At 41.2% G+C, this 57,671-nt stretch carries 50 protein-coding genes (1 of these 50 running past the window's edge); 38 read left to right on the forward strand and 12 right to left on the reverse strand.

Annotated elements, in window-relative coordinates; translation table 11 throughout:
* The 4 genes from FLL45_RS06230 to FLL45_RS06245 all read left to right on the forward strand — a co-directional run.
* The coding region (locus FLL45_RS06230) for an RHS repeat-associated core domain-containing protein (RefSeq protein WP_281282194.1) at nt 1–1,309 on the forward strand (1,309 nt) is incomplete at its 5' end.
* Between the two features lie 20 nt (nt 1,310–1,329).
* Complete coding sequence (locus FLL45_RS06235) at nt 1,330–1,728, forward strand: Imm10 family immunity protein (RefSeq protein ID WP_185964354.1); 399 nt, start codon at nt 1,330–1,332, stop codon at nt 1,726–1,728.
* 765 nt (nt 1,729–2,493) lie between these two features.
* On the forward strand, nt 2,494–2,940 hold the full coding sequence (locus tag FLL45_RS06240) for a hypothetical protein (protein WP_185964355.1): 447 nt from the start codon (nt 2,494–2,496) through the stop codon (nt 2,938–2,940).
* Between the two features lie 65 nt (nt 2,941–3,005).
* Nucleotides 3,006–3,605, forward strand: a complete 600-nt coding sequence (locus FLL45_RS06245; protein WP_142941174.1) for a hypothetical protein — start codon at nt 3,006–3,008, stop codon at nt 3,603–3,605.
* A gap of 156 nt (nt 3,606–3,761) precedes the next feature.
* Here FLL45_RS06245 and FLL45_RS06250 read toward each other — a convergent pair whose 3' ends face one another.
* The 5 genes from FLL45_RS06250 to gpmI all read right to left on the reverse strand — a co-directional run bounded on the left by FLL45_RS06250 (nt 3,762) and on the right by gpmI (nt 10,197).
* Nucleotides 3,762–4,313, reverse strand: coding sequence for a peptide deformylase (locus FLL45_RS06250; protein ID WP_142941175.1), 552 nt, complete (start codon nt 4,311–4,313; stop codon nt 3,762–3,764).
* 193 nt (nt 4,314–4,506) lie between these two features.
* A complete protein-coding gene (locus FLL45_RS06255) occupies nt 4,507–6,513 on the reverse strand; it encodes a TonB-dependent receptor (RefSeq protein WP_142941176.1) in 2,007 nt (668 codons plus the stop codon).
* A 154-nt stretch (nt 6,514–6,667) separates the two neighbouring features.
* Nucleotides 6,668–7,057 (reverse strand): hypothetical protein, encoded by a 390-nt coding sequence (locus tag FLL45_RS06260; RefSeq protein ID WP_142941177.1) that lies wholly within the window; start codon nt 7,055–7,057, stop codon nt 6,668–6,670.
* Between the two features lie 372 nt (nt 7,058–7,429).
* Nucleotides 7,430–8,584: a murein hydrolase activator EnvC family protein gene (locus tag FLL45_RS06265; protein WP_142941178.1), complete on the reverse strand. Its 1,155-nt coding sequence runs from the start codon at nt 8,582–8,584 to the stop codon at nt 7,430–7,432.
* 101 nt (nt 8,585–8,685) lie between these two features.
* A complete protein-coding gene (gene gpmI / locus FLL45_RS06270; RefSeq protein ID WP_142941179.1) occupies nt 8,686–10,197 on the reverse strand; it encodes a 2,3-bisphosphoglycerate-independent phosphoglycerate mutase in 1,512 nt (503 codons plus the stop codon).
* Nucleotides 10,198–10,597: 400 nt separating this feature from the next.
* Here gpmI and FLL45_RS06275 point away from each other — a divergent pair, with 400 nt between their 5' ends.
* The 6 genes from FLL45_RS06275 (at nt 10,598) to FLL45_RS06300 (ending at nt 16,387) form a co-directional block, all read left to right on the forward strand.
* A complete protein-coding gene (locus FLL45_RS06275) occupies nt 10,598–12,910 on the forward strand; it encodes a serine/threonine-protein kinase (protein WP_142941180.1) in 2,313 nt (770 codons plus the stop codon).
* Between the two features lie 14 nt (nt 12,911–12,924).
* Nucleotides 12,925–13,665 (forward strand): PP2C family protein-serine/threonine phosphatase, encoded by a 741-nt coding sequence (locus FLL45_RS06280; protein WP_142941181.1) that lies wholly within the window; start codon nt 12,925–12,927, stop codon nt 13,663–13,665.
* A gap of 39 nt (nt 13,666–13,704) precedes the next feature.
* Complete coding sequence (locus tag FLL45_RS06285; protein ID WP_142941182.1) at nt 13,705–14,052, forward strand: FHA domain-containing protein; 348 nt, start codon at nt 13,705–13,707, stop codon at nt 14,050–14,052.
* 295 nt (nt 14,053–14,347) lie between these two features.
* Nucleotides 14,348–14,770, forward strand: coding sequence for a rhodanese-like domain-containing protein (locus FLL45_RS06290; protein WP_142941183.1), 423 nt, complete (start codon nt 14,348–14,350; stop codon nt 14,768–14,770).
* A 77-nt stretch (nt 14,771–14,847) separates the two neighbouring features.
* Nucleotides 14,848–15,363, forward strand: coding sequence for a protein-export chaperone SecB (gene secB / locus FLL45_RS06295; RefSeq protein WP_142941184.1), 516 nt, complete (start codon nt 14,848–14,850; stop codon nt 15,361–15,363).
* A gap of 10 nt (nt 15,364–15,373) precedes the next feature.
* A complete protein-coding gene (locus FLL45_RS06300) occupies nt 15,374–16,387 on the forward strand; it encodes an NAD(P)H-dependent glycerol-3-phosphate dehydrogenase (RefSeq protein WP_142941185.1) in 1,014 nt (337 codons plus the stop codon).
* Between the two features lie 137 nt (nt 16,388–16,524).
* On the opposite strand, the gene trmL is transcribed toward FLL45_RS06300, so the two are convergent.
* The 4 genes from trmL to serA form a co-directional block, all read right to left on the reverse strand.
* The gene (gene trmL, locus FLL45_RS06305) at nt 16,525–17,004 is read right to left on the reverse strand and encodes a tRNA (uridine(34)/cytosine(34)/5-carboxymethylaminomethyluridine(34)-2'-O)-methyltransferase TrmL (RefSeq protein WP_142941186.1); all 480 of its coding nucleotides are present in this window, start codon (nt 17,002–17,004) and stop codon (nt 16,525–16,527) included.
* 143 nt (nt 17,005–17,147) lie between these two features.
* On the reverse strand, nt 17,148–18,545 hold the full coding sequence (gene ntrC / locus FLL45_RS06310; RefSeq protein ID WP_142941187.1) for a nitrogen regulation protein NR(I): 1,398 nt from the start codon (nt 18,543–18,545) through the stop codon (nt 17,148–17,150).
* Complete coding sequence (gene glnL / locus FLL45_RS06315) at nt 18,538–19,578, reverse strand: nitrogen regulation protein NR(II) (protein WP_142941188.1); 1,041 nt, start codon at nt 19,576–19,578, stop codon at nt 18,538–18,540. Before glnL ends, ntrC begins: the two co-directional genes overlap by 8 nt.
* A 258-nt stretch (nt 19,579–19,836) precedes the next feature.
* Nucleotides 19,837–21,072 carry a phosphoglycerate dehydrogenase gene (serA, locus tag FLL45_RS06320; RefSeq protein ID WP_142941189.1) on the reverse strand — a complete coding sequence of 412 codons (1,236 nt, stop codon included), beginning with the start codon at nt 21,070–21,072 and terminating at the stop codon, nt 19,837–19,839.
* 187 nt (nt 21,073–21,259) lie between these two features.
* Between serA and FLL45_RS06325 the strand changes: the two genes are divergently transcribed.
* The 15 genes from FLL45_RS06325 (at nt 21,260) to FLL45_RS06395 (ending at nt 39,741) form a co-directional block, all read left to right on the forward strand.
* Nucleotides 21,260–21,514, forward strand: a complete 255-nt coding sequence (locus tag FLL45_RS06325; RefSeq protein WP_142941190.1) for an acyl carrier protein — start codon at nt 21,260–21,262, stop codon at nt 21,512–21,514.
* A 568-nt stretch (nt 21,515–22,082) separates the two neighbouring features.
* Nucleotides 22,083–22,700 carry an XrtA/PEP-CTERM system exopolysaccharide export protein gene (locus FLL45_RS06330; protein ID WP_142941191.1) on the forward strand — a complete coding sequence of 206 codons (618 nt, stop codon included), beginning with the start codon at nt 22,083–22,085 and terminating at the stop codon, nt 22,698–22,700.
* A 14-nt stretch (nt 22,701–22,714) separates the two neighbouring features.
* Nucleotides 22,715–24,244: an XrtA system polysaccharide chain length determinant gene (locus FLL45_RS06335; RefSeq protein ID WP_142941192.1), complete on the forward strand. Its 1,530-nt coding sequence runs from the start codon at nt 22,715–22,717 to the stop codon at nt 24,242–24,244.
* Between the two features lie 4 nt (nt 24,245–24,248).
* Complete coding sequence (locus FLL45_RS06340; RefSeq protein ID WP_142941193.1) at nt 24,249–25,073, forward strand: P-loop NTPase family protein; 825 nt, start codon at nt 24,249–24,251, stop codon at nt 25,071–25,073.
* A gap of 105 nt (nt 25,074–25,178) precedes the next feature.
* Nucleotides 25,179–26,468: a hypothetical protein gene (locus FLL45_RS06345; protein ID WP_142941194.1), complete on the forward strand. Its 1,290-nt coding sequence runs from the start codon at nt 25,179–25,181 to the stop codon at nt 26,466–26,468.
* A 32-nt stretch (nt 26,469–26,500) separates the two neighbouring features.
* Nucleotides 26,501–27,388: a glucose-1-phosphate thymidylyltransferase RfbA gene (rfbA, locus tag FLL45_RS06350; protein ID WP_142941195.1), complete on the forward strand. Its 888-nt coding sequence runs from the start codon at nt 26,501–26,503 to the stop codon at nt 27,386–27,388.
* Between the two features lie 123 nt (nt 27,389–27,511).
* Nucleotides 27,512–28,060: a dTDP-4-dehydrorhamnose 3,5-epimerase gene (rfbC, locus tag FLL45_RS06355; protein ID WP_142941196.1), complete on the forward strand. Its 549-nt coding sequence runs from the start codon at nt 27,512–27,514 to the stop codon at nt 28,058–28,060.
* A gap of 23 nt (nt 28,061–28,083) precedes the next feature.
* Nucleotides 28,084–28,965, forward strand: coding sequence for a dTDP-4-dehydrorhamnose reductase (rfbD, locus tag FLL45_RS06360; protein WP_142941197.1), 882 nt, complete (start codon nt 28,084–28,086; stop codon nt 28,963–28,965).
* 26 nt (nt 28,966–28,991) lie between these two features.
* On the forward strand, nt 28,992–30,080 hold the full coding sequence (rfbB, locus tag FLL45_RS06365; RefSeq protein WP_142941198.1) for a dTDP-glucose 4,6-dehydratase: 1,089 nt from the start codon (nt 28,992–28,994) through the stop codon (nt 30,078–30,080).
* A gap of 139 nt (nt 30,081–30,219) precedes the next feature.
* Nucleotides 30,220–31,659 (forward strand): undecaprenyl-phosphate glucose phosphotransferase, encoded by a 1,440-nt coding sequence (locus FLL45_RS06370; protein ID WP_142941199.1) that lies wholly within the window; start codon nt 30,220–30,222, stop codon nt 31,657–31,659.
* Nucleotides 31,660–31,681: 22 nt separating this feature from the next.
* Nucleotides 31,682–32,431, forward strand: a complete 750-nt coding sequence (locus tag FLL45_RS06375; protein WP_185964356.1) for a WecB/TagA/CpsF family glycosyltransferase — start codon at nt 31,682–31,684, stop codon at nt 32,429–32,431.
* A gap of 44 nt (nt 32,432–32,475) precedes the next feature.
* Nucleotides 32,476–33,423, forward strand: coding sequence for a GNAT family N-acetyltransferase (locus tag FLL45_RS06380; protein ID WP_142941201.1), 948 nt, complete (start codon nt 32,476–32,478; stop codon nt 33,421–33,423).
* Between the two features lie 29 nt (nt 33,424–33,452).
* Nucleotides 33,453–34,475 (forward strand): acyltransferase family protein, encoded by a 1,023-nt coding sequence (locus FLL45_RS06385; protein WP_142941202.1) that lies wholly within the window; start codon nt 33,453–33,455, stop codon nt 34,473–34,475.
* A gap of 422 nt (nt 34,476–34,897) precedes the next feature.
* Nucleotides 34,898–37,525 (forward strand): PKD domain-containing protein, encoded by a 2,628-nt coding sequence (locus FLL45_RS06390; RefSeq protein ID WP_142941203.1) that lies wholly within the window; start codon nt 34,898–34,900, stop codon nt 37,523–37,525.
* A gap of 251 nt (nt 37,526–37,776) precedes the next feature.
* Nucleotides 37,777–39,741 (forward strand): hypothetical protein, encoded by a 1,965-nt coding sequence (locus FLL45_RS06395; RefSeq protein ID WP_142941204.1) that lies wholly within the window; start codon nt 37,777–37,779, stop codon nt 39,739–39,741.
* 123 nt (nt 39,742–39,864) lie between these two features.
* Here FLL45_RS06395 and FLL45_RS06400 read toward each other — a convergent pair whose 3' ends face one another.
* On the reverse strand, nt 39,865–41,274 hold the full coding sequence (locus tag FLL45_RS06400) for a hypothetical protein (RefSeq protein WP_142941205.1): 1,410 nt from the start codon (nt 41,272–41,274) through the stop codon (nt 39,865–39,867).
* A 216-nt stretch (nt 41,275–41,490) separates the two neighbouring features.
* Between FLL45_RS06400 and FLL45_RS06405 the strand changes: the two genes are divergently transcribed.
* A complete protein-coding gene (locus tag FLL45_RS06405) occupies nt 41,491–42,522 on the forward strand; it encodes a glycosyltransferase family 4 protein (RefSeq protein WP_185964357.1) in 1,032 nt (343 codons plus the stop codon).
* Nucleotides 42,523–42,654: 132 nt separating this feature from the next.
* Nucleotides 42,655–43,974, forward strand: coding sequence for an oligosaccharide flippase family protein (locus FLL45_RS06410; protein WP_281282203.1), 1,320 nt, complete (start codon nt 42,655–42,657; stop codon nt 43,972–43,974).
* Nucleotides 43,975–44,006: 32 nt separating this feature from the next.
* Here FLL45_RS06410 and FLL45_RS06415 read toward each other — a convergent pair whose 3' ends face one another.
* Nucleotides 44,007–44,957 (reverse strand): glycosyltransferase family 2 protein, encoded by a 951-nt coding sequence (locus FLL45_RS06415; RefSeq protein WP_142941208.1) that lies wholly within the window; start codon nt 44,955–44,957, stop codon nt 44,007–44,009.
* Between the two features lie 331 nt (nt 44,958–45,288).
* Here FLL45_RS06415 and FLL45_RS06420 point away from each other — a divergent pair, with 331 nt between their 5' ends.
* The 3 genes from FLL45_RS06420 to FLL45_RS06430 all read left to right on the forward strand — a co-directional run bounded on the left by FLL45_RS06420 (nt 45,289) and on the right by FLL45_RS06430 (nt 48,287).
* Entirely contained in the window at nt 45,289–46,245 is a 957-nt protein-coding gene (locus tag FLL45_RS06420) for a sulfotransferase family protein (protein ID WP_142941209.1), read from the forward strand.
* Between the two features lie 61 nt (nt 46,246–46,306).
* A complete protein-coding gene (locus tag FLL45_RS06425; RefSeq protein WP_142941210.1) occupies nt 46,307–47,302 on the forward strand; it encodes a glycosyltransferase family 2 protein in 996 nt (331 codons plus the stop codon).
* Nucleotides 47,295–48,287 carry a glycosyltransferase family 2 protein gene (locus FLL45_RS06430; RefSeq protein ID WP_142941211.1) on the forward strand — a complete coding sequence of 331 codons (993 nt, stop codon included), beginning with the start codon at nt 47,295–47,297 and terminating at the stop codon, nt 48,285–48,287. Before FLL45_RS06425 ends, FLL45_RS06430 begins: the two co-directional genes overlap by 8 nt.
* Before the next feature lie 48 nt (nt 48,288–48,335).
* Here the strand turns inward: FLL45_RS06430 and FLL45_RS06435 are convergent, their stop codons facing one another.
* On the reverse strand, nt 48,336–48,974 hold the full coding sequence (locus FLL45_RS06435; protein ID WP_142941212.1) for a polysaccharide deacetylase family protein: 639 nt from the start codon (nt 48,972–48,974) through the stop codon (nt 48,336–48,338).
* A 171-nt stretch (nt 48,975–49,145) separates the two neighbouring features.
* Between FLL45_RS06435 and FLL45_RS06440 the strand changes: the two genes are divergently transcribed.
* The 8 genes from FLL45_RS06440 to FLL45_RS06475 form a co-directional block, all read left to right on the forward strand.
* Nucleotides 49,146–49,676 carry a DUF6197 family protein gene (locus FLL45_RS06440; protein ID WP_142941213.1) on the forward strand — a complete coding sequence of 177 codons (531 nt, stop codon included), beginning with the start codon at nt 49,146–49,148 and terminating at the stop codon, nt 49,674–49,676.
* A gap of 156 nt (nt 49,677–49,832) precedes the next feature.
* On the forward strand, nt 49,833–50,072 hold the full coding sequence (locus FLL45_RS06445) for an acyl carrier protein (protein ID WP_142941214.1): 240 nt from the start codon (nt 49,833–49,835) through the stop codon (nt 50,070–50,072).
* 31 nt (nt 50,073–50,103) lie between these two features.
* Complete coding sequence (locus FLL45_RS06450) at nt 50,104–51,285, forward strand: acyl-CoA dehydrogenase family protein (RefSeq protein WP_142941215.1); 1,182 nt, start codon at nt 50,104–50,106, stop codon at nt 51,283–51,285.
* A gap of 80 nt (nt 51,286–51,365) precedes the next feature.
* Nucleotides 51,366–52,343 carry a DUF1839 family protein gene (locus tag FLL45_RS06455; RefSeq protein WP_142941216.1) on the forward strand — a complete coding sequence of 326 codons (978 nt, stop codon included), beginning with the start codon at nt 51,366–51,368 and terminating at the stop codon, nt 52,341–52,343.
* Nucleotides 52,344–52,354: 11 nt separating this feature from the next.
* Nucleotides 52,355–54,856: a glycoside hydrolase family 2 protein gene (locus FLL45_RS06460; protein ID WP_142941217.1), complete on the forward strand. Its 2,502-nt coding sequence runs from the start codon at nt 52,355–52,357 to the stop codon at nt 54,854–54,856.
* A 1-nt stretch (nt 54,857) separates the two neighbouring features.
* A complete protein-coding gene (locus FLL45_RS06465; protein ID WP_142941218.1) occupies nt 54,858–56,810 on the forward strand; it encodes an alpha/beta fold hydrolase in 1,953 nt (650 codons plus the stop codon).
* 8 nt (nt 56,811–56,818) lie between these two features.
* Entirely contained in the window at nt 56,819–57,637 is an 819-nt protein-coding gene (locus FLL45_RS06470; protein ID WP_142941219.1) for a sulfotransferase, read from the forward strand.
* A gap of 15 nt (nt 57,638–57,652) precedes the next feature.
* Nucleotides 57,653–57,671 carry the 5' end (the start) of an acyltransferase family protein gene (locus FLL45_RS06475; protein ID WP_142941220.1) on the forward strand. It continues 977 nt past the right edge of the window, so only the first 19 of its 996 coding nucleotides appear in the window; it begins with the start codon at nt 57,653–57,655; its stop codon lies off the right edge, out of view.

A 57,671-nucleotide genomic window follows, 5' to 3' on the forward strand; every position in this document is an offset into this window, starting at 1 on the left:
CTCTAAAACGACAACTTACTTCCATCGTGATCGTTTAGGTTCAATGATTGCGACGGTAAATAGTAGTGGTTATGTGATTAAAGGTCACAGCTATGACCCATTTGGTAAACCGCGCGACCAGCGAATGCGAGATAATGCTTATAGTCAGGTCAGTACTAACATACTTAATGACACGCAAACCACTCGTGGGTTTACTGACCATGAGCATTTGGATGATGCGCAGCTGATTCATATGAATGGACGGGTTTATGATTATAACCTGGGCCGGTTTATGAGTGTGGATCCGTTTATTCAGGAGCCAGGAAATTCTCAAAGCTTTAATCCTTATAGTTATATTATGAATAATCCACTAGCTGGCACAGATCCTAGTGGATATAGAAGTATATGTGGCGGTAAGAACCAGAGGTCTTGTGATCAGATTGTTGACTACACCGGCAATAATCAAGGAATGTCTACAGATGTAATGGGTGGAGTTGTAAAGGTAAACGGTGCATCGAATAGCTCTGGCGCAAAATCAGTCACCAAAGATTCAGTCGCAGATCTTATTTCACAATTAGATCTAATGGCTGAGCAAGTAGCAAATATGACTTTGCCGAGCGAAGCCCCTCTTGAAAGCAGCACAGGTTCAGAGGGCTTTGGTTCTAAACTGACTAGATTATTCTTTCCTGCTACAACTTTCATGAGAGAAAAAGGGGTTGAAGGTACATGGGGAGACGCAGCTAAAGGCTACTTTAAAGAAGCATACAACTCTGGTGTAGGATTTGCGCAGGTGATAACGAGTGGTTCTGTTATTGGAGTTCTTGCACAATTTATTCCTGTCGCTAAAATTAAACCTGAGGAAGCTAGTGGAGCTGCTCTTTTTGAGTTAGGCAGCTATGCTGCAGGTGGAATTGTTAGTGCTGAAACTGCATTTTTAAAAGCGATGTCAAGAGTTTCCGTATCTAAAACTGTTACAGTGAGAACGGGGCCAAGAGGAGTAGATCCGAATCATCACAACGCAAATGTAATGGTTAGGGATGCTGACGGGAATATCTTAAGTCATGAACGAATAGTTAGTGGAAACATGACTCCGACAGAAAAGGCTTTAGGATTTCCAAAGAATACGTTAGCTTCCCACACTGAAGCTAGAGCTGTCACACATACAGCTTTGAAGCAGGGTGATACAATGACAATTACTGGTCAGCTACCTCCATGTAATTCATGTAAAGGTTATATGAACAGGGCTGTCAACGAAACTGGAGCCAATATAAAATATCAATGGCGACAAGATGGCAAGACCCAAACATGGTTAGCAGGCAAGAAAAGATAATATTGGAGACTTTAGATAAAATGTCATATGAATTAAATGCTAGTCATATCTTTAACCAAGATGATGATTATATGGTGATGCTAGGCTTTGCAGATGATGAGTTTGAGCCTTCAAAATTTGTCATTATCCAAAAAGCTCATGAGTACGACGACCAAGATGTAAAGCTTGGTATGGATAAGCTTCATATTCAAGTAGAAGACCAATCTCGTGCAAATTATGGTGGCATATCATCATTTACTTTAGATAATAGTTACTTGGTTATTGAGCTTGAGCTGGACACGCAATCTAGCTTGAAAGTCGACGGAAATATTAGAATAGCACTGGAAGCAAATCACCCAGAGCTTGAAAGTACTCTTTCAGTGCTCAAAAACATAGCCAGTGATGAAAATATTCCATTCAATAGCCCAAGGTTGGGGTGAAATAAAACAAGATAGGCACTATTTGGCCAATCACTTACAGTAGTTTGAGTGATTGGCTGGTTGTTCGTTTATTACTCCTGGTAAGATTAATGCTGTTCTGGCAATGTAGTGATTCATCTTTTTGGGGTATGGATATAAAACCTGATACTGTCGGTCTCATTTAATCTACAGGTCTTATTTAATATGAGTTCTACCGAAACTATCTAACGCTAGTTCTAGCAACAATTTCTCTTTTTACTTCCAGTGGTACTGGCTGGCACTCGTAACAGCGCGCTGTTCGGTCATTATCAGAATTACTGATCACTTTTGGTCGGCGCGGTGAGCGAAAAGAGGCAGTCCCTACAAGATCACGAATTTTCGGTCTTTCTCTTATGAGTGTTTTTTAATCTATTTTTTTACTGGTACTTAACCTGCGAGATTTCATTCGATTATTTTGCCTGACTTTTATTTTTGTATAAACTTGACCATTCAGCCACTATTCACCCTCAAAACCCCAAAATACCGAGCGATTCGTTGAATATGTCCAAATTTTAATAGTTTTTGGCGGATTATTGATAACGCTCAGCCGTTATAAAACGAGAAAATAGCACTCGGAGATTAGGGGATGTTTTGCATTAATACAGGCTCATCGCTTTGTTGAAAACAAAACAGATTGAACCCGGCTCGCTAATAAAACGACAAACGATTGTGCACCATCGCTTGATGTCATCGTTATGAGTACATGATTCCAAAGAAATACTGTTTTAGGGAAATACGGGGAAAAACATGACTTCCATGAAGTTACTTACTTGTTCACTCGCTGTACTGTGCCTTTCGGCTTGCGCCGGAACCAGTTACACCAGTCAGTCTTTTAACAACCAGAAGAGCCGAATTGCTCAAATTTCGAGCTATCAACTCAATGATAAACAAATCCAATTCCAAGTCGAAAGCGCTGGCTGTACTTTTTACAGTAGCTTCGCGATAAGAAAAGGTGAATTAGAAAACAGCGTAGAGATAACAAGAGTAACGCCTGATAAATGTGGGATGCGCAAGCATTTAGTTGAGCTAACCTATCCATTAGGGGGGTTGGGCCTCGACTTTAGCCAGGATATATTCGTAGTGAACAGCATTGACACTGCTCAGCAAGATAGCGTTCAAGCGACTGGTGAGCTTGACGGAGGCCGCTTAAAACCAGAAAACGACATGTTAGATCATGGTTCGAGCCCCAAATAATCAGTGCACTTAAACACTCGCAATCCGCTATATGAATAAAAATTAAATCAAGAAATGTATTAATTATGCAAACGAGTAACGCATTAGAAAAGCAACAATTAGACAGTCTGGAGTCAGAAATTTTGAAATCAGACAGTCTGGATGCAGACCATCTAGAATTAAAGCGTAAACCCCAAAGCGATTCCTCACCAACTGCTGCCGGGCGTTCTCAAAGTTTGGTATTAACCGAGCCCAATGTCTCTCAAATAGGCGGCTCTCTTCAGTTTTTTCGACTATTGAATTGGGCGCTGCTAGCTATTTGTGGGTTGGCTATTTCAGTTTTGATAGGCGTTTCTGCAGCAGACTTTACCTCGGGGAACAATATTACTGGCTCAATTGGCTACATGCTTCAATTACTACCATTTGCGGTGTTTTCTGCGGTGTCACTCAAGTTGCTTAAGCAGCCTAACCCTTCAACGCCAGATTTATTGAATAAACACCTGACGATCTTCTTAGCCGCCTCAATTTCGATCTACGGGTTGTTACATTACTTGTCGAACAATAGCTTTATAACATCTAGTCCTTTTAATATTATCGGCAATATTCTTTATTATATTGTTTGCACAAACTATTTTTCATATTCACAAACTGTCAGGGCCTACTTTGGCGATAATGCCTATCGTTAGCGAGCGCTTGTTGTGACGTTAGTATAATTGTCACACTAAAGCGTTACGTCCAATAATAGATAGCTAGGCGAGCAATACGAGCATTCAGCACAACAATGAGGTTGCAATTCTAGCGTAGAAGACTGAATAGGTTGGGATGAATTCGTGACGAAAAATCTATCCGACCATGTAATCAAACATCTTTTTAACTTGAACGAGGCGTTGAGGCTGTTCGGCAAATACGAAGTCGATAGAGCGTATAGACTTTGAATCTTCAACACGGTCGATGAATAATACGCCATCGAGATGATCAATTTCATGTTGAGCTATTCCAGAGAATTCGCCGCTAAACTTTATCGATTGTGATTCTCCTTTCTCATCGACGTAATCGACTCGGATATTTAAATAGCGTACGACTTTACCCCTGATTTGGTAAAAACTAAAACACTCCTCTTCAAATAAGAAAGTCTCGTTATCTAGCGCTTCGAATGAGGGGTTAAACATCGGCAAAAATTCACCCTCTACCCTGAGAAGGACCAATCGAATCGGGGCGCCAACCTGCGGTGCGGAGATGGCATTACCATTTTCCGAAGAAATTGACTGAATACCATTGAGGATGGATTTCATTTCTTCTAGGGTTTGTTGGTGTTGACCTGATTGAATGGCAGATATTTCAACAGATTTTGAAACTTCTCTTAAAACTGGATCACCGAGTTGTTTGACTCTCATGGAATAATATTTTTGTATCAACTTAGAAGATCTTCAAGATAACTGGAAACACACTCATGGTCTAGTCCCAAAGACTCAAGTGTTTGACAAATATTGGACTGGTAAGATATCGCTCAAGGGGAGTGATGTGGGCTTTAATCAAACTCAATTTATCGTCGTCACTTTTTAGATTCTCATTAAGTAAAGTAAGTCACTAGAAACGATATTCAAGCCCGATGGAGAGTGATCTTTCTGGTTCGCCCTGAAAAATTACCGCCTCTTGGTTTCTAACGTCAGGAAACAACACTTTTTCGTCGAGAAGGTTTTTGATCGAGGCATAAAAACGCCATTGATCGGATTGGTATTGATAGCTGGAATTGAGTAAATAGTTGCTGTTCACTTCCGCTCGTGCAGATGACGCCCTTAGCGACAAACCGATGCTGTGTTGATCGATTTGGTAAACACCGCCGAGTTTCACCAGCCATCGAGAGCTAAATAAAGCTGTTGGATCGTTTTCGATATTTTGATCGCCTTGTTTAAGATAAGTGACATTCGTTAGGAGCTGAAAATCTGAATATTGAATCTGAAGCTCGTATTCAGCTCCGCTTCTTTCGACGACTTCGACACTATTACTGATGCCATTAAAAGATGTTTGAATGAGATCTTTCGCCCGAGTATAAAAAACAACAATGGATTGATTAAAAAATTGATCGTTTTGTGTATAAGCGATTTCACTGGTTTCGATGATTTCGGCCTGGACGTTAACTTCTTGAGGAATTCCAAATGTATTGCGTCCAGTAATTTGACGAAAAGTCGGGGAGTTAAACCCTTCAGAGTAGAGCAACTTTAAGGTGCTTTGCTCTGAGACCGAGTAGATATACGATACTCTTGGTGATAAATGACTACCACTAAATTCGTTGTCCACCTGCCTAAGGCCTGCGACAAGTCGCCAATTGTCAGAACTGTGGTCGAGTTGGGCTAAGAAGGCTGTCTCGTCGAGTTTGCCTGCATCAATTAACAGAATGCTTCCATCGGGTTGAATAACAAACGGCAAATTAAATGGGGGCTGAGTGATTAAACTTAGAACGTCTCCATTGGCATCATCGCGGAATTTATTGTTTTCCGTCGAGCGTGTCTCATTTTCTACACCTAACAACCAACGGGTATTATCTGATAAGAAGAGTTCGTAGGAAATGCCGGTACGCCACCTGTAGTTTGCTCGACCTTGGTTATCAAAACCCTGTAGGCCGTCGCCAGCGATACCATTAAAAGCCAAAACGCCTTCTATGTCCCTGCGCCAATAGTATTGATTCCAGTCGGAATAAAACAAGGTTTTGGAGTAGTCATTGTTCAGCGAGTATTGAGCCGAGAGTAAAGTACCATATTGTTTGTAAATAGCGGGGCTTAAAAAGGTGCCGCTTGCTATTGCTGAGGTCTCCTCTTGATATTTCTGAAGTATGAAGTTGAGCGAGTCTGAGTGATATTGTCCGAGAAAACTCGCATGCTCGGTTGTTCGATTGAGACTTTGGGGCTCAGCTAGTGGAAAACAGAGGCAACCGGCATCAAAAGCGGCTAGTGTATTGCGAGTTTCTGCATCATACCCGTCATCTTGACGAAGCGCTAAGGCAAAGTCAAAGTGACCATCGTTGGATGCGATCGTGTGATAAAGGCCTGATTGAATAACACCCTGAGTGTCTATTGATTGACTAAACAGTCCTTGCGCATTCGATTTGGTCACAATGTTGATCACGCCAGATGAAGAGTTTGTGCCGTATACCACTGATGCAGGTCCCCGAATGACTTCGATCTTTTCAATCATTACTAAAGGAATACCATTGATAGGAATATCACCGTGAGAGGGCATCCAATAGGGCTTTCCATCGAGAAGAAATAAAACCTTTTGATTGTTAGCATCGGATAACCCCCTGATTTGAATAGGGTTAATCCCACCAACGGCGGGATTGATTTCTACACTGGATGCAAAACTTAAAAACTCAGAAACAGAATGTAACCCCATTGCCATCAGTTGTTCAGGGTAATAAACCGATGCGATCCCTGGAGTTTGACTAATGTTTTCTTCGGTTTTTGAGACTACTTTAACTTTGAGTAGCTCCTCTAAAGGCAAGTTAAATAGTGTCATCGCATCTTTTGCAGAAACATTCTGGCCGAGAATGGAGTGACATAAGCCCAACAAAAGAGCACTTACAAACTTATATTTCAAATACTTAGCTTACTTTAATGATAATGACTCATGACTTTAAGCATAGTCGACTTCAGCAAAAACTTAAAAAAATGAGATAAAATAAAAAAGGGCGCTTTCGCGCCCAAAGGGATAAAATGATTACATTATTATTTTGGGGAGAATAAGTTACTCATTAAGGTCTGGCACTAAGCCTACCAATTTTAATGTCATCTGTTGCACTCGCACCATTCAGTATATTTTTTTCAATGTTAAGTTTTGATTGCGCGAAAACTGGATTAATTCGGTTTTCTTTTGTCATTGCTTGATTCTTTGAATAATAACGAACAAATTCTTCTCGAATAACGCCCCTTATTATTACTTCAAGTCGTCTTTGATTTTGAGCATTCAATGAGTTTGTTATTTGCTGCGCTTCTTTCTGTTTTCCTTTGGACGCAATTTCATATGAATCAAAACTTTCAAGGTGACGATTTAAAAATTCGATTTCAAGAAATAATAAACCGATGACAAATGACTGCACAATTGCTATGCCAACTAAAATGGATAAAGCTTTCGAGTGATTCATCTGCAAATTTTAGTATTTATTTTAGTAAGCAAATAGCTTGTTTCTGTCTGACAAGCATCGAGATTATTGCATTTAAAACAATAACAAATTTTATTTTTTTATCATGTAAAACAAAGAGTTTTAGCCAACGGTTCGTATTATACTTTTGCTTATTTTTTTTGCTGCGAAGGATGCTACTAAAGTAAAAAAATTGAATCAATGACAATCTTGAATATAATCGCGAATTGAGGTTGCTTTAGAATTATTTAAGATGCGATTAAAGTTTATTTGAGATAATAAATGACTAAGAGACACATAATTTTGAAGTGTTAGATTTGATTTGTATTAGTTAAAAATGAGTCAAACTATAGCAATCCGGTTTAATAATCGGAATTATCGAAACCAACGCCTCGGGTTAAAGGGTTTTCCTTGATGGCGCAATTCGAAATAAAGACCAGGGCTCTGTTGCCCACCACTTTGTCCTACGGTAGCAATAGCTTCGCCAGCTTCCACATATTCTCCGACTTGTTTGTACAGTGCTTGATTGTAGCCGTATAAACTCATATAGCCTTTGCCATGATCGATTATCACCAGCAACCCAAATCCACGTAACCAATCAGCATAAACAATACGCCCATGATGAACAGCATTAACAGCATTACCTTCTGAAGAGCCAATGACAATCCCATTACTTTTGAGCCCTTCTGCTAACTCGCTACCATAGCGCCGAGTTGTTTTTCCACTTGTTGGCCAGCGTAACTTTCCTCTTAACGATCTCAAACCGTTTAGCGGTTGAGTAAAATCAATTTTATCGAGTGCTTCTCGGACAGAGTCTATTAATTCTTGAAGCTCTTTAGCATTAACTTGCAGTTCCGAAAGTTTAGCGGTTTTGCTTTTAATTTCTTTGGCCAATGCATCAACTAATTTTTTACGTTTATCTTTCAGTCGCTTGAGCCGATTCGTTTCTTCTTCTTTAGATTTTTTAAGAATATTTAGATCGATAATTTCTTGTTGGATCGCTTTATCAATATTCTCTAGGTCGATCAAAGTTTGTTGTAGTTTGGCAACTTTTTGAGTTCGCGCTTTATTCATGTAGTCATAGTAGACGAGCATTCTGCCGAGTGCTTCGGGATCTTCTTGATTGAGAAGCAGCTTTAAATATTCTTGTCGACCACTTACAAATGCTGACTTGATTTGTGCTGCAAGGGCTTTCTTTTGTTCGGCTTTATTTTCATCAAGGTTTTTTTGTTGGCGTCGTAGTTTACGAAGTTCTTGTTCTTTTTTAATTAATTGTCGATTGGTCGAGCGGAGAATTTTTGTCGCTGTGGCGATTTGCTTTTCTGCATTTCGCAATTGAGTAACAGCTTTAGATTGTTGTCTTTGTTTAGACTTAAGGTTTTTTTGTAAGCTTTCGATATCTTTTTTTAACTGTCGAAGTTCTTGTTTAGCTTGCTCTTTTTCTGTATCGAGTTGGTCTTCACTCAATGCGTTGACATTAAGCGAAATGAGTAGTGATAAAATAACTAAAAAAACTACTTTTAACTTCAACTGGACTACCTGTTTTTATTGTACTGTTTTTATTATTTGAGCGAGCAATTAACGATAGAAAAGGTGGCCATTTATTAAATTAATAAATGGCCACGTTATAATCACTTAATCTTCATCAGTGGTTCACCGGTCATTTCTGTAGGTATCGGTAAACCTGCAATCGATAGCAGCGTTGGTGCGACATCGGATAAGACACCATTGGATTTAGTTGGTTCAGCGTCTCTGCCCACATAAACAAAAGGTACCAGAAAGTTAGTGTGTGCGGTATGAGGTTGACCGGTAATATGGTCTTGCATCTTTTCCGCATTTCCATGGTCGGCAGTAATCATTGCTTCACCGCCGGCACTCTCTAATGACGCTAAAATTTTTCCAAGACAGCTATCCAAACAGGAAATCGCTTTGACTGTTGCGTCAAAATTACCCGTGTGACCCACCATATCTGGGTTAGCAAAATTACAGATAATAAAATCATATTTACCAGATTCGATCGACGCAATAAATTTATCGGTCAGTAATGGCGCGTTCATTTCTGGCTGAAGATCGTAAGTGGCCACTTGCGGACTAGGAATTAGCTCTCGGTCTTCACCTTCGAAAGGTTTTTCTACGCCACCGTTGAAGAAAAATGTCACATGGGCGTATTTCTCTGTTTCTGCAATTCGGAGTTGAGTTTTGCCCAAATCTTGCAGATGTTCTCCAAGGACTTTTGGCAGTGTTAGCGGTTTAAATGCGCAAGGTGCGTCGATCGTTGCTGCATATTGAGTAAGCATCACATAGTGTAGGTCGAGTGCCTGTCGCTCGAAGCCATTAAAGTCTTTTTCAACAAAAGCCCGCGTAATTTCCCTTGCGCGATCGGCTCGATAATTCATAAAAATCACTGCATCTCCCGATTCGATTGGCGCTGAATCCCCAATTACCGTCGGTTTGACAAACTCGTCAAATTCGCCGCGTTCATACGATGACTCTAATCCCGCGAGCGCACTTTCAGCTTGATATTCCGATTCTCCGGTGGTTAAAACTCGGTAGGCTGATTCGACTCGTTCCCATCTTTCATCTCTGTCCATCGCATAATATCGGCCGCTTAAAGTCGCGATACGCCCTTTATTTAATGCCTCTACGTCTTTGATGTATTGGGCGGCGCTTTGCGGAGGGGTATCACGGCCGTCGAGAAACGCATGCAGATAGAGCTTTTTAGCACCTCGCGCTTCTGCAAGTTCTAACGCGGCTTTAATATGGTCGATGTGGCTGTGAACGCCGCCATCAGAAAGTAAGCCCATCAAATGAACAGCCTTGCCGTTGGCTACAGCAGCGTCAATCGCTGCAGTGATCGTTGTGTTGACTTGAAATTCACCCTCGCGGATCGCTTTGGATATTCGCGTAAAATCTTGATAGACCACACGGCCTGAGCCGAGGTTAAGGTGGCCTACTTCAGAGTTACCCATTTGTTGATCAGGAAGTCCGACATCTTCTCCAGAACCGGAAATCAAGGTACGTGGCGCAGTTTGCCAAAGCTTGTCCCAGACGGGTGTTTCAGCTGCCATGATAGCGTTTGATTCGGGTGATTCGCTGTATCCCCATCCGTCCATGATTATCAGTGCAATCGGTCGTTTGTCCATATTGAATACTACTTATAAGTTAGTTGATGAAATGCGCTAAAATTGCCTGTGATTATCCTAAATTCTGACTCTGAGCGCAAAAGATCTCTCGTGATGCGAGGCTAATTTAGGATTAATTGAAAAAGACAACCGATGCAGCGAACGGGTGAATGGCCTTGGCGTGTGGGATAAAAAGCGAATGAGTTATTATGACTTTTGTGATTTACTGCTAAACTCCGACATCAATAGTGGCTTATAATTCTGCATTAGTTATTTTGAGTGCACTAAGAAATTTGTGTTTTTGAGCGCTAATTAATACAGTTAATGACTAAATTGGGTTTTCTACGAATTTAACCTCTGGCAAGAATTTGTCCCAACGAAAATAATAAATACTACGAATCACACAGGGCAATAACAATCTATGAAGCGAAATCTGCTCCCGTTGCACCGGTCTGGCTGGCTTTATTTGCTGATGGGCATTTGGGGGTTGTTGTTTTGGCTTAATCAAACGGGGGCTTTCCATAGCGCCAACCAAATAAACCGTAACTTGCTACAATCACTATTACCCAGTCATCAAACTACCGAGCTTTCCGAGTCCAGCGTGGTCAGTTTGTCGACATCGTTTACTGGCGATGAATTGGATAAAATTAAAAAGCTCGCCCTGAGTCATCCTGAAACGCTAATCGTGTTAATGGGGAATATCCCCGAGTCATTATTAGCCATGTTATCAAACTGGACGAACCAAGCGCCGTTAAAACAGCCGATCTTTATCGCTAAAAAACAGCAGTCCTCAGTGTCAGCAATAAGTGTTGGTTCAGAAACTTCAATTTGGACGCGCTATTTACTCGATTGGTTTCGATTCCCACCTATTTCAGCACCGCAATGGAAAACCAGCAATCAGTTGGTATTTGCCCCGCTTGGCATCGATGCCAACAATGTCGGTGGCGGCGTTCCAACCGTTTGGCAGTTTGAAGATAAACTTTATCCAACGATGCTCGGTGCGATTACTCGGCAAATATTGGTGGGTTCGAATGAGTCATTAGCAGCGGACCTTTCTCTGAGGTGGCAGGGGGCAAATGACAGTATTCAGTTAGGTCTCTCAGGGAAGATATTCTTTGCCGACCGGCCGCACACAAATCTGCTTTTGAATGACTATTTAGCTGCAATAGAGCAACAGCCAAATCATTCCACTCAGCCTCTATTAGTGCTTATCGCTGAACCCGACTTCCAGCCGTTAGCACAATTGGCTCAATCATCGCAGCAATTGTTATCTGGTCGTTATTTGACGGAAAATATTATCACTGCAGCGAGTCCAATCGTATTGTTAATAGCTGGATTGTTCGGCTTGTGGTTGATGCGTGAATGGTCGACAAAGATGCAAGGTTTCTGGATTGTCTGTTTGTTGATAATTGGGGCGGTAGGGCAATATATTGCTTATACGCAGATGCTATGGCTTTCACTTGTTCCAGTTGCGTTAACCTTGATTTTAAGCTGGATAATTTGGAGTGCTTATCGGCTTGAGTGTCAGTCGATGAAAGCACTGTATCAGCGACACAATTTGCTTATTGGCGATTCGCTTAACGTGTTTTATCAGTCGCAGAGCTTTGACAAAGTTCAGCCATTTTTAGAGCAAACGATGGTAGACCAACCACTGGCGGAAAAGGTTTTTGATGTTGCATTGCGTGCCGAATCGAATAACAACTTACCGCTAGCTAAGCACCTTTTGAGTTGGCTCGTTGACAGCGATATTTCTCATCCTGCCAGTCGCCAGAAGCTTCGTGAACTTGCCCCAGAACCTGGCGATAGCGGCGACCAATCGCTTGATTCAACTATGGTTATAACACCGGGTCAAAGCGGTCCACATACCACTTCTTCTATGGCGATCCCGGTGAGCCATTTTGGCCGTTACGAAGTTGAAGGGATCTTAGGTAAAGGAGCGATGGGGATTGTTTATCAAGGGGTTGATCCGAAGATCAATCGGCATGTAGCGATTAAAACGCTCCAATTGACGGATTCGGATGATGAAGCTGTTCAGCAAGAAACTAAAGAGCGTTTTTTTAGAGAGGCGGAAACTGCAGGCAACTTGAGTCATGCCAATATCGTGACTATTTATGATGTGGGTGAAGAGGGAGAGTTAGGGTATATCGCGATGGACTTGTTAACCGGTGCACCCTTGTCTGAGTTTGTGAAATCAGAAAATCGCTTACCGGCTCCTTTTATCTATCAATTGATGATTCAAATTACCGATGCATTGGAATATGCCCATCGGCAAAGTGTAGTCCATCGTGATATCAAACCAGGTAATATAATTCTGGATGACGAAATTCAGCGCGTCACCGTCACCGACTTTGGGATTGCATTTGTTGCCGATAATAGCAAGACCAGAACGGGGACTATTATGGGGAGTCCTTACTATATGTCCCCCGAACAAGTTCTCGGCAAGCGCGTGGATGGGCGAAGCGACATATTCAGTCTGGGCGTGACATTTTATCAATTATTGAGCGGTCAATTGCCCTTTAATGGCGAATCTATCGCCAGTGTCGCCTATCATATTACTAAGACTAAACAACCATCGGTGCGGCAATGGGATAGTAAGTTGCCTGCGAGTGCAGCGAGGATTACCAACAAAGCACTGCAAAAAGATGTTGGCAAAAGGTATCAAACGATGGAAGAGTTTAAGCAGGTGCTCATCAGTGCGCTTAAACGTGACTTCAAAAAGTCGCCTATCGTGTAACAGGGAAGCAAAAGATGAAATATACAATTGACCTAGAATGCTCGGTTGGCGCCTTTAGACAGAACAACGAAGATGTCATCTCCTATGGGTCTGATCCAAGGGTTGGTTTTTTCTGGATGGTAGTTGCGGACGGAATGGGCGGACATAAAGCGGGCGAAGTCGCCGCAGGGTTGCTCGCGGAGTCCTTTGAAAATGCCGTCGCAGAGTTAGACGGATACTATGAACTGAGCTGGCCAAATTGGATCGAACGGATATTTAAAGAAGCTAACGAAAATATCTGGCAGGCGGCGAGAGACAATAAGCAATATTCAGGAATGGGCACAACTGGGGTGGTGTTAGTGCAATGGGCTGGCAAGTTTCATGTTGGTTGGGTTGGAGATTCTCGGGCCTATTTGTGGCGAGATGGTGAAGTTAAACTGTTAACCCGAGATCATTCCGCGATCCATTATTTACTCGATAAAGGCTCGATAACCAAAGAAGAGGCGGAAGAGTCTGATAGTAATCATTTACTTGCAAGAGCAATTGGTAGTAAAAAAACGGTTGAAGTTGATTTGCTCTCTGATTATTTGAAATCCGGTGATATTATGATGCTTTCCACTGATGGAATGCATGATTTTATCCCGCAGATCACCTTGCGAGATTATTTTGCGAAATTTAATTCAGGTAAAAATATAGCGGCTTCTTTAGTGTCGATAGCCATCGCACAAGGAAGTCAGGACAATATCACCTTAGGTGTTGTGAAAAGTGAATCTTAATTGCTGGAAGTAAACAGCAGTTGTTTAAGGAGTTAATCCATGGCCTATTTGGCACTAATCGTTGAAGACGTAGTAATTAAAAAGTGGGAACTTACTGAGGAAGTTATCATCATCGGACGCGCTAATGATTGTGATATCCAGATTGATGATCAGTCGGTGAGTTCTAAGCATGCTCGGTTGGTCGTAGAAGCTGATCCTTATTTTGATGGGGCTAGTAGCATTTTTGTTGAGGATTTACGCAGTACCAACGGGACCGAGTTGAATGGAAAGAAAGTTGCTCGGGAGCGCTTGAGCGATCAAGACATGATCAAAATCGGCTTTAATGAATTTCGCTTCGTTGGCAATGATAAGAAAAGCCTTGAGGATACAGCTGTCATCGTCAGCTGAAGACCGCCTAATAAAGTCGGCAGTTGACCCAAAAGCTAAAAAAAGCGCCGCTGGCGCTTTTTTTCTAGCAATGTAATTAGTTCTGTTGATTTGAACTTTTTTACTAAGAAAATCAACGATTTACTATTCTCAGTTAATATTCACTCTATTTTAAAGTTTTTTTTAACCAATTCGTCGTTTTCGAGTCATAGATCGCTCGTGGCACTCTGTGTATAATGCTCGGCCTTATACTAGCCGCATAAGCTTAGTTAAGTGGGGCTGGCGATAGATAGTTAGATAGTTTTAAAGGAAGGCAATGACAGAATTTACTCAATTTGCGATGAACAACGTAGCGCTTTTTGGTGCTTGGGTTGTTGTCGCGGTGCTACTATTGGCTGTTCAAGTGCGTCTGATGGCTCACGGGCCTAAATCAATAACCACCCAAATGTTAACTAATTATGTTAACCGAGATGAGGCTGTGGTTGTTGATATTCGAGGTCAGGGTGATTTCAGTAAAGGTCATATTCCCGGTGCCATCAATATGCCTTTGAGCCAATTAAAAGATAAAGCACGAGACCTTGAAAAATACAAAGACAAACCCATTATCATGGTTTGTGCCAATGGTATCCAAGTGGGTGGCGCATGCGAAACGCTTAGAAAAGAGGGTTTTGAGAACTTGCACAAACTCACCGGGGGCATGTCTTCGTGGACCGGAGACAATCTACCTGTCGTTAAGTAGTCGTCTGGGGTTACGCCTGATTAAACGAGAACTGACGAAAATAATTAACACTATAATTTGAAATAAAGAGAGACATCATGACCGATCAACAAGACGTAAATCCAGAAGCTGCAGGCGCTGAGGCACAGCAACAACCACAATTTTCAATCCAAAAGATCTACGTTAAAGATATTTCATTTGAAGCACCTAACTTGCCTGAAATGTTCAATATTGAATACAAACCTGAAGTAAAAATGGAAATGAATAGTAAGTCGCGCAAAGTGGCAGATGATATTTACGAGGTTGTATTGAGTATCACTTTAAGCGCAGAAGTATCAGAGAAAACTGCTTTCTTAGTCGAAGTTCAGCAAGCTGGATTATTTCTTATCAAGAACTTTAACGAACAACAAACTCATCAGTTATTGGGTGCAGCGGCGCCTGAGTCACTCTACCCTTATGTTCGTGAAACGATCGCGAGTTTAATTGGCCGTACTGGTTTCCCTGCAATTCAATTAACGCCGGTTAACTTCATGGGCTTGTATATGGAGAAAATGGCACAATTGCAACAGCAACAAGCTGGCGCTGAAAACTCAGGTTCAGAAACCGTCCAATAAGCTGAGTTGGATGACTGATATATTCAGCAAACCAATTGCGGTACTAGGGGCTGGCTCTTTTGGTACCGCGTTGGCTATTCTTCTCGCGCGAAATGGTAACCAAACGATTTTATGGGGAAGAGATCCCGAACAAGTCGCCGAGATAGATAAAAATCGACTCAATCTAAAATATCTTCCCGACGCACCACTACCTGATAATCTCCAAGTAACTGCGGATTTTGAAGCAGCTGTCATAGGCGCGCGCGATATATTGATTTCGACGCCGAGCCACGCGTTTTCAGATACTTTACGAGAACTGAAAAAACTCGACGATGGTGAGCGTCGGATCATATGGGCGTGCAAAGGTCTCGAGCCCGGTACCAGTGAATTTTTAGATACTCGGGTGGAAGAAGTTTTTGGTAAAGATAGACCCAAAGCGGTGTTATCGGGACCGACTTTCGCTAAAGAGTTGGCGATAGGCTCTCCAACAGCGATCACTATGGCGGTTGATGATGACAAACTCGCTTCAGAGCTTGGTCAACGTTTGATGAGTGATAGCTTTCGAGTTTATATGAGTAACGATTTAAAAGGCGTTCAATTTGGCGGGGCCTTTAAGAATATCGTTGCCATCGGTGCCGGTATTGCGGATGGTTTAGGTTTTGGTTCTAACGCGAGAACGGCGTTGATCACAAGAGGCTTAGCCGAAATGATGCGTATGGGAGAAAAGATTGGCGGTTCTCGCGAGACTTTCACAGGGATGGCAGGACTGGGTGATCTGGTGCTGACTTGCACTGACGACCAGTCTCGTAATCGTCGTTTTGGATTAGCCCTCGGGCGTGGTGCGAGTGCTGAACAAGCCGCGAGAGAGATAGGCCAGGTAGTGGAAGGTATGCGCAATACCAAAGAGGTCAAACGACTGGCGGACAAAGAGCAGGTCGATATGCCAGTTTGTCAGGCGATATACGATATTCTATACAATCAGCAAGATCCCAAAGTAGCGGCGAGAGCGCTGCTGACTCGAGCGATGAAAGTTGAAGGGGACTAAGCTTCGGCGATTAGCGACTTTTTCAATTCTAGTTTTTCGAATCAAACTCAATTAAAGGTTTGCCCTGCCCAAGTCAAGCATTCAAATTTCATCCTAACGAAGAGTGCTCACAGTAAGATAATGCATAGATGACTAAGTTACTCACTAGGTTGAAACGAGCCCTGATAGTCGAGTTGTCGCCAAGCTTCATAAACGAAAATAGCGACACTATTAGACAGGTTGAGACTACGACTATTTTCAATCATGGGTAGACGTAGGATTTGTTGTTCTTTTACGCTCGTTAAAACTGCTTCGGGCAGCCCGCGCGTTTCCGGACCAAATATTAGATAGTCCCCTGCGTTAAACTTAACATCAGCTGGACCTTGTTTTCCATTTGTTTCACAGCAAAACAGCGTTGCATTTTGATTTCTTTTAGCCTGAAAATCGGCAAAACTTTTATAAATGTTTACATCAGCAAACTCGTGATAATCAAGACCCGCTCTACGCATACGCTTATCGTCGAGCTCAAAGCCTAAGGGTTCTATCACGTGGAGCTTAAAGCCAGTGTTTGCACACAGTCGAATGATGTTACCGGTATTGGGGGGTATTTCTGGCTCGAAAAGAACGATGTTTAACATGATGATTTATGAGTTAAAATTCTGTGCGGAGTATTCTAACGACTAACCTATGCAGTGTCATCTTAGCTTAGTGGCAGAACAGTGCTATTTCTTCAGGCCTAAACATGTCCCTGATACTTTGGTTAACCGCTAACTTCATTAAACTAACTCTGTTTAAGTTTTCTGGTCAAAGTGTTACGTCCCCAGCCGAGCACTTTAGAGGCTTCCGCCTTTTTGCCCATTGTTGTTTCGAGGGCCGTTTTAATAATGATTTGTTCAAACTCATCTTGAATTTTTATAAAAGCTTCATGGTCGCCTTTTTGATATTCGTTCACTAATTTGTTCGCGAGAATGTTCTGCCATTGGACAGTAGGGATTTCTTTATTTTTTGCCGCTTGTAATTCTGGAGGTAAGTCTGCTGGAACGATTACTTGACTGTTGGCCATTACCGTTAGCCAACGACAGACGTTTTCAAGTTGCCTGACGTTACCCGGCCATTGGTAATTTTGTAATGCTTTTGATGCCTCTTCCGAGAGTTGTTTTTTCGGTTCGTCAATTTCCTGAGAAATCTTATCCAGGAAAAACTCCGAGAGCAGTGGTATGTCGCCACTTCGATTTCTAAGTGGTGGTAAATGTAATGGAATAACGTTTAGGCGATGATAAAGATCTTCTCTGAATTCACCTTTTTCAACTTTGTCGAGTAAGTTTTGGTGAGTGGCGGCAATTATTCTCACATCGACTTGAGTTGGCTGGGTCGAGCCAATTCGGTAAAAAGCCCCTTCTGATAATACTCGGAGTAATCGAGTTTGGGTTTCTAGTGGCATGTCACCAATTTCATCGAGGAATAGTGTCCCACCGTCGGCTTGTTCAAACCTTCCCATATAGCGTCCACTTGCTCCGGTGAATGCGCCTTTTTCGTGTCCAAATAGCTCAGATTCAATCAAATCTTTGGGGATAGCGGCCATGTTTAAAGCAATAAAGGGCTGTTCGTTGCGAGGGCTGTGTTGATGAAGCGCATTGGCAACTAGTTCTTTACCTGTCCCGGATTCTCCGTGTAATAAGACAGTGACCTGTGAATTAGACAGTCGGCCAATCGCTCGATAGAGGTCTTGCATTGCCGGAGATTCGCCAATAATAGAAAAACGTTTAACCGGTGGCGTGTCGTCAGCGCTTGGTGTCGCAACTTGCTTCGGCGTTAAGGCTCGCTCTACCGTTGCGGATACCTCGTCTAAATCAAAAGGTTTCGGTAAGTACTCAAAAGCACCACTTTGATATGCGCCTACGGCACTTTCAAGATCAGAGTGCGCTGTCATGATGATGACTGGCAGTTCTGGATAGTCGCGCTGACACTTGGCTAACAGTTCCATGCCGCTTTTACCCGACATACGAATATCAGACATGACCAAATCAAAAACCTGCCTCTCAAGCAGCGCAATAGCGCTTTCCGCTGAGCTAGTTTGGGTTACTTGGTGACCCATATCCTGAAGTAATTCATTGAGTACCCAACGAATACTGTCATCGTCATCAACTAATAATAATCGTTTACTGTGTTGATTAGTCATTCTCGTTCACTACCGGTAAGTAAAGGCTAAAGCAGGTATGCCCAGGTAAGTTTTCGACTTCAATGATGCCGCCGTGACGTTGAGCCAGTGATTGTGCAATGCTAAGGCCCAAACCACTGCTGTTTTTACCACTGATTGTGGGGAAAAAAATGTCCCTCTTTATGTTGTCTGGTATTCCATCTCCATCATCGATTACATCAATTCGGATAACTTGGCGGTGTTGTAATTTTCCAATCGTTTGCTGATGGAGTATACGTGTTCGTAATCTGACTTCCCCATGTTCGTCAGTGGCTTCCATCGCATTTTTAATTAGGTTCATGAGAGCTTGCTGTATTTGGCCGGCAGATACATTAATTTCTGGCAAGCTCGGATCATAATCTTTTACGATCTGTATCTTGTGGGATTGCTGCAACATCAACACATCAACAGCTTTGTCGATTATCTGATGTGGATTGATTTGGCTTTGAGCTTCGGGTTCTGCAGGCAGCAATAATCGACCGACTAGACTGCTTAATCGATCGGCTTCTTGGATTATAATTTGGGTGTATTTATTGGAGTATTCTGATGGCAATTTTCGCTCCATGAGCTGTGCCGCCCCCTTGATCCCGCCGAGTGGGTTTTTGATTTCATGGGCTAAATTGCGAATCAAATGATTACTGACGCGACTTTGTTGTTGTAGTTCCATATCTTTTCGAATATGCGCATGATGTTCACTGGTTTGCAGCTCCATGACGAGATATTCGATGCCGTCTTCTTCATAGTTGGATAGCATGACATTAGCAGTAACTATGCCAGTTGCTGTTTTGAGTTCCATTTCTTCGAGAAATGCGGTTTGTTGCTGGTGCGAAAACTGACTAATGAGTTTTGCGTCGAGGTCGCCGCGAATAAGATCGAAAAAGTTTTCGGACATGGCTTGGCGCCCTGAAAAGCCCAGAAGTTGCTCCGCAGATTGATTGAGATAGACAACCTGGTTTTGGGTATCAAGCATTACAATAGACGTGCCCAAGGTGTGCAGTGATGGTGCGATTGACATAATTAGATGGTTTAAATGATTAACCTTTTTGGTGATTTTAGCCGATGCAGTTGAATATTGCACCGAAATGGTGCGTTAAAATGCTAATAAGTACGATTTTTTAGTTATATCACCATATTTGGAACAGACTTTGGGAATCCGGTTTACGAGGTTGACTGACTATCTCGTCAAGATTGGTTCAAACGGGTCAATATAGCGACTAACAAAAGGCTTATTATGAGCCTTCCATTAGTCGCCTAATTCAAGCGAGTGCTTGCTTTAGTAGAGGATTCGGGTGCGCACTGTGCCCGGTATTTGTTTCAAGGCTTCGAATGCTTTGTCACTTGAGGTTTGGTCGATATCGGTTACCACATACCCGACTTGGTCCTTAGTCTGGAGGTATTGAGCGGCGATGTTGACATTGTTGCTCGAAAACATGTCGTTAATCCTTGCGAGAATTCCTGGCTCATTGTGGTGAATATGACAAATACGATGTTTACCTGAGTGGGAAGGAAGCGCAACTTCAGGGAAGTTCACAGCAGATAAAGTGGAGCCATTGTCGCTATATTTTACCAGCTTCTCACTCACTTCGATCCCGATGTTAGCTTGCGCTTCTTTGGTACTGCCACCGACGTGAGGAGTTAAAATCACGTTATCATACTGTCTTAGCGGTGAGACGAATTCCTCTTCATTTGACTTTGGTTCAACAGGAAAAACATCAATAGCGGCGCCTAAGACTTTTTTATTAGCTAACGCTTTATCAAGTGCGTCAATATCAACAACCGTACCGCGAGAAGCGTTAATCAAAATAGCACCATCTTTTAAGTGTTTGAAAGCAGTCTCGTCCATCATGTTTTTAGTTTGCGGCGTTTCTGGTACATGGAAACTCACCACATCCGAAGTCGCTAAGAGCTGTTGATAGCTCTCGGCAGCTCTGGCGTTACCTAATGATAATTTGTTTTCGATATCATAAAACTGAACTTTCATGCCGAGGTTTTCGGCAAGAATACCAATCTGGGTCCCAATATGCCCGTAACCCACTATCCCCAAAATTTTGCCGCGAGTCTCGAATGAGTTTTCGGCTGTTTTCAGCCATTCTCCACGATGTGCTGCGGCGTTTTTCGCCGGAATGCCACGAAGCAATAGAATCATTTGACCAAGTACGAGTTCGGCAACGCTGCGGGTGTTAGCAAATGGCGCATTAAATACCGGGATTCCTCGTGCTCGGGTTGCAGTGAGGTCTACTTGGTTGGTACCAATACAAAAACAGCCTATCGCCGCTAGCTTCGGGCTAAAATCAAGGAGTGCTTGGTTTACCTGGGTTCGTGAACGGATACCCAGAAAATGAGCATCGGAGAGAACGGTTTTTAGTTCCTCAACAGGAAGTGATTTGGCCGCAGTGACCACATTGGTGTAGCCATCATTGGCGAAAACCTTCTCTGCGCTGGGATGAATGCCTTCAAGAAGGACTATTTTGATGCGATTTTTATCAAAAGAAGTCGAATTTTCAGTCACCTTGGTGTCCTGATTGATATGCTGAGAAAAAAGTCCTCATAGGATAAGTAAAAAGCCTCTGGAATACTACCCGAAGCTACAAACCAATAGTTATTAACTCTCTCTATCGAGTCTCCATTAAAATTGGCAGTGCAAAGCGGCTTGGTTATTGATAGAATCGCGCCAATTTAAGCCAAAGACCCGATTTATGAGTAATCTAGAAGTTGCTGCTAGTATCAAGCAGTTGTTAATCGAAACGCTGTCTCTCGATTTGTCTGTCGACGATCTTTCCGAAGAGACACTTTTGCTAGGTGATATCCCTGAGTTTGACTCAATGGCGATTGTGTCAGTGATTACTGCTGTTGAGGAAAAATTTGGCTTTATGGCTGAGGACGACGATTTGTCTGCTGAGGTTTTTGAAACTGTTGGTAGTTTTATCGAGTTTGTTGAAGCCAGAGCTTGAGCGAGCTGCGGGTAGCTAAATCAAGAGATATCTCATTTGTGAATCTGGTCACCAAATGAGCAAATTAAGGTGGGACGGGGCGTCGTAAACTTGACAGTAAATGAGTCACTCGGTACCATTTTCAGGCTGAAAGTGCTCGGTTAAGCAAGCGAATAATCAAGCTTGAACGGGGCCCAGTACAGTACAATCTAATCAGGCTATAGCTTTTAAAGTGCTTAGGGAATAGCGAGTTGTAAAAAGGGAAGTGAGTTATAGCATCTAGAGAGCGGACTTTAACCCAGTCGAGCTCGTCACTTCCCCTTTTATAACCACAGTGAATGTAATCATAGTGAAAACCATTTCAAGTAGAGTATTCGAGCTTGGATGGGTGGTTTGTTTGTATATATTTTGTACAAGCAACAGAAAGTTTTTATAATACGGTCGAAAATCAAACAATTACAGCCATTTCAGGTGCAATGTGATAGTCTGACGGATGGAAGTTGGAATCATCGAAGGCAAAAGTTGTTTGAATAATAACTATTGAAAAACAATAAATTAACAGGTTTATGGACGGATATTGGTGGTAAATATGTTGAGAATCAATGCATTACTATTAGTCGTATTGTTAGCAGGATGCAGTCAAATTCCAGAGTCAGCGCGATATGCGCAAGAAGTCAGTGAAAATAAAACTTTGCTGGTTGATCAGTACTATATCGGCGTGGATGATATTGTGATTGTCAATGTTTGGAAAAACCCAGATTTATCAATTCAAGTTCCGGTAAGACCTGATGGTAAAATATCGGTACCTTTGGCTGGCGAAATCCTAGCGGGGGGCAAAACGCCAGTAGATGTAGCTGGTGAGATCACCAAAAAGTTATCTAAATTTATTCGCGATCCTCAAGTTTCAGTCATTCTCGGTGAGTTGCGAAGCCATGAGTATCTGTCTCGAGTGAGAGTAACCGGTGCGGTGCGTAATCCAATATCGATCAGTTTCCGACAAGGGATGACCGTATTAGATGTTGTGTTAGCTGCTGGGGGATTGAATGAATTTGCTTCTGCAAACGGAACAAAATTGTTTCGCCGGACTCAAGGTAATTTAGAGCAACTTGATATCGATTTAGCTGATATCTTATACAACGGTGAAATGGCTACTAACTACGCAATTCAGCCTGGTGACGTGTTGTCCATTCCGGAAAGAAACTTCTAAGGTAGATTAGGCTAATGAATACTCAGCTGGCATTTTATTTAAGACTCATAAGAAAGGAAGTTTGGTCTAATCGCAGGCTCGTGATCGCAGTCTATTTTATTACCTCAATGGCCTTTCTTGCGGCCGCTTGGATGTCGCCGAGAGTATTCACTTCTACCAGTGTTGTATTGGTTGATTCAAAATCTATCTTAAGTCCTCTCATGCAAGGTACAGCTGTCACTACTGAAGTCGAAGATAAAGCCCGCAGAGCGCGTCAAATCATCCTCAGTAAAAAATCAATTGATCAAGTTCTTGAGCTTGATGTTTGGAAAAAGACATTAGGTGATGATATCTCAGAGTTTACTCTTGAGGCCTATAACAAAATTATCAAAGCCAATACATCTGTTCAAAATGTTGGTAACAATCTGATTGAAATTAGTTACAGCGATTCGGATCCACAAAAGGCTTTTGAAACGGCAGATCTTTTTACAAAAGTGTTTGTCGACGGAAGTTTAGAAGCGAAGCAGGAAGAGAGTCGATCAGCTTTTGAGTTTATCGACAATCAAGTAGCGATTTATCAACAGCAACTACAAGCTGCAGAAAATGCGATAAAAGACTTTCGCTCACGTAATGTCGAGTCGACGCCGGGCGCGAAAGAGAATGCAAGTGAACGACTGGTTGAACTAAACACCGAACTTGAGGCTGCGGAGCTTGAAAAATCTGCTGAAGAGTCTTCGATATTAACTCGCCAAAAACAACTTCGAGGCGAAGGTAACGAAACAAATCGAGAAATCGAAAAAGAAACTACCTTAAGCACAAGAATTTCCGAACTCGAAAATCGTCGTGACGAGCTGCTATTGAATTACATGGAGACTTATCCCGATGTCGTTCAAATCAAACAACAAATAGAAACATTAAAAGCACAATTAGCCGAAGTGGTTCGCAAACGTGAAGAGGGACGCGGAAATGCTGGTGGAAAACCAACTGGTGTATTAGCCCAAGAACTGCGCCGTCAAATATTACTTTCTGAAAGTAAAATCACCACCTTAAACTCTCGAATTGAGCAGCTTAAGTCGCGTATAGAAAGAGAAAAGGAAACTCTCGAAAAAATTATCGCAGTAGAAGCGGAAATGTCGGAATTGACACGCGATTATACGATCAACCAAAACATGTATAACGACCTTTTAGCACAACGTGAAAATGCTCGGGTATCTATGAATATCGATATCGAAAACCAGGGCTTATCACTCAAGGTACAAGATCAAGCTTCGTTACCATTTACGCCTAAGGGCATTCGTTTTGCGCATATAATTCTCGCTGGATTGGTGATTAGCTTTATTATTCCCGCGTTATTAGTTTGGGGGCTCGCTGAGTTAGATCAGAAAGTTCGCAATCAGCTTTTCTTCAAAGAAACATTCCGAGTACCTGTTTTAGCATCGGTGTACAAAATTCCGTCGAGTGCTGAAAATAAAAAAGAAAAGCTAAAGTTAGTCGCTATGGTTATTACGGTGCTGTTAGTTTGGAGCATCTACGCCTATGCAATTTATTTAAGAAGATACGGGTGATTTCATGAGTACTCTTGAAAAAGCTTACCTCAAAGCGATGAAAATTTCTGAGGACGTTGAAGATCACGAGAAAAAACAACTGATCGAAGAAGCTTCGGAAAAGTTACCGCTAGTAACCAAAAAGAATTCTAAAGATCTTGCTGACTCCAGAACTGGGATTTCTCAGATGGAGCAAGCCAAGAATTTTACCCTCAAGGAATTACAGGATAAAAGTTTAATCTATCCTGGTATGAAGAACAGCACTTTACTTGATCGCTATCGTACTTTACGAACCAAGCTATTATCTTTATCGAGAGACCAGAATTTTGTTACTTTGGTTACTTCTGTTGTTCCCGAGTCTAATTCTCACCTTATTGCAGCGAACCTTGCTGCAACCTTTGCGTTAGATGAAGCCAAAACATCGATGCTTATTGAGTCAAATATTCGATACCCTCATTTAAACGATATTTTCGAGATGAGAGAGTCGCGAGGAATGATCGACTTTCTTGAGAACGAAGAGTGGGAAAGCGGTGAAGTTTTGTATAAAACGGGAATTCCTCGATTAAGATTTGTGCCAAGCGGTTTACCACGAGAAAACTCGGCAGAATATTTTACAACTGACAAGATGAGTCATTTTGTTCGAGAGTTGGTTGGTCGATATCCCGATCGTTACCCCATTATTAATGCGCCGAGTATTGAAGATTCAGCAGACACCCGAATCTTAATAGAGCTATGTGATATGGTCGTTCTGGTTGTTCCATACGGCAAATGCTCTGATGAAGAAGTGATGCAGGCATGTCTTGCAATCGGGGAAGATAAACTCGCTGGGGTCGTTCTCGACGAGTTCTAAACTTGATAGGAAGTCATGAAAAAGGATTTAAGTCCAATAAGAACAAAAACAAAATTGGCATCATTCATAAACTTTTTGAGTTGTTTTGTTTTAGTACTGACATTTTTGGTTAGTACTTCCCTACGTGCCGCGCAATACAATTACTCTATCATCACCCAAGTAGAAGATAGTAACAATATTTCCGGACAATTGGACGGAGAAGAGGGTGAGGCTTATTCGCTCGGTTTAAATTTTGGATTAGATTCTTTTCAGCTCAGAGAATGGGATATTGATCTTGCTGGTCAAGTGTCAAGTGTTGAATATTCCGATGATACATTACAAAATGAAGAGCTATATGACTTTCAGAGTTCTGTTCTATACAAACCTTTACAGTCCAAATTTACATTACTCACGTTATTAAATTATGGCCAAGTTCCTATCAATCGCTTCAGCACTCAAGAAGTCAATAACGTGCGAGATGAGCGGGTCGCGGTAATGCGCCCAAGGTACTACTTTTCTCTGAGTCCAACCGACCGTATCAATTTAGAATACACTTATTTTGATTATTACTTAGAAGAAACCGAACAAGTCATTTTCGGACAAAATAGTTCCAATGCAACTCAAAGTTTTTTAGTCAATTATGAAAAACAAGTTAATCCAACCAGTGCATTATCGCTAAACCTAAGAACTGCGATTACCGAGTATGAAGAGTCGGAGCAGAGTGCTATCGATTATGATCGTGATGATATATTTTTGCGTTGGGTAATGCGAGACGCAACCAATCAAATCCAGCTTGATTTAGGGCAATCAGAAATTGTTGACGACAACAATCAAGAACTAAACCAAGATCTTCAAGTTTTAACACTTACCAGACAAATCAATGTAAAAAACAATATCGAACTGGCTTATTCAAATAGTTTTAATAATCAGTTGGACACCAACCAAAATGCAAATACAGTCAATGTTAATCAGCAAAATGCGTTTGCACGAGTTCAAATTGTGGAAGAGTACTCTATTGGTTTTACTCACGATGACGCACTTTTTGATTTTACTTTAAGTTTTTCTGATGCGGAGATTGAGCAGTTCCAATCGGATGACGTTGAGAGAAGAAAGTTAGGCTCAATAGGAATTGATTATTCTTTAAACCGATTATTTAACAATGGAAGTCGCTCTAGTATACGCCTTAATTATATCAAAAGTGAAAGTGAATTTGATACCAACTTTACTTCGATAGCCGCTAACGAGATTGAAAATTATAGCGTGACTTTTAATTATGCTTTCTCGAGTAACTTTCAAATTTCACTTCAACACGCGACTAGAAATAGTATACAACTTAATGTTGATTCGACGACAAGTGAAATTGACACTGAATCAATTTTTTTAAATTTTATTTATTCAGATCGTGGAAGATTATAGAGTCTTCATGATTTATACAGTGAGTAGTAACAATGTCAAAACAAAGAAAAGGGATAATTCTTGCGGGTGGTAGCGGAACGCGCCTCCACCCTCTAACTCGGGTAGTCAGTAAGCAACTGATGCCGATTTATGATAAACCAATGGTTTATTATCCATTAGCGACCTTAATGCAGTCAGGTATTCGAGAAATTTTGTTGATTTCGACTCCGGAAGAATTGCCACGCTTCGAATCTTTACTTGGTGACGGAAGCTCGTTTGGACTGACTATCGAATATAAAGAACAGCCCTCACCAGATGGTCTCGCACAGGCATTCATACTCGCGGAAGAATTTTTAGATGGTGCGCCGGCAGCACTCGTATTGGGCGATAATATATTTTATGGACATTATTTAATGTCGACGTTACAGCGAGCCAATGCGAATACCCAAGGAGGCACCGTCTTCGGATATCATGTAGCCAACCCGAAAGCGTATGGTGTCGTTGAGTTTGACAAAGAAGGTAAAGTCATTTCAATCGAAGAAAAACCACAACAGCCTAAATCAAATTATGCAATTCCAGGAATTTATTTTTTCGATGATAGAGTTGTCGAGATTGCTAAAAATGTGAAACCTTCCGCTCGCGGGGAATTAGAAATTACTGATGTAATTGACCAATACCTTAAACTAGATGACCTTCGTGTAGAGCTTATGGGGCGCGGAACCGCTTGGCTTGATACCGGAACTCATGATGACCTATTGGCTGCTGCGCAATTTATAGCCACTATTGATAAACGGCAAGGACTGAAAGTTAACTGCCCAGAGGAAATCGCCTTTAGAAATGGCTGGATTAATTCAGATGATTTGAGAGCATTAGCCGAGCCATTGAATAAAAGCGGCTATGGTGCTTATTTATTGGGATTGCTTGAGTCTCAATCGATTTAAGGTTTGAATTAAACCGGGATTATTTTAAGTCTTTCTTTTGAAAGAGCGAGTGACGCTAAGATTGTGTTTTAATTTTGAGTTTTATTGACGAATAAAAAGACAATCGACTATTTAGGATTAGAAATGGAATTTATTGAAACTGAAATATCTGATGTAAAAATTTTAGTTCCACAAGTATTCGGGGATGAAAGGGGTTTTTTTATGGAAACCTATCGTCAAAGTGATTTCGCAAAACATTGCAGCGAAAAAGTTTTTGTGCAAGATAATCATAGCCGTTCAAACTTTGGAATTCTACGTGGTCTTCATTATCAAACCGAGAACACTCAAGGTAAACTAGTTCGAGTTACTCAAGGAGAAGTTTTCGATGTTGCTGTTGATTTACGTGAGTCTTCTAAAACCTTTGGTCGATACGTTGGGGTAGTACTTTCAGCTGAAAACAAGAAGCAAATGTGGGTTCCAGCTGGTTTTGCCCACGGTTTTTATGTAATGAGTGAAACCGCCGAATTTGTTTATAAGTGCAATGATTATTATGCGCCTGACTACGAAGTCTCAATTCGATGGGACGATCCCGAAATTGGTATCGATTGGCCAATAAGGGCGGGAACTAATCCACAGTTATCGGCAAAAGATGAGCAAGGACTTTCTTTTAAAGACGCGCCGAAGTTTGCCTGAAATGTATAGATTAAAAAGCTAATATGAAAATTCTTGTGATTGGAAAGAGTGGACAGGTTGCAAGCGAGCTTTTGAGGCTCGGCAATGATCAAATTAAAATTACTTGTCTCGGCAGAAAAGACATCGATTTATTTGATAAGCAGTCAATGACTGAGGCACTCGAGCAATTGAAATTTGATGTATTGATCAATGCTTCTGCCTATACCGCTGTCGATAAGGCTGAATCTGACCAAGAGGCTGCATTTGCTCTCAATGCGACCGTAGTAGGGTATTTGGCAAAATATTGTGCAGACAACAATGTTTATTTCCTGCATATATCCACTGATTTTGTATTTGATGGGAAGAAAAGTTCGCCTTATCAGATTGAGGACAACGTGAAGCCTATCGGTGTATATGGCGGTAGTAAAGCAGAAGGTGAACGCTTAGTTTGGAAGTTTAATGCTGCTAATAGTGCCGTTATCAGAACTTCATGGGTCTACTCTGTGATAGGCAATAACTTTGTCAAGACTATGCTGCGTCTTATGAATGACAAGCAAGAATTGGGTGTCGTTGGTGATCAGATTGGAAGCCCAACTAGCGCAAAGTATTTAGCGAGAACTTTAATTGAAATAGCGAAACAAAAATTAGTCGGAGTTTACCATTGGACCGATGCTGGTGTTGCAAGTTGGTATGACTTCGCAGTTGCGATACAAGAACTCGCAATAGAAAAAGGGTTACTTGAAAAAGCGATTCCAATTCGATCGATAGCGACAAGTGATTACCCGACACCTGCCGAAAGACCGAGTTATAGCGTTTTGGATAAATCTAAATTACTAGAAGATTGCCCAGGGTTAGGAATTGAACATTGGCGGGTAAGACTGAGTGAAATGATATCGGAATTAACCGGTATGTCCGGGTTAGATTAATTATTTTTGAGAAGTGAAGTATTGAAATGAAAAATATTCTGGTTACTGGTGGCGCGGGCTTTATTGGTGCTAACTTTGTGCATTATTGGATGGAAACCTATCCAGCGGATAAAGTTGTCGTCATCGACGCACTCACTTACGCTGGCAACAAAGCGAATTTAGCTCCTGTAATTAATAATGATAATTTTACTTTTTATCATGAAAATATTTGTTCATTTGAAAAAGTTTGCGAAATTATACGAAACAACAATATCGATACGATAGTTCATTTCGCGGCGGAAAGTCATGTTGATCGCTCAATAACCGGTCCGGATGAGTTTATTGAAACGAATATTATTGGTACTTATACATTACTCAAGGCAGCAAAGCAGCTATGGCTAGATGAGCCATTCATTGATTCGGTTAAACAGAATCACCGGTTCCATCATGTTTCTACTGATGAAGTTTACGGGACTTTATCTCCAACTGACCCAGCGTTTACTGAAGATACTGCTTATGCGCCTAATTCACCTTACTCCGCAAGTAAAGCATCGAGCGATCACTTGGTTCGAGCATACCATCATACTTATGGGCTGAATGTTACAACAAGCAATTGTTCCAATAATTACGGGCCTTATCATTTCCCAGAAAAACTCATTCCTTTGGTGATAACGAATATTCTGCAAGATAAGGAATTGCCCATTTATGGCGATGGACAACAAATTAGAGATTGGTTGTATGTTACCGATCACGCTTATGGAATTGACTTGGTATTAAACAAAGGTCGAATTGGAGAAAATTACAATATCGGCGGCAACAACGAATGGGCCAACATCGATATTGTTAAAGTGATTTGTGGCTTGGTGGACGAAGCATTTAAGAATGACACTTCACTTATAGAGCGTTTCCCAAAGGCGAGCTTTGCGAAAAATGGTAAGTCAGCTGAGTTAATAACTTATGTAACTGATAGGCCCGGTCATGATAGAAGGTATGCAATTGACCCCAATAAGTCATTTAAAGAGTTAGATTATCGTCCTAAAGAGTCTTTTGAAACAGGAATTAATAAGACGGTTGCTTGGTATTTAAGTAATCAAGGCTGGTGGCAAGCCGTTATGGATGGTAGTTACTTAAAGTAAGGTTTATTAATAAAGAAACAAGCTATAATCAACCGGCTGAAAAGTCGCTTGATTCTCAGAGTGAGTCGTAGGGACATGTTAGGAATTACTGTCGTTAAATCGATAGAATGTGAAGGAAACAAATCAGGGTTGTTGGGACATGGTAGTTAAAAAGTCAAACACATTTAAAACATCGGGGAATACATACTCGTTTATTCTTCGCTTGGTTGACCTTGGCGTAATGTTTGTTAGCTTGTATCTGGCGATGACCATATACAACGCTATTTTTACGGAAGATAGTTACCAAGTTACTTTTTCTCAAGATTATCAAGTGGCTTCGCTAGTTGTTGCGGTATTCTTCTTGTATACCGCTGAAATGCTTAACCTATACCGCTCATGGCGCGGTAGTCGTTTTTCGCAAATGATTTTCACTTCTTGGGCGTGTATCATTTTATCGTTTGTCGGTTTCTTGTTAACCGCATTTTTATTCAAGCAATCAGAAGACTTTTCGCGTGTCACCTTAGCTATTTGGGGAACAAGTGCAATGTTTTTGACTTTCTTTTGGCGAGCCATTTACTCTGGTTATCGGAGGTTAAAGTTAGAAGCTGGGCACAATCTGAAGAAAGTCGCTATTTTAGGCGTTAATCAGCTCGGATTGGATTTACATACGCAAATCAAAACCCAAAAAGATCTCGGTTTTAAGTTTATGGGATTTTATGATGATCGCGATTCCGAGCGCGTCATGGAAGAATATGGCAAGACGACTGAAGGGCGCATCGATGATGTCGTTACTATCGCGAAAAATGGCACTATCGATACCTTGTTTATCGTGTTACCGCTAAAGGCCGAAGCGCGCATTGCAGAAATCCTCGCGTTGCTTGGCGATACAACGGTAGACGTTCACCTTGTTCCTGATTTCTTGTTAGCCAACTTAGTCCATTCTCGGATTAATCATGTCGGTGATATGGATACTTTGAGTGTTTTTGAGTCGCCTTATTACGGCGCCAAAGTCTGGGTTAAGAGAACTGAAGATATTTTTATTTCATTTGGTATTCTGTTGATGATCGCGATACCGATGTTACTTATTTCACTTGCGGTTAAAATAACCTCCCGAGGTCCGGTCTTTTTCAAGCAGCCACGGTATGGTCTAGATGGCGAAGAAATTTTAGTTTGGAAATTTCGCTCGATGAAGGTGAGTAACGAGAATGCTCGCGAAAAGGTTGTTCAAGCGCAAAAAAATGATAGTCGCCTGACACCTATCGGCGGATTTTTAAGGAAAACATCCCTTGACGAGTTGCCGCAGTTTTTTAATGTATTAGCTGGCAGTATGTCTATCGTTGGTCCGAGACCGCACGCAGTTTCTCATAATGAAGAGTATCGACAAAAAGTTTCTTTTTATATGTTACGTCACAAAGTTAAACCAGGCATTACTGGCTGGGCACAAATTAATGGTTGGCGAGGGGAGACTGATACGCTTGAGAAAATGGAAAAGCGTGTGCAATACGATTTAGAATACATAAAGAATTGGTCCTTGTGGTTGGATATTCGAATTATCTTTATGACGGTCTTTAAAGGGTTTGTCGGCAAAAATGCTTACTAGTAAAAGTCAGGAAGAGATTGATTTGAATACATCAAACCAAATAGCGACATTAGAAACCAAACTGATGCAAATTCATAATGTTACCATGGATGAAGCATTAGACAGTGTTAGGCAACTCAGTACTTCTCAAGCGCTAGAAACGGTTGTAACACCAAACATTGATCATATGGCAAGGTTGTCTCAAAAAGATGTTAGCCCGCAATTCTTGCAGGTTTATCAAGAAGCTTCTTTATGTTTATGTGATAGCAAAATTTTAGACAAACTCATGCGTATGAAAGGTATGCGCGTACAAGAGGTTATTACTGGCAGTACCCTGACAGCAAATCTTTTTGAAAAAGTGCTCAATAAGCAAGACGTAATCATGATTGTTGGTGGCAGTGAGGCGGTTATCGAGCAATTAAGGCTTAAATACCCCGATCTTGTAATTAAGCATTACAATCCGCCGATGGGATTTATCGATAAACCAGATGAAGTAGAAAAGGCTATTTCGGTAATTGAAGAGTCTAATGCTAATTTTTTCTTTTTGGCTGTCGGTTCACCAAGACAAGAAATCTTGGCTAAGAAGTTACAAGAGCGAGGAAACACCAAAGGCGTCGCTTTATGCATCGGTGCCTCGATTTTATTTTTAGTTGGTGAAGAAAAACGGGCGCCGGTTTGGGTACAAAAAATTAGTATGGAATGGTTTTATCGAATGATGCAAGATCCAAAGCGACTTGCATCTCGATATGGAAAAAATTTCCTCAATTTACCTTTAATATATCGTAATATTTAGCGGTGCTATTTCACTCGTAAAACGAATTTATATAAGAACAGTTAATGACTTTAGATAATCAAGCAAATACTTGGGTCGAGAAACCACTTTACTACAATTGTAGGTTTGGTGAGATCCCAGTTTTTAGTAAGGTTTATCAAGGTCTGCAAAACTCTCCCAATATATTTGAGAACAACGAAGATTGGTCGGTCGAGTTACCACGTGAAAAAGCTCACGTGTGCCAACGGTTATCGGTACCGACCAATGAGAATTTAAAGCCTTCCATTGGTTTTGAGGGCGGATATATAAAGCATGTTATTCAGGTATATAAACATTACTTTGTGGAAACAACGGGTAGTTTTGAGACATACTGTGAGCGCTACAAAGGTAAGTCTCGAAATAGCTTAAATCGGAAGATAAAGAAAGTTATCAATTCCAATAAAGAACGAGAAGCTTTTCGTATTTTTAGTAAGCCTGAAGAAGTTGATGATTTCTTAAATACCGCCAAAGCGGTTTCTCAACATTCTTATCAGGAAAAGCTTTTTGGACGTGTTTTGTCAACGAAAGATGCATTTTCAGAGTGGGTGAAAGAGCAAGCTCAATTAGGATTTTTTAGAGGATATATTCTTTATGCTGAGGATCAGCCTATTGCTTATAACTTATGCCCTATTTATGGGGATGGCATTCTTTTTTATGATTGGACTGGCTATGATCCAAAATATTCGAAATATTCGCCCGGCACGGTTCTTCAATACAAAATTATCGAAAATGCTTTCAATGATGAAGAGATAAATTATTACGACTTATGCACAGGTGAGGGTCGCCATAAAGCGTTTTTTATGACGGGATATAAAGATTGTTTTGACGTTTATTACTTTCCCTTTTCGATTAAAAACTTTTTCATTGTTAGTAGCCGTTTTGTTATTGAACGGGTTGGTAAAGCTGTCTCTTTTGTACTTAAAAAGTTAGGGTTGATTGATAAAATTAAAAAAATCATTCGGCGCAGTAAATAGTTAAGTCAAACGAATAAAAGAAAATAAATATGTTATTGTCGGTTCAATATCTTAGAGGAATAGCTGCTTCTTTAGTTGTCTTCCATCATACTTTGGTTCAATTAGAGCGTCATGGCAGCGGAGCATTTAAAGTTGACACCAATGTTGGTGAGGCTGGCGTCGATATCTTTTTTGTGATCAGTGGTTTCATCATGACTTACATTGCCGGTCAAAAAACGTTGACGCCAATGAAGTTCTGGCGTGACCGCGTTATCCGCATTGTACCGCTTTATTGGTTCTACACCGGTTTAATGGTAGCAATCGCTTTTTTTCTCCCGAGTGTATTAAAAACAGCGGTTTTTGATATTCCTCATGCCATTAAGTCGTTTCTGTTTATACCGACCTTCCATCCCAAAATGGACACCATGGTTTGGCCGGTCTTGGTACAAGGTTGGACATTAAACTATGAGATGTTCTTTTACCTGATTTTTGGTTTGATGTTATTACTGAGTAGCGCAAGCCAACGGCTGTGGGGACTGGTCACTATTTTTGCTCTATTAATCGCGCTTGGACTAGCGATTCAACCGAGTAACCCTTTAGCTGCAACTTATACCAATTCACTGTTAGCAGAGTTCATTGCAGGGGCGATACTCGGACATCTCTATAACCAAAATAGGTTTCCAAGTGGTCGTTCGGGTTGGTTGTTCCTAATCTTAGGCGTTGGTTTCTTCCTTTTGGCTGTTGTTATGCCTGGTTGGGGTGGTAAACGAGCTATAGAATGGGGAATTCCGAGTACTTTGCTATTGATTGGCGCGGTGGCAGTTGAACGAAATGGCAAAATTTCGGAAAACAAGCTCTTAAAATATGTGGGTGATTCTTCCTACTCTCTATATCTGGTACATACCTTTGTATTGGGCGTTGTGGGCTTTATCTGGGGTAAGATTACTTTTCAGCATTATCTCTTCGATGTACTTGCGGTGATACTCGCGATAGTCGCGTGTTTAATTGCCGGCCTCATTTCTTTTTATTGGATAGAAAAACCAATCATTCGTTTTTTCAAAAAGCGCGCATAGCGCGCTAAATTCAATTCCTGTTACCGACCACAAGATGTTTTTGAGATAAATTATTAGCGTCGGCAATAAAAATAAGAATGGTTATGCGCCTTCGACGCGATAGCCCAGGTTTATTTTGAGATAGTCGAAAACCTATCTCATTTCAAAGCATTACAAGCAACACGCTATTTTATCTAACAGGTTGTTTTTTATGTAATAATTCACTAAAAATAGCGCGTTAAACTCACTATAATTTCCTTCAATAAACATCTCTATAAATGATAATTTTGCTTAAAATACTCGAGACTGAATTCGGTTCTCATTGCTTTTGTGGGATCGGTCACACTTTGGAGTATGAGGGGGTTAAGTATTCTAAAGATTACCGATACAAACACCAGAAGTGTTGACCACTTGCATCTTTGTTAATTTTTTTGGTGATCCTAATGACATGTAAACCGACTCAGTTTTTATCTCAATCTTCAATGACGGTACTATTGGTGCCAGCGTTGGTATTCCTAAGTGCCTGCGGTGGTGGCGGAGCTGACGAGGGTAATGCCCAGTCGCCGGATACTATTGTGGAGCAGCCAACCACGCCGCCATCGTCTGAAAATCCACCACCAGCGCCTACCCCTAACGCAGCACCGGAGATAACGCTGATCGCCCCGACAAGTGGAAGCGACTTTATTCAGGGCGCTGAAATTAGTTTTGAAGCGACAGCCAGTGACCAAGAAGATGGAGATTTAAGTGCAAATATACAGTGGTCATCAAACCTAGATGGAAACATGGGTACCGGTGGTGTACTTGCAAGAGCGCTTTCGCTAGGTGAGCATTCAATTACTGCTTCAATCGTAGATTCTGAGAATGAGTCGGCTCAGATCACATTGAATTTATCGGTTTTTAGACCCAATAGCGCACCAGAAATTACAATTACCGCACCGACAGACATCAATTCGGTTGAGAGTGATACAGCGGTAACCTTCGCGGCAACAGCAACTGACGAAGAAGACGGTGATTTAAGTGGTTCGATTCAGTGGTCATCAAACATAGATGGTGTGATTGGAACAGGCGCATCGATTAACTCGACGCTAACTGTTGGTAATCACCAAATTACCGCAAGTGTCAGCGACAGTGCCGCTGAAAACGTTCAAACCAGTTTAAACGTTGAAGTGACAGAGCCTGTGCTACCTCCTAGCCAAGGTTCCGATAGAATCGAGATTGAAGTATACGTTTCGCGAACTCAGTGTATCGCGCCCTGTGGTGTGATGTTTGATGCGACGGATACCACTTCATTAGATTTCACTGAGTCTTTTCATGAACTTCAATTCCATTGGGATTTTAATGACCAAAACGCCAGCTTCGAAAATCGTCCTGAAGTAGAAGCGAACCAGAGTATTTCTCCTATTGCAGGACACGTGTTTAAAAATGCGGGTACTTACGATGTCTTGCTTACCGTATCTGATACTAACGGCGAAGTTGCGACTCAGGTAGTGCGAGTCATTGTAGATAATCCAGAGACAGCTTTCGCAGAGCTTACTTACTGTGTTTCAAACACCAACGATTTTGCGAGTTGCCCATCAAGTGATTCTGAGTTCCACTTGAACTCTTTTGAAGAAGCGGCATCAATTCTCAGCACCATTAGAAACTTTCAAAATCAGCGCCCAGCACGAGTATTATTCAGAGCCGGTGAAACTTTCACGACCGGTCTGAACCGTGTCGGTATCAGTGGTTTGTCTGCTCAGCTATTGATAAGCTCATACGGCAATGGTGAGAAGCCGGTCATTGCGGTTAATGAAGCGACAACAGCGGGTGAACTTTTCTACTTGTCGAGCAACAATGGATTCACCGTGTCTAATTTGTATTTCCGCGGTAATTATGACCCTGTAACGGGTTTGGGTAATCACCCTAATGGATTCTTTATTTGGGCACAGTCACAGAATTACTTGTTTTACCAAAATAAATTTTCAGGCCTGGGCTTGAACATTTATCCAAATGGTTATGACAACACCAAGCACCAGATGATTGTTGATAACCATATTACGGATTGGCAAGATTACGCAATATTAGGTAACTTCGGTTATTTGAGCACAGTATTGGCAAATCACATTAAACAGAATCCTAATGCTGTAAGCGGTGGTGAAGGTAAGTGCGGAGATTGCGTACCTAACTATGCCGATCATGGTCCATTACGTACCGCAGAGCCTGATCATTTATTAGTGCAGTTCAACGATATGTTTAACAATGCTGGGTGGTCTACAGCAGGTTTAGCGCATCAACCGAACATCAGACTTGGTACCAACGGAGAAGTGATTGATTCAATTGTTTCGGATAACCGATTAAATGGTGGCTTTAATACACTAGAAATGGTTCCAGCTAACAATGGGCCTGGCTCATCGGCGGTACGTGGAAAAGTGATTATTGAGAGAAATACGTTTACTGCATCTGAGAATACTACTTCATTTATTAATTCATCATTGGGTGGCGTAGTGATTCGAAATAACGTCTTCTTTAAGCCAAACAATGGCGGACCTTCGATTGGTACAGGTACATTTAAGTCTGCAATTTGGTTTGCTTCTTCGAATACAACAGCGGAAAACTTGACTCATACTAACTGGATTTACAATAACACTTTAAATTCAGAGGCTTTGACATCTTCACCCAACTTAGCGTTCTTGGAAGTGAGTAATAACTTCACTCAATTTGCGGTATACAACAACTTAGCCAATATGCCTCATGTTCAAGGTGGTCAAGATGCAGGCTTGATAAGCTGGAAACACTCTGGCGCTAAGACAGGATTAGTCGAAGACAATAATCTATTGTACGCACCGAACACAACTAACTACATTTACGATAATGGTTCTCAGACTGACTTGGATACGTGGCAAGCAAGTGGTAACGCAGCGAACAGTATGGTGGCATCGCCAGAGCTTGATACCAACTCTGAATTTGGTGAAGAGTTGACTTTGAGCAGTCCTGCTATTAATGCCGGAACTGCCATATCGGGATTGTTCACTGACTATCAATCATCGAGCCGAGAAACTACGGTAGATATAGGTGCTCACGAAAAAGAGTAAATATTACCTTCAGTAAAACACAAACCCAACGTCCAGGCGTTGGGTTTTTTATTGCCATTAGGGGCAATATCTCATATCATTTTTGTTTGTATGGGTGAAAATTAACCCGTCGCTGCAAAAAGCAGTGAATAGTGGAATCCTCTCAGATACAGGAAGTAGATTAAAGAGTTTAAGCATTAGCTTTCTTGCGATTTACCTTGAGTCAGTCTGTGGCAATCGATTTGTGATTTTTTACAAATCAGGGTGGTAAGATGATGAAAATTAAGCTGAAAATTGTTCTGATACTTTTGCTTGGCGTTGGACTCATTGCCTGTGGCAGCGTGATAGTACATCACGAAATCAAAGAGATGCGGATAAGCGAAGATTTAAATGCGGCGTTAAAAGTGTCTCGCCGAGAATGTATCGCTCCTTGTGGCGTTATGTTTGATGCCTCAAAATTCGAACTTGAGGGTTATGCTTCTCCTTTTTATGAATTGGAATATCACTGGAACTTCGGCGATGACGGTGCAAAATTCGTCAATAGACCAGGGGTAGACGCCAATAAGAGTTTATCACCCATTGCGAGTCATGTGTTTGATAGTGCTGGAATGTACAGAGTTGAGCTGCAGATCAGCGATCGAGGCGATACGATTGTTACCGAGCGCATTTCCATTCGAGTTAGAGAAGCGAATAACGCCTATCGATCTCTCACCTATTGTGTCTCTGTCAATGAAGACTTTGAAGACTGTCCCGGTAAAAACCATTTAAATTCGTTTGCGGAAGCTAAAGAGGTCTTACAAACACTGAGAAACTTTCAAGATCGAAGGCCTGCTCGGGTTTTATTTCGAGCAGGAGAAGAGTTCACCACCACGCTTGATAGAGTTTCAATCAGTGGCTTGTCGGCAAATTTATTGATTTCTAGTTATGGTAAGGGTGAGAAACCGATTATTAAGGTTAATCGAAAAGCCACTGCCGCCCAGCTATTCTATTTGTCTGATTTTAACGGCGTGACCGTTAGCAACCTCCATTTCAAAGGAAACTATAATCCCGTTACTGGTCACGGCAACCACCCCGATGGATTCTTTTTTTGGACTAATTCGAAGAACTCGTTGCTCTATCGCAATAAGTTTTCGGGCTTGGGGTTAAATATCTATCCGCATGGACATGGGGAAAGTAAGTATCAAATGATTGTCGATAACGAGATTTTCGACTGGCAGGATTACGCAGTATTGGGAAATTTTGGTTATCTAAGCGCGGTAGTTGGAAATCGAATAAGGCAGAATCCCAATGCGCGGAGTGGTAAGGAAGGTAAGTGCCAAAACTGCGTACCAAATTTTCCCGATCATGGTGGCATCAGAACAGCATTACCTGACCACCTTTTAATTCAACACAATGACTTTTTCAATAACGCAGGATGGTCAACGGGTGGTTTGGCTCACCAACCAAATGTCAGAATTGGTACCAACGGTAACATCGTTGAATCGGTGATAGCGGACAATCTATTCGAAGGAGGTTTTGCTGCGCTTGAAATGATACCAGCTAATAATGGACCAAACCTTGCGGCGAAAAAGGGCGAACTTATTGTCGAACGAAACAAGTTTACTGCAACTAACAACACAATGACGTTTATTAATACTTCTTTGGCGGGGTTAGTAATTCGTAATAATATTTTTCACAAGCCCGATAATGGCGCGCCGCCCATCGGGACTCGTACATTTAAAAGTGTAATTTGGTTTAACGCGGCCAATACTACCGATGAAAACCTTACTCACGACAATTTTATTTATAACAACACTTTTTTAAGTGAAGCCAAGCAGTCTGCACCAAATGTCGCCTTTTTAGAGGTAGCTAATAAGTTTAGTAGATTCACCTTGCGTAATAATGTGATTAGTATGCCCTATGTAAACGATGCGAATAGGTCCGGATTGGTAAGTGTTAATTACCTGAATGATAATTTACAAATAGATTCCAGTAATAATATTTTGCATGCTCCCCAACTAGGTCAGTTTTATTCGCTAAACGATAAACTCTTAAATCTAACCGAATTACAGGCTTCCGGTAAGGAAACAAATAGTCAGGATATTCAGGATGGGTTTGAGATAGACTTAAATGGTGATATTTTAGTTGGCGTTCAACTCATAAAAAGCAAAGGTGCTTTAGTGAACGGACTAAATAATGACCGAAATGGGAAATCCCGAGAGGACCTTGTTGATCTTGGGGCTTATCAACTAGATTAAACTGTTCAGTTAACGTATCGCTAATCCATCTTCACAATTTTTATTGGCACTCATTATAAGGATTTATTGTAGGTACTTGTCGTAGCTACTTGTTTTAGCTGTTTGGTGCTTAACCCCAAGTTTCTATTGCGTTGCAGACTTTCCAAACCCTTCGTTTTGCTTACCATGAAAAGCCTCTTGAAAGGCCGCGTGCTTGGAATTTTCCCGGGCTGATTTGTCCAGTAGCTGGTAAGAGACACCCAGTAGAGAGCCAATAATAAACCAGATATAGCCTGATATTGAGGCGTTAGGTATTTGATCAACCATTAATAAGCCTACCATTATGACGAGGCTATACATCAGTCTTTTGTCACCCTTTGACTCTAAAGTTTCGGCGGCTTTTATCCCTTTAAGCACCGCAATCGACATCAGCCCAAAAATACAAATAAAGCCAACAATTCCCTTTATACCCAGAGTAATAATCCAAAAGCCATCTGTAACAGAGTCATGGAGCCGGTTTCTTGCCCAGCCCCCCCAGCCAAAATAATACTTCTTCTGCGCATGAGCAAGGAGCGCTAATTCATTATCGAATCTAACTTGGAGTGATTGACCTCTTTCCTCATTAAACTCATAAACTTCGTCTAAGATTTCTTCATGCGGGAATAAATGAGAAATCGATAAGGAAGGATATAGGATAACGATTACCACTAAGACTTGTGCGGCTCGTTTGATCAAGTTGAGTGGCGAGAGAACGATTAGTAAGAAAAAAGTGATAGCAAGAATATAAGCGCCGAGAGTTTTACAGAATGCGAGCGTCACGGCCAGGTAAACTACCGCAAAAAATAGTGGTACGCCTTGCACTTTAATCTTTGCTTTCCACAATGAAATAGTTGCATAGAGGCCGACTGCAATAAATGTCGCAACCCACAGACCATGACCCATAAAAACGAATGGTCTGAATCCACCCATGCGAATATTCTGTACCCAGCCAGGGGGAATAAAGCCATAGAAAATCCGATTAAGTTGCGGACTCATTCGCGCTTCATACAAGACGAATAGGGAATACACGAGTCCAGCGTACATTAGAAGCTTCATCAATTGCTTAACATCATCTTGGGTTTTGACTAATTGCAAACCGATAATAAGTGGGATCAAAACGATATACTGGGCAAGCGCGAAGGAGATACCATCTTTAAAACTTAAGCCTTGTATCCACCATTTGCCATTATACATTGCCTCAGTATTTGTCATCACAGTGAAAAATGGTAAAACGCAAAGAATAATTGTTATTAAGCGAGGTATACCTTTAGGTGGAATCAAAGAAATATCTAATTTTTTAATCACGATACAGCCGAATAATGCACAGACTGATGCGATTGAGCCCTTGTCAAGCGGGGGTATCAAAGGAAAGTCGTAGACTATTTTTACGGGCAAAAACATATGGCCAGCGACAATGGTCCAAAATGCCGCTTGCAATGGTTGTAGTCTTTTAAACAGTATTATTGTGATCACTGGCCATAAAATGAGGACCATGTGCGCAAGGATGTTTGGCATTGACTTCCCGTTCAATTGTCAAAGAAGTCACTATTTTACATTCGCTTGTGCCAAATTAACAAATGGAATGACTATTTCTCTCGCTATGATAGAATTCGCATCGGGGAAATAAGTGCTTTAATCCCATTTAAAGTGCGCTTAGCATCGAGCCAACACGAATTTTAATCCACTGCTCAGAGTATGATGCTTGGTAAATCATATGGAAATTACATAACGATGAAATTAGGAACTATTTATTACCTTATTCCTGATATTTTTCAGCGAAAATTTAACTTACGCGAGTTTTATAGGCATTTAAAGCGAGGCGAGGGAAGCTCTTACCTTCACCAGTGCAAACATGTAAACAAACGCGCAATCGGTGGGATCAAAGTATTTTACCAGCACTGTAAACAGCTTACCGAACTCGGTTTCGATGCAGTGCCGCTTGCTATGGGTAATTTCGATGGCAATCTTTATTATCCTGAAATTGACTCGAAGCATATTTCTGAAGTCGGATTTAACCTCAACGAAAATGATGTCGTGGTTGCGACTGAGTTTAGTCCATACGATGCGATTCAATTCAATCATTGTAAGAAAGTTATGTTTGCGCAGAGTTGGATCTACTTAAAACCACGATTTAAGCCAGAAGATCAAGACAAGTCCTATCGTCAACTCGGCTATGATTATGTAATCTCTTGTGGCGAGTATATTTCAAGAACGATCCGCGGATTGCATAATGAAGAATGCGTTACCGTGAGCAATGGAATTGACGGTAGTGTTTTTTATCCTGATGAAAAATTACGAGAGCCGAACCGGGTGATGTGTATGCCGCGAAAAAATCGCGACGACATAGAAACAATTAAATCGATTGTCAGTAGACAGTGCTCGAACGTAACCTTTGTCGATGTAGATGGTGTCCCTGAAGCTGAGATTGCTCTCGCTTATCGTAAATCCGACATCTTGCTCTCAACTGGCTATCCAGAGGGGCTGCCTCTACCACCGTTAGAAGCAATGTGTAGTGGAAGCGTCGTCGTTGGTTTTGCCGGTCGTGGTGGGCGACAATACATGATCGATGGGAAAACTGCTTTGGTGGCGGAAGATGGTGATTGTATCAGCGCAGCGGAAGCGTTAGTCAAAGTACTCAATGATCGAGACTTAAAAGAATTGTTGCGTAAAAACGCGCAAAACGAAATGCAGCAGTATACGCTTAAAGCAATGCAGCAGCGTGTCGGCCAATTCTTCAAACAAGTTGAAGCTGACCTTAATTAATCGATACGTAGCTTAAAGATTAATATTTTGTGTTAACAGTAGCGATTGATATAGGGACGAAGGAGAAAGATAATTAATAATATAGCAGTCAAAGGATGGCGTGGACTTCTCGAAAAAATTCAAAATAATCGAATTTTCAAAGCGAGCTCTTGGGTGTTAATTGGTTACGTTGTTTCGCAAGTATTGCGCTTGGGTAGCAACTTAATCATGACGCGTCTGTTGGTGCCTGAAATGTTTGGCATCATGGCTTTATGTCAGACTTTCCTTTATATATTAGCGATGATTTCTGATGTGGGAATTGGACCCAATATTATTCGAAGTAAACGAGGCGAGGAGTCAGAGTTTTTAAATACGGCTTGGACACTGCAAATACTTCGTGGCGCTTTTATCTGTTTATTAGTGGTATTGGCCGCATTAGGAATCGGCTATGCACAAACAAATCAAATGATCGGTGAAACATCGGCATTCAGTGAACCGCAACTACCGATTATCTTGGCAGTAATGTCATTAACAGCCTTCATATCCGGATTTAAGTCGACTAATTTAATCCTAGCTAACCGAAACATTCAGCTGACTCGCTTAACAATTCTCGAGCTAATCAGTCAATTATTTGGCTTAGTAGTAATGATTGCTTGGGCATTTATCGCCAAAAGTATTTGGGCACTTGTTGCTGGGGCACTGGTTTCTGCAGTTTCATTAGTATTACTTTCGCATTTTGCATTTCCTGGCGTAGCTAATAAATTTAAGCTGGAACGTGCCGCAGTGTCAGAAATTATTAACTATGGGAAATGGATTCTTTTGACCAGTATTGTCACTGCGATGTTGAATCAGGGTGATCGACTTATTCTCGGCAGTTTAGTTGATGCGACTACATTGGGGATTTACTCAATAGCGCTTTTCTTATCAACTTCACTTTTACAAGCATTTATGAAGCTTAATGGTATGGTCTTTTTTCCATTACTTAGTGAAGTGGCTAGAGAAAGAGAAAACGAGTTAGCGGAAGTTTACTATAAAATTCGCCGAACTACTGATGCTGCGGCAATTTCTATGGCTGGATTTTTGTTTGCATTTGGCGAAACGCTGATTAACTTTTTATATGACGACCGATACCAGGCTGCTGGACCAATGTTGCAAATATTAGCGTTGGCTCTGATGTTAACCAGTCCCAGTATCTCTAGTGCGATCTATTTTGCGATAGGTAAACCGAAATATGTGACCATTATGGTAACGATCGAGTCAATTGTTAAACTTACTTTGCTACCGACATTGTACGTAATAGGTGGCATGAATTTGGCAGTTTGGGCTGTTGCTTTATTTACTATCAGTATTATCCCCATCGATTTCTACTATAAGCATAAACTTGGAATTTTGAATCTCTTTAAGGAGTTTAGAATGCTCCCTTGTTTTGCTTTAGGTTACTTACTTGGCTGGCTGATTTCGTTTTTATTTTAATTCACCTTTCGAGTTTCTGTTGTTTGATATTGTTAATTATTAGGTTTCAAAATTAAAGCAAAAACGCTTTTTAGCTGCGATAAATCTGAAGGGTTTTTAAAGTAACTTTTTACGCCATACCAGACTGCTGTTAAATACTTGCCATCTTTTTTTAGGCGCCATGCATTGCCCATAAAAATATTCGATAGGTGCACATTGATAGAGTTCTCTGAATCTTTTGCGCTCGGGATCTCGGGCGGATTATTTTCTTGAAGATCGTCGGCCCCTCTTTGAGCCCTTTGTTGAATAAATAAGTGAGCTGTTTCTTCAAAGAAAATTCGTTGATTGCTTGGTTGTGAGTGAGTGATAGAGCTTGAATGGAGTCGATAATAAAAAGTTGTTCCAGGCTCAAACCAGATTCGACATTTTTCCGCCAGACGAAATTGAAAGTCAAGATCAGAAGCCGTTACAAACCACTTTCGATAAGGGAGTTCTTTTGCTAGGTCGCTGCGAATAAGGTAAGAACAATGAGAAATAGATGTACTTCCTGAGCGAATTTTTTGAGTGACTTCAGAAGCTTGTGGTCGCTCGGATTTTGCTGGTAATACTTTACCTTCAGGTGTCAGCATTTGTAGCTCGCCACAAATTGCACCGAACTCTTGGTTGTTGTCGAGAAAACTGACTTGTTTGGATATCCTAGTGTTAGTAATCAAATCATCACCATCACTATGCATGATATAATCACCATGCGCCCAAGCGACCCCTGAGTTTACGCCATCAGTATATCCGGAACCTTGATTTTTAATTACATGAATTCGAGAGTCGTCAATTTTTCCGATAATCTCTAAAGTATCGTCGGTACAGCCATCATCCACGCACACAATTTCAAAGTCTTTGAAGTCAGAGGATAAAACCGATTGTATTGCATCAAAAATGAATTTTCCGACGTTTTTGATAGGCATGATTACTGAGACGCGCGGAGTCCCTTTCTCAGATTCGCTCATTTCTTTTCCTTGTAAGCTTCAGTGTCACAGTGGTTTAACTTTCAGAGGCTAGCATTTTAGCAATAATTAGATTGAAAAGTTAGCTGTTATTCAGGTAGTTTTTTGAACTATGTCCAATTATTTCACTTATTCTGGAATATAAAGTTTTACTAATATAAAGATGAGTTTTTAAAACTCAAAATGGAAGTGAAAAACGTATCTGCCTCAATTCGCAATATTCTTTATTACCGGACAAAGTACTTTTTTTTGTTTTCAGATTTGTGACATAATAGGCGACTTAAGCCATAAATGAGGCGAACAAGGACAGATAAAAGGGACACAAGGGAAGTCAATGCAAAAAGATAATCAAACTATAATTCAAAATCCGTTTTTCATGGTTGGTGCAGTCCGTTCAGGGACGACCCTGCTGCGTTTGATGTTGGATTACCATCCCAAAATAGCCTTTGCTCCTGAGTTTGAATATGCCGTCAGTGAAGTCAGTGATGAAGGCGTATTTCCAGAAATGACGGAGTATCATCGATACTTAGATGAAAATGCCGTATTCAAACGGTGTAATTTTAGTGTTGACCCTTTTCTTAGTTACAAAGATTTAGTCGATGATTTTCTGCACCAAAAGATAAAACCGGGTGTTGAGATTGTGGGTGCTACAGTACACGAACATTTTGATCGCTGTTTACATATTTGGCCGAATGCAAAATTTATCCACATCATTCGCGACCCAAGAGATGTTGCGAGAAGCGCTATTGCTATGGGGTGGTGTGGGAATGTCTGGGTAGGCTCGGAAATATGGGTAGAGACTGAGCGTTTGTGGGGAGAGTTTGCTAAAACGTTAAGTCCTGAACAGTATATTGAAATCAAATATGAGGATTTAATTGCTGACCATGAGTCTGTACTATCACGAATCTGCGAGTTTATGGGTACGGAGTACGATGCCGGTATGATGGATTATGTAAAAGATACCACCTACGACGTTCCAGACCCATCGAGAGTATACCCTTGGCGAAAAAAATTAGATGAATTAGGGGTTCAACAAGTTGAAAGTCAGTGCGGCGAATTAATTGAGCAACGCGGCTATGAATTAAGCGGGTTACCTCTGAAAACTTTTACTGCCAGGCAAGCTCAAGACTTTGTTAAAGACAGTGACAGAAAGAAACGCCAATTTCGAATAAACCGATACGGTTTCTGGCTATTATCCTTTGCAAAACTCACTAAGATGTTAAAAATTAGCTGGATGAACGATTACTTTCAAAACAAAATTGATCACGTTTCCAGTCAGTATATTAAATAGCAACTAGGATCAGAGGCATCGGCCTCAACACAGTTGAGACATACACATTGAAGTAAAACCTATGAAAGTTGCCATTTCTATTGTTAATTACAAAACACCGCAATTGGTCGTGGACTGTCTCGACAGTGTGTTGCAAGAAATGCAACGTCTTGATGGCATAGAAGTGTTCTTGGTGGACAATCTATCGCAAGACGATTCTGTGGAGACTTTTCGTCAATATATTGAGCAAAACCATTGTCACAATAAGATTCATTTGATCGAAGCAGATAGGAACGGTGGTTTTTCCTACGGAAACAATTTGGCGATAAAAAGTGCCATGTCTCATAAAAGCCAACCTGATTTTATTTACCTACTTAACCCTGACACTATCTTGCACAAAGAGGGGATCGTAAATTTAGTTCATTTTATGGAAGCTAACCCTAAGGTAGGAATAGCCGGTGGAAGTCTTGTCGGCCCGGACGGAGAAGAGCAGGGAGCTCCTCGGCGCTTTCCAAGTATTCTGAGTGAACTTGAAACCAGTGCCAGGTTAGGAGCTATTTCAAAAGCGTTGGATAAACATGTTGTTCCACTGCCATTAAGTGAAAAGCCCTTTGAATGTGATTGGGTTTCTGGTGCGTCAATGATGATACGCCGACAAGTTGTTGAATCGATTGGCTGCATGGATGAAGGTTACTTCCTTTATTTCGAGGAGGTTGACTACTGCTTTCAAGCGAAATCAGCTGGTTTTCAAATTTGGTATGTTCCTGATTCAGTAATTACCCATATTGAGGGAGCGGCAACCGGAGTCAATCAACGTAAACGCCGGGGAAAGTATTGGTATGACTCGAGAAGGCGATATTTTGTTGTTAACTACGGTATTTTCCATTTGCTCGGTGCTGACTTACTGTGGGCAATTGGTCGGCTCAGTTTTAATTTAAGACGAGTTTTAAGGTTGGGTAAGAGTTTTGATAGTGCTGAAAGCGACCCCACTTGGTTTGCTTGGGACCTGTTAGTTGGTGACTTAAAAGCAGTATTGTCTGGTAAGGTTTTTGGCGAGAGAAAAAGAGCAAATGGATAAGCCAAATTTTAATCATTTAGGCATAGTGGTTATCGGACGTAACGAGGGAGAGCGGTTACGTAGATGCCTTGAGTCGGTTATCAATTCTGGCGCAACTATCGTTTATGTTGATTCGGGATCGAGCGATGGAAGTATAGAGCTCGCTAAAAACCTTGGTGTAGGTGCTATCGCACTAGACGATTCTAAACCTTTCTCTGCAGCTCGGGCTCGCAACGAGGGTGTTGAGTACTTAGTTAGTCTCGATCAGGGTATCGAATTTGTCCAATTTATTGATGGTGACTGTGAACTGTTCCCTCGATGGCTTGAACTAGGCATTAATTATTTAATGGATAATGACGAAACTGTCATAGTGTGTGGTTATTTACATGAGCGATACCCCGAAGCTTCTATTTACAATCGCTTCTGTGATTTAGAGTGGGATACCTATGTTGGCGATCTGCACTCATGCGGCGGAATCTTTATGGTGAGACTTAATGCGTTTTCTGCTGTTGGTGGGTTTAATGGTGCGGTTATCGCAGGAGAAGAGCCAGAGCTTTGTAAACGGTTACGTGCGAATGGTGGCAAAGTGGTCCGGGTTGCGGTAGACATGGCTTATCATGATTCAGCAATGTTGCACTTTTCGCAGTGGTGGAAACGGGGAGTGCGCAATGGTTATGGCGGAATGGAAATTTTGTTTAAGTACAAAGTTGGCGGCTCGATAAAATCGGCTTTGAGCATTGGCATCTGGGGGGGGTTATTGCCAGCTTCCATCATAGCGAGTTGGCTTTTATCCAGTGGCTGGATTTTATTAGTTAATTTGATTTATCCATTGAAAGCATTTCAAATTGCCCGGCGAATGTCACATTTAGCTGAGAAGCGAGCGGGAGACCCATGGATTTACTCTTTAAGCTGCATGACGGGTAAGTTTCCAGAAGCATTTGGGCAAATTAAGTACTTTATCTCAGCGTTACTTAAGAAGCCTTCTGGTGTGATTTCTCACAAATAGTAGTGAATTGTTAAACGAATCGCTGCGAAGGGGATAACGTCAATGAGTTTAGCGCCATTGTTCGACGGCGTTGGATAAGTTGTAGCCCTTAGCTTGCATTTGCGGCGCGACAATATCGACCAGTTTGGGGATTTCACCAAATGTATCATGACTCAGGACGATCGCCGAATCGTGAATTTTTTGGATAAAATTTTCAGCGAGCTTGTCAGCTGGCGCTCTAAGCAGGTAGCTGTACTCACCGGTATCAAGTGACCATTTGAAGATAGCGTGTTTTGTTTTTCTGGCTGCTAGGAGTAAAGCGGGGGTGACGATTCCACAGGGTGGGCGAAACAGGGTGGTTGTAAAACCGGTTTGCTCGAAAATCATTTGTTTACACTGATTGATTTCATCGACGATTTCCTGGTAAGAAAGTTCCGAACAGGGGGTGTGCGAGTGGCCATGATTGCCTAGAATATGACCTCTATCGAGAACTTCATTAAGCAGTTCAGGTGCTTTGTGGATGTTGGCACTGGGTACAAAAAAAACCGCCTTGGCGTTATATTTATCAAGTACATCAAGAATCTCCGGTGTGATTCCTGGTTTGGGACCATCGTCAAAAGTAAATAATATTGAGTTTTTTACGCCGAGTTTATGGCGGATAACTGACGAAGGTACGATCTTTTTTAGTACTGTTCCGACTGCCCCCATTGGCTGGCCCTCTGCGTATCGTTGGTCAATTTATTAGTTTATAACGCTAGCTGTGTTGTACCTGAATAGCTCAAAATTTCTAAGAAATTGACTTCAAAGTGTGCAAATTACAGCTAAAATATCTCACGAACCTATGTTAAACATAGTAGTGAGCAAACTCAAGGTGAATCAATGAAAGCAACGACCGCTTATTTGATCATACAATTAGGCATTTTATATCTGTTAGTATTTGGAATACCTGCATCTTCGGAGTGGTTATGGGGCTATGCTGTGCTGGCATCGCTCGGGGCAGTGTTTTTATATTGGCCCCACTTTCGTTACTTGGTTTCAGCAAAACCCCATTGGTTGAGCGACGAAAATCCTGTCAATGCCGAGGATATTAAAGTGCTCGAACGAGCATTAAAATTGCTCGAAGCACCCGAAAACTGGGACCAAAACGATGATCGGCACTGTTTAATTTGGGAGAAAAAAAGTCTCTTCTGCGCCATCGCTTTGGCGCAAAAAGAAGTAATAGGCCACTATTCCCATCGAAGTATTCCCGCACAAGAAGTACGCTTCACGATTGAACGAAACTATCCCAAGCGTTGGGACAAACATCCCATCATGGATTTTAACAACCATCAAGCGACAACATTTGATGAAATACAGAATGTACTGAGTGACACGATTCAACGACTGGAACAACGTCTCAAAGGTGCCTAAATCTTTGTATAAGTTGATGTATATCAATTACTTAAGTTGTAATAAAGTTGTTCTATGAATCGTGTTAATTATACTCTACAATAGACCGGTTGGTGAGAGCCAACAATTAAAAGGAAACGAATTCTCTGACAATACGGATATAGAACAAATCGCCCTATGAATACAGAACAAATAAGAGCAATTTTGGCCGAACACGGCCGTTTAACGACTCCTGTAGAAGACTTAGAAGACACCAGTGATCTCTATCACTCGGGGCTAACCTCATTGGCCACGGTGGGTTTAATGCTAGCGTTAGAAGACGAGTTTGATATTGAGTTTCCTGATTCAGCGCTAAGTCGTAAAACTTTTACTAGCATAGAGTCGATCGCGGAAGTCATCGAAGAGCTAGTGGAGTAATTTATTTTTAAGACTAGAAGGATTTAGAACAATGCATCAGTCAATTCAGCAAACCGATTTTGATGCTTTAATGGAGCAAGTCCACAAAATCGGCAAAGAAGTAATCGCAGTTAACGCTGACGATGTTGATAAACAGGCACGTTTTCCCAAAGAAAGCATTGAAGCCATAAAATCACTTAAATTAATGAGCGCTTATGTGCCAGCCAGTATGGGTGGCATGGGACTTAGTGTTGGGCAAGTCGCAAAAGTTTGCGAAGCGCTAGGCCACTATTGCGGGTCAACAGCAATGATCTACGCAATGCATAAAATCCAAGTCGCTTGTCTAACACACCACTATCATGACTCGCCTTATCTTATTGATTACATAAGTAAACTGGTTAATGAGCAGCGTTTAATCGCTTCTGCAACAACAGAAATTGGCATTGGTGGTGATTTACGTTCAAGCATATGTGCAGTCGAAGTAGACGGCGACAGTTTTACCTTAACCAAAAAAGCGCCGGTTATTTCCTATGCCCTTGATGCCGACGATATTCTGGTGACTGCCAGAAGGCAGGCTGATTCTGCAGCTAGCGACCAAGTTCAGGTTATGTTCCACAAGGGCCAGTTTGAACTAGAGCCAATATCGGGTTGGGATACGCTTGGCTTTAGAGGGACTTGTAGCTCTGGTTTTGTTATTTCTGGAAAAGGAAGTATTGGTCAAATTTTCCCAGAAAATTTCGGCGAAATTTTGAGTGAGTCGATGCATCCATTTGCGCATATTGTCTGGGCTTCACTTTGGAGTGGAATTGCCGCAGACGCAGTCAATAAGGCTCGTAAATTTATTCGCAATCAAGCTAAGAAAAATATTAATGCGCCACCAATTTCTGCAATTAGATTGGGCGAGGTAGATTCTGTTTTGCAAAATATGCGTAACAATATTGCAGTCGCAGAGCAGGAGTATTCCGACATGCTAACGGCTGGCGATAAAAACGCGTTTAGTAATTTCGGGTTTGGCATTCGAATAAACAACTTAAAAACCAGCAGTGCGCAACTCATCGTTGATATTGTCGGTAAAGCTATGTTGATTTGCGGTATTGCCAGCTATCGAAATGATTCACCGATGAGCTTGTCTCGTCATATTCGCGACGCATATGGTGCGGCGTTGATGGTTAACAATGATCGTATCATGTTACACAACTCAACTCTTTTGTTGATGCATCGCGAAGAACATTAGCATTTGCTGACAATAATTCCGCCGATTAAGCCTAAGGAAAAGGCAGACGGATAACGAGGAAATCGGAATTAAAAAGAATTATGAAGCACAAGATTCTTAATCTTTCGCCTGATTCGTATCAGGCGAATTTTATTCATACTCAAGAGCGTGATTGGGCTGAAACCAATTGTTATGTCGACATTTGGATAGAACTTCTGCACGCGCTGAAAAAAGACCCTAGAGCCGCTCTCTCATATACCCTTGCAATTGATTTTGAAGGCGATCAATGGACTTTCTTCAAATTTCCATTAAATGATCTAAAAGATCTATATGGATTGGATGTTCAAGAACTGGCCGTTTGGCGTCCAGTGGTTGATCATGTTGAAGAGCAGGTTGCATTGGGACGCCCGGTACTGGTTGAGTTGGACTCTTTCTTCCTGCCAGATACCGTCGGGATGGCATATCAACTAGCGCATGTTAAATCGACTGTTGCTGTAACTGCGATAGATAAACAAGAAAAGCGTTTAGGATATTTTCATGGCCAAAGTTACTATGAGTTGTCCGGTGATGATTTTGATAAGGTATTTCATTTAGATCGAGATTATGACGACGCGATACTGCCGCCCTATGTTGAAATCGTAAAGATAAGAAAAGGTTATGAGCCGAGCGATTCGAAAATGCTTGAAATAGTCAAACAGCAATTGATAGGTCAGTTAAATTGGCTTCCTCTCCAAAACCCATTTACTGAATATCAAAAGCGTTTACAGGCGGATCTCGATTGGCTAATGTCTGAAGACATGCAGATGTTTCATGACTATTCTTTTGCGACCTTACGGCAGCTCGGTGCATGTTACGAATTGAGCACCCATTTTATTGATTGGCTGATTGAAAATGGCGAGACTTCGTTGGACGGAATACGTGCGGAATTTAAATCAATCTCAGAGCTTGCAAAAGTCTATCAGTTTCAATTAGCACGAGCGATGAGTCGTAAGAAGCAACTTGATTTATCAACCATAGAAAAAATGGCTGAACACTGGGACAAAGCAATGTCCGGTTTAAAAGCGAAGTATTTACAATAAACCAGATTACAATGATTCAACACCTTTCAGATATAGCATGGCAACTTGCAGCAACCGACTGTGATGAAGTTGCTGCGCCTCAAGAATTATCTGAAGATTTAATTTGGATTGAGACAAAAGTTCCCAGTACCGTTGGTGAAGCAATCGAAGATTCCAATACTTACAAGCATTTGCTCAATAGTATCGAATCCAAAGATTGGTGGTATCGATGTCGCTTTGATTTACAATCTTCACCAACTTCAACGAAACCTAAACTCGTTTTTGGTGGTCTCTCGACTTTAGCCGAAGTTTGGCTAAACGGTGAAGCCATTCTCATGACGGATAATATGTTCGTTGAGCATGAGGTATTTCTTGAGAATTTAAAAAACATTGATAATGAATTAGTTATTCGCTTCCGTTCGGTTGAAAACTTCGTGAAACGAAGACACCCTCGCCCCGGTTGGAAAACTAAACTAGTCAATAATCAAAACCTTCGTTGGGTTCGAACGAGCTTGCTCGGCAGAATTCCTGGTTGGACGCCACCAGTTGTTGCAGTGGGTCCTTGGAAGCCAATTAAACTGGAAACAGGAGTTCAATATTCGCAAGTAAAGCTGGTCACTGACCTTGAAAACAATCTTGGTAAGGTAGATTTCAGTTGTCAATTACACTCCACGGAGGAACTCACTAAAGCGGAACTAATCATCGGTGAAATAACTTATTTAGTGAATGCTGAAACTCTCGACCGAGAGTCAATTCGATTAATTGCTCAAGCCGAGATTGAAGACCCAAAGTTATGGTGGCCACATACGCATGGCAATCCGATGCTGTACCCCGTCAGATTAAGAGTGTTTACATCCGAGACAGAAATAGAGTGGTCTATTGGGGAAGTCGGTTTCCGGCAGTTAGCGATTGATCAAAGCGGTGAAGAATTTGAAATTTTAGTCAATGATAATCCTGTTTTTTGTCGCGGTGCTTGTTGGACTATCAACAACAACTTATCTTTATCTGGCAACTTGATGTTGTTGGAACAGCAGCTGGTTCACTTTAAACAAGCCGGTGGTAACATGATTCGAATCATTGGGACTATGACCTATGAATCGGATGACTTTTATCAGCTTTGTAACCGTTTAGGGATCATGGTTTGGCAAGACTTCATGTTTGCCAATATGGATTACCCGTTTAGTGATTCTGGTTTTCGTCAGTCAGTCGAACAAGAAATTAAACAGCAAGTGGCACGCCTGAGCAAAAATCCCAGTTTAGTAATGTTCTGTGGCAACAGTGAGATTCAGCAGCAAATTGCGATGCTCGGCTTTTCTAAAGAGCACCAACAAATAAAGTTTTATGATGAAGAGCTGGCTAAATTTATTAAAGAAAACACTCGGCAAGTCGAATACATTTCGTCTTCACCCTTTGGTGGTACCTTACCGTTTCATGTAAATCAATCGGTTTCACATTATTATGGTGTTGGCGCTTACCAGTGCTCGATTGCCGAACTAAGACAGCATGACGTTAAATTTACATCGGAGTGTTTAGGGTTTGCTAATATTCCAATCGAGCACTCACGTAACAAAATACTCAATGGAGATATTCCTAAAATACATAATCCAAATTGGAAAGCTGCGACGCCTCGTGACAGTGGAGCAGGATGGGATTTTGAGGATGTAAGAGACTACTATCTTGCGTCTGAGTATTCAGTTGAAACACAAAAGTTGCGCTATGAAGATCCTGAGAAGTATCTCCAATTAAGTGAATTAATTACCGGTGAGCTGATGGGACGATCCTTTGCAGAATGGCGTAGTCGTCATTCTAATTGTGCTGGTGGGCTCGTATGGTTTATGAAAGATATCCAATTGGGTGCTGGCTGGGGTATATATGATAGTCTTGGTTACCCAAAGGCTTGCTTTTACGAGTTAAAAAGGCATTGGCAACCATTATCGGTATTGCTTACGAATGAGTCGATCAATGGAATTGATGCACATGTCATCAATGAGTCACAAGAAAATTTTAGTGGGCATCTCGTTGTTGCTTTGGTAAACAAAAGAGGTTTCGTGGCGACTGAAGTCAAGAAAGACATATCAGTCAAAAGCAGAAAGAGCCTAACGATTAATCTCGAAACAGTATTAGGTGGTTTTTATGATATTAACCACACTTATCGATTTGGTCCAGCTTCACATCAGTTAATCAGTGTATCGCTTTGCGATGACGAAACTAAATTAGCTGAATCTTTTTATCGTGTTGAGAAACAGGTTCCATTGGTCGACTATGAGGCCAAACTTGAATATCAATTGACTGCAATCGATGACTTTCGTTATCAGTTAAAGGTCAGCGCAAACAAATACATTGCCGCGGTTACTATTAAAACACCGGGGTATATTGCGGAAGATAACTTTTTCAGTCTAATGCCAAATTCGCCTAAAACGCTTGAGTTAACTCGACATTGCGAGTATCAAGGCAAATTTAAAGGCTATATAAGTGCTCTCAATCTTTCCGAAGAGATAAAGCTTCGACCCACACAGCAAGAGGTTAAAGGCTAGTATGACCTCTGATGTACAAACCTCAATTCGTAATCAGTCTGGAGAAGCAATATCTCGAGAGCCAGAGTCATCGAGCAAAAAAGTCGAACAAAACTCGTTTGCAGAGGATACGCGACAATTTGCGGAAAAAAGATTTAAAAAAATAAAAAGACTGCCTTTCTACTTTGGAGAAAACGAAAGAGCAATGTTGGGATGGCTGCATTTCGATGAAAGGGTAAAACAGTCCGATACTTGTGTGCTTATTTGTCCGCCTCTGGGTTTAGAGTATATGAATACTTATCGTTCACTTCGGTACTTAGCGGACTATTTTGCGCTTGCTGGCATACCGGCATTGAGGTTTGATTATTATGGAACCGGAGACTCCTCAGGTTTTAATATTGAAGGTAACCGCCTAGTCGATTGGACTGAGGCAATCATTCAATCTAAAGACAAAGTGAAAAGTTTAACAGGAGCTAAAAAGGTTGCAGTTTTCGGTTTGGGTATTGGTGGTACTATCGCTGCCTCGGCGCCCTTTAATGAGATTATCGATTATTTAATATTATGGGGAACTCCGGATAGAGGAAAACGATTTGTTCGCGAAATAAAAGCGTTGCAAATGACGTCGGCTATCGACTCAAGTGATCTTGAGTCCGGTCGCATTGAAGCTGGTGGAATGATTTATTGGCCGGAGACTATTGATGCGTTCGGACAAATAAACTTACAACAATCCAAGCCTCATGCAGATAGAGTACTATTACTGGAAAGGGATGACGTACCTGTCATGAAAAAACTTGCATCATCTTGGGCATCTATGGAAGACAAACTTGAGGTTAAGGTTCTCGATGGATTTTCTGATATGTTGCAAAATGCCCACCTTTCTCTTGTACCTCATTCAGCGCTGCAAGAGATTGCCTCTTGGTTAAAAGCAAAATCTAACTTAAAGGTCGAGTTGACAAGCCATCAGATTGAAGCGATGGTTCGCGATCAGGTCTCAAAACAAGTTTTTTCTATTCCCAATAATGCACCGTCGAACATAGACGCTAGTCCGGTTACTACGACCATTAGTGAACGTTTTTTTAGATTTGGTAAAAATGATAAAGGGTTTGGAATTGTTGCCAGTCCAGAGGAAACCAGCAGCGATTTACCCAAAATAGTATTATTAAATTCTGGTGCGACCCACAGAGTAGCACCGGGGCGATTATACGTACTTTTATCTCGTCAATTGGCCAAATGCGGATTTGATGTTTTTCGAGTAGATCTTCCCGGTTTAGGCGATAGTCAAATCAATGATCGTGATCTCGAGAGAATCGAATATCCTGATGAACCATCTGAAAAAATTGAGTCGATTATCAAAGCAATAGAAAAACAATATCCCGGTAGTCAATTTATTGTTATGGGGCTATGCTCAGGTGCTTATCATTCATTTAAATATGGGATGGAAACAACCAGAAGTAACATTTTGGAGTCAGTCCTGATTAACCCTTTGGTTTTTTATTGGGATAAAAGAGCGTCCGTTGATTCTTTCGCAAGAAATTTTAGTGATTGGAATGATTTTAAACTAGCGCTCACCAATATAAGAAGTTGGAAGCGATTTTTAAAATTTGAGATTAACATCTTTGCTAAAATCAAGATTGTTCTAATCAGAATGTGTGTCAAGCTTGAAAGTCTGATGCGTAGAATGATTGGCCAAGCCAGCGAAGCGTCTGATTGCGGTAACACAGGCGATTTGAACAAAGACTTAAATGCGTTTATTAATAAAGGGATCAAGCTTTCATTCTTCTTTTCGAGAGAAGATCCGGGTTATGACTTGCTAACTACCAGTGCAAATATTACTGCGCCTAAGTTAATTAAAGCTAAAAAAATAGACGTGTCTTTTGTTGAAAAGGCAGACCATACTTTTTCTAAATTTAAACCGAAACACAAAGTTATTGAGTTAATTGTCAAACATCTGGTTGAACGATATAACAGGAAGTAATAGCGTTTATGGATAATAAAAATTCTCCCAAAAACATTCTTATAGTTGGTATGCCTCGATCCGGGACCAGTATGACAACTAATATTTTCGTGCGCCAAGGCTATTATGTCGCGGAAGACCTAAAGTCTCAAACTCGACAAGGCGATAAAGATAATCCCGCGGGTTATTTTGAAGCAGAACAACTGATCGAGGCTAATGTATCGGTATTCAACGCAGCGGGTTATCCTCACCACAATACTTGGTTATTTGACGCTATTGATGTTGAAACAGCTAATTCTATTGATAATGTCCGACCTGAGGAGTCACATCGAGCACTGGTTGACAGTTATAATCAGCATAATCCTTGGGTATGGAAGGATCCGCGACTTTGTTACACCTTAGGTTACTGGTGGAATATTCTTGATAAAGACTCTACGGCAGTCTTGCTATTAAGGCGCAACCCAATGGATATCTATCAAAGTTTTCTGAGAATGAATTGGCGCAAGGGCTCTGAAGAAGATAAGCAAGATGTTTTAGAGCGAGAAATCGCCCATATTACTGCCGCAAAAAAAACGATAGAAGCATTAGATATCCCCTATGTTGAAATTGACTATGGGAAATTTGAATCAAACCCAAAAGAAATTATAGGTAAACTGAATAGTACGTTTAATTTGAATTTGAAAGTGACCGATTTGGGGTACGATAAGAAATTAAACCATAAAGGATTCAAAGGAAAAATTGGTGTTTATCTACGCCGGCTTAAGTCGTTCCTTTTTCCGCATTGGCTACGAAGCTTTATAAAGGTTATGTTGCCAAAATTTCTCCTAGAAAAATTGAAGAAGAATTAGTTCGAGTATTCATCGATGAAAAACATTAGCGAAT

This window comes from Aliikangiella marina (assembly GCF_007004765.1).
Classification (GTDB): Bacteria; Pseudomonadota; Gammaproteobacteria; order Enterobacterales; family Kangiellaceae; genus Aliikangiella; species Aliikangiella marina.

Coding starts and splice junctions, on each gene's coding strand:
- FLL45_RS06325 (WP_142941190.1), top strand. CDS start 21,260: ATGAGTAATCTAGAAGTTGCTGCTAGTATCAAGCAGTTGTTAATCGAA.
- secB (WP_142941184.1), top strand. CDS start 14,848: ATGACCGATCAACAAGACGTAAATCCAGAAGCTGCAGGCGCTGAGGCA.
- FLL45_RS06405 (WP_185964357.1), top strand. CDS start 41,491: ATGAAATTAGGAACTATTTATTACCTTATTCCTGATATTTTTCAGCGA.
- FLL45_RS06390 (WP_142941203.1), top strand. CDS start 34,898: ATGACATGTAAACCGACTCAGTTTTTATCTCAATCTTCAATGACGGTA.
- ntrC (WP_142941187.1), bottom strand. CDS start 18,545: ATGACTAATCAACACAGTAAACGATTATTATTAGTTGATGACGATGAC.
- gpmI (WP_142941179.1), bottom strand. CDS start 10,197: ATGGACAAACGACCGATTGCACTGATAATCATGGACGGATGGGGATAC.
- trmL (WP_142941186.1), bottom strand. CDS start 17,004: ATGTTAAACATCGTTCTTTTCGAGCCAGAAATACCCCCCAATACCGGT.
- FLL45_RS06420 (WP_142941209.1), top strand. CDS start 45,289: ATGCAAAAAGATAATCAAACTATAATTCAAAATCCGTTTTTCATGGTT.
- FLL45_RS06250 (WP_142941175.1), bottom strand. CDS start 4,313: ATGAGAGTCAAACAACTCGGTGATCCAGTTTTAAGAGAAGTTTCAAAA.
- FLL45_RS06470 (WP_142941219.1), top strand. CDS start 56,819: ATGGATAATAAAAATTCTCCCAAAAACATTCTTATAGTTGGTATGCCT.
- FLL45_RS06245 (WP_142941174.1), top strand. CDS start 3,006: ATGCAAACGAGTAACGCATTAGAAAAGCAACAATTAGACAGTCTGGAG.
- FLL45_RS06415 (WP_142941208.1), bottom strand. CDS start 44,957: ATGAGCGAATCTGAGAAAGGGACTCCGCGCGTCTCAGTAATCATGCCT.
- glnL (WP_142941188.1), bottom strand. CDS start 19,578: ATGTCAATCGCACCATCACTGCACACCTTGGGCACGTCTATTGTAATG.
- FLL45_RS06285 (WP_142941182.1), top strand. CDS start 13,705: ATGGCCTATTTGGCACTAATCGTTGAAGACGTAGTAATTAAAAAGTGG.
- FLL45_RS06440 (WP_142941213.1), top strand. CDS start 49,146: ATGAAAGCAACGACCGCTTATTTGATCATACAATTAGGCATTTTATAT.
- FLL45_RS06240 (WP_185964355.1), top strand. CDS start 2,494: ATGACTTCCATGAAGTTACTTACTTGTTCACTCGCTGTACTGTGCCTT.
- FLL45_RS06395 (WP_142941204.1), top strand. CDS start 37,777: ATGATGAAAATTAAGCTGAAAATTGTTCTGATACTTTTGCTTGGCGTT.
- rfbB (WP_142941198.1), top strand. CDS start 28,992: ATGAAAAATATTCTGGTTACTGGTGGCGCGGGCTTTATTGGTGCTAAC.
- FLL45_RS06435 (WP_142941212.1), bottom strand. CDS start 48,974: ATGGGGGCAGTCGGAACAGTACTAAAAAAGATCGTACCTTCGTCAGTT.
- FLL45_RS06260 (WP_142941177.1), bottom strand. CDS start 7,057: ATGAATCACTCGAAAGCTTTATCCATTTTAGTTGGCATAGCAATTGTG.
- FLL45_RS06290 (WP_142941183.1), top strand. CDS start 14,348: ATGACAGAATTTACTCAATTTGCGATGAACAACGTAGCGCTTTTTGGT.
- FLL45_RS06445 (WP_142941214.1), top strand. CDS start 49,833: ATGAATACAGAACAAATAAGAGCAATTTTGGCCGAACACGGCCGTTTA.
- FLL45_RS06370 (WP_142941199.1), top strand. CDS start 30,220: ATGGTAGTTAAAAAGTCAAACACATTTAAAACATCGGGGAATACATAC.
- FLL45_RS06400 (WP_142941205.1), bottom strand. CDS start 41,274: ATGCCAAACATCCTTGCGCACATGGTCCTCATTTTATGGCCAGTGATC.
- FLL45_RS06340 (WP_142941193.1), top strand. CDS start 24,249: ATGAGTACTCTTGAAAAAGCTTACCTCAAAGCGATGAAAATTTCTGAG.
- FLL45_RS06455 (WP_142941216.1), top strand. CDS start 51,366: ATGAAGCACAAGATTCTTAATCTTTCGCCTGATTCGTATCAGGCGAAT.
- FLL45_RS06275 (WP_142941180.1), top strand. CDS start 10,598: ATGAAGCGAAATCTGCTCCCGTTGCACCGGTCTGGCTGGCTTTATTTG.
- FLL45_RS06300 (WP_142941185.1), top strand. CDS start 15,374: ATGACTGATATATTCAGCAAACCAATTGCGGTACTAGGGGCTGGCTCT.
- FLL45_RS06280 (WP_142941181.1), top strand. CDS start 12,925: ATGAAATATACAATTGACCTAGAATGCTCGGTTGGCGCCTTTAGACAG.
- FLL45_RS06430 (WP_142941211.1), top strand. CDS start 47,295: ATGGATAAGCCAAATTTTAATCATTTAGGCATAGTGGTTATCGGACGT.
- FLL45_RS06385 (WP_142941202.1), top strand. CDS start 33,453: ATGTTATTGTCGGTTCAATATCTTAGAGGAATAGCTGCTTCTTTAGTT.
- FLL45_RS06465 (WP_142941218.1), top strand. CDS start 54,858: ATGACCTCTGATGTACAAACCTCAATTCGTAATCAGTCTGGAGAAGCA.
- rfbC (WP_142941196.1), top strand. CDS start 27,512: ATGGAATTTATTGAAACTGAAATATCTGATGTAAAAATTTTAGTTCCA.
- FLL45_RS06380 (WP_142941201.1), top strand. CDS start 32,476: ATGACTTTAGATAATCAAGCAAATACTTGGGTCGAGAAACCACTTTAC.
- FLL45_RS06425 (WP_142941210.1), top strand. CDS start 46,307: ATGAAAGTTGCCATTTCTATTGTTAATTACAAAACACCGCAATTGGTC.
- rfbA (WP_142941195.1), top strand. CDS start 26,501: ATGTCAAAACAAAGAAAAGGGATAATTCTTGCGGGTGGTAGCGGAACG.
- FLL45_RS06335 (WP_142941192.1), top strand. CDS start 22,715: ATGAATACTCAGCTGGCATTTTATTTAAGACTCATAAGAAAGGAAGTT.
- FLL45_RS06460 (WP_142941217.1), top strand. CDS start 52,355: ATGATTCAACACCTTTCAGATATAGCATGGCAACTTGCAGCAACCGAC.
- rfbD (WP_142941197.1), top strand. CDS start 28,084: ATGAAAATTCTTGTGATTGGAAAGAGTGGACAGGTTGCAAGCGAGCTT.
- FLL45_RS06450 (WP_142941215.1), top strand. CDS start 50,104: ATGCATCAGTCAATTCAGCAAACCGATTTTGATGCTTTAATGGAGCAA.
- FLL45_RS06330 (WP_142941191.1), top strand. CDS start 22,083: ATGTTGAGAATCAATGCATTACTATTAGTCGTATTGTTAGCAGGATGC.
- FLL45_RS06235 (WP_185964354.1), top strand. CDS start 1,330: ATGTCATATGAATTAAATGCTAGTCATATCTTTAACCAAGATGATGAT.